This window comes from Ralstonia sp. OTU4908, from assembly GCF_038440115.1.
GTDB classification, from domain to species: Bacteria; Pseudomonadota; Gammaproteobacteria; order Burkholderiales; family Burkholderiaceae; genus Ralstonia; species Ralstonia pickettii.
On the sequence record NZ_JASATD010000003.1, the window covers coordinates 115,343 to 169,977 of the forward strand.

General features: G+C 64.8%; 58 protein-coding genes and 1 pseudogene (1 of these 59 cut by a window edge). 28 read left to right on the forward strand and 31 right to left on the reverse strand.

The window, feature by feature from the left end:
• The first annotated feature begins 671 nt into the window (after positions 1–671).
• A complete protein-coding gene (locus AAHM38_RS04025) occupies positions 672–1,013 on the forward strand; it encodes a DUF1488 family protein (RefSeq protein ID WP_116575329.1) in 342 nt (113 codons plus the stop codon).
• 76 nt (positions 1,014–1,089) lie between these two features.
• Here the strand turns inward: AAHM38_RS04025 and AAHM38_RS04030 are convergent, their stop codons facing one another.
• From AAHM38_RS04030 to AAHM38_RS04040, 3 genes are all read right to left on the reverse strand, one after another.
• The gene (locus AAHM38_RS04030; protein WP_116575231.1) at positions 1,090–2,787 is read right to left on the reverse strand and encodes an AMP-binding protein; all 1,698 of its coding nucleotides are present in this window, start codon (positions 2,785–2,787) and stop codon (positions 1,090–1,092) included.
• 152 nt (positions 2,788–2,939) lie between these two features.
• Positions 2,940–3,461 (reverse strand): hypothetical protein, encoded by a 522-nt coding sequence (locus AAHM38_RS04035; protein WP_116575330.1) that lies wholly within the window; start codon positions 3,459–3,461, stop codon positions 2,940–2,942.
• A 145-nt stretch (positions 3,462–3,606) separates the two neighbouring features.
• Complete coding sequence (locus tag AAHM38_RS04040; RefSeq protein ID WP_039375943.1) at positions 3,607–4,491, reverse strand: LysR substrate-binding domain-containing protein; 885 nt, start codon at positions 4,489–4,491, stop codon at positions 3,607–3,609.
• Between the two features lie 131 nt (positions 4,492–4,622).
• Between AAHM38_RS04040 and AAHM38_RS04045 the strand changes: the two genes are divergently transcribed.
• Positions 4,623–5,381 carry a sulfite exporter TauE/SafE family protein gene (locus AAHM38_RS04045; RefSeq protein WP_116575232.1) on the forward strand — a complete coding sequence of 253 codons (759 nt, stop codon included), beginning with the start codon at positions 4,623–4,625 and terminating at the stop codon, positions 5,379–5,381.
• A 546-nt stretch (positions 5,382–5,927) separates the two neighbouring features.
• Here the strand turns inward: AAHM38_RS04045 and AAHM38_RS04050 are convergent.
• The 4 genes from AAHM38_RS04050 to AAHM38_RS04065 all read right to left on the reverse strand — a co-directional run bounded on the left by AAHM38_RS04050 (position 5,928) and on the right by AAHM38_RS04065 (position 10,486).
• Positions 5,928–6,434: a redoxin domain-containing protein gene (locus AAHM38_RS04050; RefSeq protein ID WP_116575234.1), complete on the reverse strand. Its 507-nt coding sequence runs from the start codon at positions 6,432–6,434 to the stop codon at positions 5,928–5,930.
• Positions 6,431–7,684 (reverse strand): sialidase family protein, encoded by a 1,254-nt coding sequence (locus AAHM38_RS04055; RefSeq protein WP_116575235.1) that lies wholly within the window; start codon positions 7,682–7,684, stop codon positions 6,431–6,433. The genes AAHM38_RS04050 and AAHM38_RS04055 overlap by 4 nt, the downstream gene beginning before the upstream one ends.
• The gene (locus AAHM38_RS04060) at positions 7,684–10,002 is read right to left on the reverse strand and encodes a TonB-dependent receptor (protein WP_116575236.1); all 2,319 of its coding nucleotides are present in this window, start codon (positions 10,000–10,002) and stop codon (positions 7,684–7,686) included. The genes AAHM38_RS04055 and AAHM38_RS04060 overlap by 1 nt, the downstream gene beginning before the upstream one ends.
• An 82-nt stretch (positions 10,003–10,084) precedes the next feature.
• Positions 10,085–10,486, reverse strand: a complete 402-nt coding sequence (locus AAHM38_RS04065; protein WP_039376121.1) for a DUF2946 domain-containing protein — start codon at positions 10,484–10,486, stop codon at positions 10,085–10,087.
• 197 nt (positions 10,487–10,683) lie between these two features.
• Here AAHM38_RS04065 and AAHM38_RS04070 point away from each other — a divergent pair, with 197 nt between their 5' ends.
• From AAHM38_RS04070 to AAHM38_RS04095, 6 genes are all read left to right on the forward strand, one after another.
• Positions 10,684–11,865, forward strand: a complete 1,182-nt coding sequence (locus AAHM38_RS04070) for a hypothetical protein (protein WP_009240543.1) — start codon at positions 10,684–10,686, stop codon at positions 11,863–11,865.
• A gap of 89 nt (positions 11,866–11,954) precedes the next feature.
• Positions 11,955–12,977, forward strand: a complete 1,023-nt coding sequence (locus AAHM38_RS04075; RefSeq protein ID WP_103519149.1) for a TraB/GumN family protein — start codon at positions 11,955–11,957, stop codon at positions 12,975–12,977.
• A 66-nt stretch (positions 12,978–13,043) separates the two neighbouring features.
• Complete coding sequence (locus AAHM38_RS04080) at positions 13,044–13,517, forward strand: PfkB family carbohydrate kinase (RefSeq protein ID WP_116575237.1); 474 nt, start codon at positions 13,044–13,046, stop codon at positions 13,515–13,517.
• 80 nt (positions 13,518–13,597) lie between these two features.
• Positions 13,598–13,930, forward strand: coding sequence for a YnfA family protein (locus AAHM38_RS04085; protein ID WP_037028572.1), 333 nt, complete (start codon positions 13,598–13,600; stop codon positions 13,928–13,930).
• A 143-nt stretch (positions 13,931–14,073) separates the two neighbouring features.
• Positions 14,074–14,391 carry a hypothetical protein gene (locus AAHM38_RS04090; protein ID WP_116575238.1) on the forward strand — a complete coding sequence of 106 codons (318 nt, stop codon included), beginning with the start codon at positions 14,074–14,076 and terminating at the stop codon, positions 14,389–14,391.
• Positions 14,392–14,491: 100 nt separating this feature from the next.
• Positions 14,492–16,642, forward strand: coding sequence for an ATP-dependent helicase (locus AAHM38_RS04095; protein WP_116575239.1), 2,151 nt, complete (start codon positions 14,492–14,494; stop codon positions 16,640–16,642).
• Between the two features lie 25 nt (positions 16,643–16,667).
• Here the strand turns inward: AAHM38_RS04095 and mdtD are convergent, their stop codons facing one another.
• A complete protein-coding gene (gene mdtD / locus AAHM38_RS04100; RefSeq protein ID WP_065854423.1) occupies positions 16,668–18,098 on the reverse strand; it encodes a multidrug transporter subunit MdtD in 1,431 nt (476 codons plus the stop codon).
• Positions 18,099–18,289: 191 nt separating this feature from the next.
• Here mdtD and fumC point away from each other — a divergent pair, with 191 nt between their 5' ends.
• Positions 18,290–19,678, forward strand: coding sequence for a class II fumarate hydratase (gene fumC, locus AAHM38_RS04105; RefSeq protein WP_116575240.1), 1,389 nt, complete (start codon positions 18,290–18,292; stop codon positions 19,676–19,678).
• A gap of 103 nt (positions 19,679–19,781) precedes the next feature.
• Entirely contained in the window at positions 19,782–20,828 is a 1,047-nt protein-coding gene (locus AAHM38_RS04110; RefSeq protein WP_116575241.1) for a sensor domain-containing diguanylate cyclase, read from the forward strand.
• A 1-nt stretch (position 20,829) separates the two neighbouring features.
• On the opposite strand, the gene speD is transcribed toward AAHM38_RS04110, so the two are convergent.
• The 5 genes from speD to AAHM38_RS04135 all read right to left on the reverse strand — a co-directional run bounded on the left by speD (position 20,830) and on the right by AAHM38_RS04135 (position 24,474).
• Positions 20,830–21,255 (reverse strand): adenosylmethionine decarboxylase, encoded by a 426-nt coding sequence (gene speD / locus AAHM38_RS04115; RefSeq protein ID WP_116575242.1) that lies wholly within the window; start codon positions 21,253–21,255, stop codon positions 20,830–20,832.
• Positions 21,252–21,443, reverse strand: a complete 192-nt coding sequence (locus tag AAHM38_RS04120; RefSeq protein WP_116575243.1) for a hypothetical protein — start codon at positions 21,441–21,443, stop codon at positions 21,252–21,254. Before AAHM38_RS04120 ends, speD begins: the two co-directional genes overlap by 4 nt.
• On the reverse strand, positions 21,440–22,888 hold the full coding sequence (locus tag AAHM38_RS04125; RefSeq protein WP_116575244.1) for a DUF4178 domain-containing protein: 1,449 nt from the start codon (positions 22,886–22,888) through the stop codon (positions 21,440–21,442). Before AAHM38_RS04125 ends, AAHM38_RS04120 begins: the two co-directional genes overlap by 4 nt.
• 88 nt (positions 22,889–22,976) lie before the next feature.
• On the reverse strand, positions 22,977–24,026 hold the full coding sequence (locus AAHM38_RS04130; RefSeq protein WP_065854414.1) for an SPFH domain-containing protein: 1,050 nt from the start codon (positions 24,024–24,026) through the stop codon (positions 22,977–22,979).
• Positions 24,027–24,075: 49 nt separating this feature from the next.
• A complete protein-coding gene (locus AAHM38_RS04135) occupies positions 24,076–24,474 on the reverse strand; it encodes a DUF350 domain-containing protein (protein ID WP_009240530.1) in 399 nt (132 codons plus the stop codon).
• A 177-nt stretch (positions 24,475–24,651) separates the two neighbouring features.
• Between AAHM38_RS04135 and AAHM38_RS04140 the strand changes: the two genes are divergently transcribed.
• A complete protein-coding gene (locus tag AAHM38_RS04140; protein WP_116575245.1) occupies positions 24,652–26,229 on the forward strand; it encodes a polyamine aminopropyltransferase in 1,578 nt (525 codons plus the stop codon).
• Positions 26,229–27,851, forward strand: coding sequence for an NAD(P)-binding protein (locus AAHM38_RS04145; RefSeq protein WP_116575246.1), 1,623 nt, complete (start codon positions 26,229–26,231; stop codon positions 27,849–27,851). The genes AAHM38_RS04140 and AAHM38_RS04145 overlap by 1 nt, the downstream gene beginning before the upstream one ends.
• 23 nt (positions 27,852–27,874) lie before the next feature.
• Here AAHM38_RS04145 and AAHM38_RS04150 read toward each other — a convergent pair whose 3' ends face one another.
• Positions 27,875–28,147, reverse strand: coding sequence for a hypothetical protein (locus tag AAHM38_RS04150; protein WP_116575247.1), 273 nt, complete (start codon positions 28,145–28,147; stop codon positions 27,875–27,877).
• Positions 28,148–28,567: 420 nt separating this feature from the next.
• Positions 28,568–29,284, reverse strand: coding sequence for a dienelactone hydrolase family protein (locus tag AAHM38_RS04155; protein ID WP_009240526.1), 717 nt, complete (start codon positions 29,282–29,284; stop codon positions 28,568–28,570).
• A 185-nt stretch (positions 29,285–29,469) separates the two neighbouring features.
• Here AAHM38_RS04155 and AAHM38_RS04160 point away from each other — a divergent pair, with 185 nt between their 5' ends.
• Both AAHM38_RS04160 and AAHM38_RS04165 read left to right on the forward strand, forming a co-directional pair.
• Positions 29,470–29,832, forward strand: coding sequence for a DUF1304 domain-containing protein (locus AAHM38_RS04160; protein ID WP_004627631.1), 363 nt, complete (start codon positions 29,470–29,472; stop codon positions 29,830–29,832).
• 218 nt (positions 29,833–30,050) lie between these two features.
• Positions 30,051–30,530, forward strand: coding sequence for a YbhB/YbcL family Raf kinase inhibitor-like protein (locus AAHM38_RS04165; protein ID WP_004627634.1), 480 nt, complete (start codon positions 30,051–30,053; stop codon positions 30,528–30,530).
• Between the two features lie 32 nt (positions 30,531–30,562).
• Here AAHM38_RS04165 and AAHM38_RS04170 read toward each other — a convergent pair whose 3' ends face one another.
• The 4 genes from AAHM38_RS04170 to AAHM38_RS04185 form a co-directional block, all read right to left on the reverse strand.
• The gene (locus AAHM38_RS04170) at positions 30,563–31,084 is read right to left on the reverse strand and encodes a BON domain-containing protein (protein ID WP_116575248.1); all 522 of its coding nucleotides are present in this window, start codon (positions 31,082–31,084) and stop codon (positions 30,563–30,565) included.
• A gap of 74 nt (positions 31,085–31,158) precedes the next feature.
• Complete coding sequence (locus AAHM38_RS04175; protein ID WP_009240523.1) at positions 31,159–31,944, reverse strand: hypothetical protein; 786 nt, start codon at positions 31,942–31,944, stop codon at positions 31,159–31,161.
• A gap of 123 nt (positions 31,945–32,067) precedes the next feature.
• The gene (locus tag AAHM38_RS04180) at positions 32,068–32,958 is read right to left on the reverse strand and encodes an NmrA family NAD(P)-binding protein (RefSeq protein ID WP_116575249.1); all 891 of its coding nucleotides are present in this window, start codon (positions 32,956–32,958) and stop codon (positions 32,068–32,070) included.
• A 95-nt stretch (positions 32,959–33,053) separates the two neighbouring features.
• Positions 33,054–33,953, reverse strand: a complete 900-nt coding sequence (locus AAHM38_RS04185; protein WP_116575250.1) for a helix-turn-helix domain-containing protein — start codon at positions 33,951–33,953, stop codon at positions 33,054–33,056.
• A gap of 228 nt (positions 33,954–34,181) precedes the next feature.
• Here AAHM38_RS04185 and AAHM38_RS04190 point away from each other — a divergent pair, with 228 nt between their 5' ends.
• Positions 34,182–34,445 carry a cupin domain-containing protein gene (locus AAHM38_RS04190; protein WP_103519164.1) on the forward strand — a complete coding sequence of 88 codons (264 nt, stop codon included), beginning with the start codon at positions 34,182–34,184 and terminating at the stop codon, positions 34,443–34,445.
• A gap of 9 nt (positions 34,446–34,454) precedes the next feature.
• On the opposite strand, the gene AAHM38_RS04195 is transcribed toward AAHM38_RS04190, so the two are convergent.
• The 3 genes from AAHM38_RS04195 to AAHM38_RS04205 all read right to left on the reverse strand — a co-directional run bounded on the left by AAHM38_RS04195 (position 34,455) and on the right by AAHM38_RS04205 (position 37,840).
• Complete coding sequence (locus AAHM38_RS04195; RefSeq protein ID WP_103519165.1) at positions 34,455–35,618, reverse strand: alkane 1-monooxygenase; 1,164 nt, start codon at positions 35,616–35,618, stop codon at positions 34,455–34,457.
• Positions 35,619–35,919: 301 nt separating this feature from the next.
• Positions 35,920–36,732, reverse strand: coding sequence for an alpha/beta fold hydrolase (locus tag AAHM38_RS04200; RefSeq protein ID WP_116575251.1), 813 nt, complete (start codon positions 36,730–36,732; stop codon positions 35,920–35,922).
• Between the two features lie 7 nt (positions 36,733–36,739).
• Complete coding sequence (locus AAHM38_RS04205) at positions 36,740–37,840, reverse strand: branched-chain amino acid aminotransferase (protein ID WP_004627649.1); 1,101 nt, start codon at positions 37,838–37,840, stop codon at positions 36,740–36,742.
• A gap of 369 nt (positions 37,841–38,209) precedes the next feature.
• Here AAHM38_RS04205 and AAHM38_RS04210 point away from each other — a divergent pair, with 369 nt between their 5' ends.
• Positions 38,210–38,641 carry a hypothetical protein gene (locus AAHM38_RS04210; protein ID WP_009240518.1) on the forward strand — a complete coding sequence of 144 codons (432 nt, stop codon included), beginning with the start codon at positions 38,210–38,212 and terminating at the stop codon, positions 38,639–38,641.
• 141 nt (positions 38,642–38,782) lie between these two features.
• Here AAHM38_RS04210 and AAHM38_RS04215 read toward each other — a convergent pair.
• A pseudogene (locus AAHM38_RS04215) lies at positions 38,783–38,992 on the reverse strand (MFS transporter); the annotation flags it as partial.
• 16 nt (positions 38,993–39,008) lie between these two features.
• Between AAHM38_RS04215 and AAHM38_RS04220 the strand changes: the two are divergent.
• Complete coding sequence (locus tag AAHM38_RS04220) at positions 39,009–39,272, forward strand: hypothetical protein (RefSeq protein WP_375139914.1); 264 nt, start codon at positions 39,009–39,011, stop codon at positions 39,270–39,272.
• A 77-nt stretch (positions 39,273–39,349) separates the two neighbouring features.
• Here AAHM38_RS04220 and AAHM38_RS04225 read toward each other — a convergent pair whose 3' ends face one another.
• On the reverse strand, positions 39,350–40,273 hold the full coding sequence (locus tag AAHM38_RS04225; protein ID WP_009240515.1) for a recombination-associated protein RdgC: 924 nt from the start codon (positions 40,271–40,273) through the stop codon (positions 39,350–39,352).
• A 174-nt stretch (positions 40,274–40,447) separates the two neighbouring features.
• Here AAHM38_RS04225 and AAHM38_RS04230 point away from each other — a divergent pair, with 174 nt between their 5' ends.
• From AAHM38_RS04230 to AAHM38_RS04240, 3 genes are read left to right on the forward strand one after another with little or no spacing between them, the layout of a single operon-like run.
• On the forward strand, positions 40,448–41,110 hold the full coding sequence (locus tag AAHM38_RS04230; protein WP_103519166.1) for a dihydrofolate reductase family protein: 663 nt from the start codon (positions 40,448–40,450) through the stop codon (positions 41,108–41,110).
• A 22-nt stretch (positions 41,111–41,132) separates the two neighbouring features.
• The gene (locus AAHM38_RS04235; RefSeq protein WP_039374195.1) at positions 41,133–41,558 is read left to right on the forward strand and encodes a lipocalin-like domain-containing protein; all 426 of its coding nucleotides are present in this window, start codon (positions 41,133–41,135) and stop codon (positions 41,556–41,558) included.
• A 36-nt stretch (positions 41,559–41,594) separates the two neighbouring features.
• On the forward strand, positions 41,595–42,164 hold the full coding sequence (locus tag AAHM38_RS04240; RefSeq protein WP_103519167.1) for a YdeI/OmpD-associated family protein: 570 nt from the start codon (positions 41,595–41,597) through the stop codon (positions 42,162–42,164).
• Positions 42,165–42,193: 29 nt separating this feature from the next.
• Here AAHM38_RS04240 and AAHM38_RS04245 read toward each other — a convergent pair whose 3' ends face one another.
• The 5 genes from AAHM38_RS04245 to AAHM38_RS04265 all read right to left on the reverse strand — a co-directional run bounded on the left by AAHM38_RS04245 (position 42,194) and on the right by AAHM38_RS04265 (position 47,402).
• Positions 42,194–42,583 (reverse strand): type II 3-dehydroquinate dehydratase, encoded by a 390-nt coding sequence (locus AAHM38_RS04245; protein ID WP_257019772.1) that lies wholly within the window; start codon positions 42,581–42,583, stop codon positions 42,194–42,196.
• 37 nt (positions 42,584–42,620) lie between these two features.
• Positions 42,621–43,694 (reverse strand): galactofuranose ABC transporter, permease protein YjfF, encoded by a 1,074-nt coding sequence (gene yjfF / locus AAHM38_RS04250; protein WP_116575253.1) that lies wholly within the window; start codon positions 43,692–43,694, stop codon positions 42,621–42,623.
• Positions 43,691–44,740, reverse strand: coding sequence for an ABC transporter permease (locus AAHM38_RS04255; RefSeq protein ID WP_116575254.1), 1,050 nt, complete (start codon positions 44,738–44,740; stop codon positions 43,691–43,693). Before AAHM38_RS04255 ends, yjfF begins: the two co-directional genes overlap by 4 nt.
• Positions 44,737–46,314, reverse strand: a complete 1,578-nt coding sequence (locus AAHM38_RS04260) for a sugar ABC transporter ATP-binding protein (RefSeq protein ID WP_116575255.1) — start codon at positions 46,312–46,314, stop codon at positions 44,737–44,739. The genes AAHM38_RS04255 and AAHM38_RS04260 overlap by 4 nt, the downstream gene beginning before the upstream one ends.
• Positions 46,315–46,415: 101 nt before the next feature.
• Complete coding sequence (locus AAHM38_RS04265; protein WP_116575256.1) at positions 46,416–47,402, reverse strand: ABC transporter substrate-binding protein; 987 nt, start codon at positions 47,400–47,402, stop codon at positions 46,416–46,418.
• A gap of 395 nt (positions 47,403–47,797) precedes the next feature.
• Here AAHM38_RS04265 and AAHM38_RS04270 point away from each other — a divergent pair, with 395 nt between their 5' ends.
• The 6 genes from AAHM38_RS04270 to AAHM38_RS04295 all read left to right on the forward strand — a co-directional run bounded on the left by AAHM38_RS04270 (position 47,798) and on the right by AAHM38_RS04295 (position 52,904).
• The gene (locus tag AAHM38_RS04270; protein ID WP_116575257.1) at positions 47,798–48,583 is read left to right on the forward strand and encodes a GntR family transcriptional regulator; all 786 of its coding nucleotides are present in this window, start codon (positions 47,798–47,800) and stop codon (positions 48,581–48,583) included.
• Positions 48,580–50,304 (forward strand): fumarate reductase/succinate dehydrogenase flavoprotein subunit, encoded by a 1,725-nt coding sequence (locus AAHM38_RS04275; protein ID WP_116575258.1) that lies wholly within the window; start codon positions 48,580–48,582, stop codon positions 50,302–50,304. Before AAHM38_RS04270 ends, AAHM38_RS04275 begins: the two co-directional genes overlap by 4 nt.
• A gap of 2 nt (positions 50,305–50,306) precedes the next feature.
• A complete protein-coding gene (locus tag AAHM38_RS04280; RefSeq protein ID WP_004627681.1) occupies positions 50,307–50,573 on the forward strand; it encodes a 4Fe-4S dicluster domain-containing protein in 267 nt (88 codons plus the stop codon).
• Positions 50,574–50,580: 7 nt separating this feature from the next.
• Entirely contained in the window at positions 50,581–51,540 is a 960-nt protein-coding gene (locus AAHM38_RS04285; protein WP_116575259.1) for a HEAT repeat domain-containing protein, read from the forward strand.
• Positions 51,527–51,820, forward strand: coding sequence for a DUF971 domain-containing protein (locus AAHM38_RS04290; protein WP_116575260.1), 294 nt, complete (start codon positions 51,527–51,529; stop codon positions 51,818–51,820). The genes AAHM38_RS04285 and AAHM38_RS04290 overlap by 14 nt, the downstream gene beginning before the upstream one ends.
• A gap of 97 nt (positions 51,821–51,917) precedes the next feature.
• Positions 51,918–52,904, forward strand: a complete 987-nt coding sequence (locus tag AAHM38_RS04295; RefSeq protein WP_116575261.1) for a sulfonate ABC transporter substrate-binding protein — start codon at positions 51,918–51,920, stop codon at positions 52,902–52,904.
• Positions 52,905–52,953: 49 nt separating this feature from the next.
• On the opposite strand, the gene AAHM38_RS04300 is transcribed toward AAHM38_RS04295, so the two are convergent.
• Positions 52,954–53,517, reverse strand: coding sequence for a YbhB/YbcL family Raf kinase inhibitor-like protein (locus AAHM38_RS04300; RefSeq protein ID WP_116575262.1), 564 nt, complete (start codon positions 53,515–53,517; stop codon positions 52,954–52,956).
• Between the two features lie 179 nt (positions 53,518–53,696).
• Here AAHM38_RS04300 and AAHM38_RS04305 point away from each other — a divergent pair, with 179 nt between their 5' ends.
• Complete coding sequence (locus AAHM38_RS04305; RefSeq protein WP_009240499.1) at positions 53,697–54,257, forward strand: YggT family protein; 561 nt, start codon at positions 53,697–53,699, stop codon at positions 54,255–54,257.
• Positions 54,258–54,329: 72 nt separating this feature from the next.
• On the forward strand, positions 54,330–54,512 hold the full coding sequence (locus AAHM38_RS04310) for a glycine zipper 2TM domain-containing protein (protein ID WP_116575263.1): 183 nt from the start codon (positions 54,330–54,332) through the stop codon (positions 54,510–54,512).
• Positions 54,513–54,551: 39 nt separating this feature from the next.
• On the opposite strand, the gene AAHM38_RS04315 is transcribed toward AAHM38_RS04310, so the two are convergent.
• On the reverse strand, positions 54,552–54,635 hold the 3' portion of the coding sequence (locus AAHM38_RS04315; RefSeq protein WP_116575264.1) for a GlxA family transcriptional regulator. It continues 912 nt past the right edge of the window; 84 of the gene's 996 nt are visible here — the last part of the coding sequence; its start codon lies off the right edge, out of view; it ends in the stop codon at positions 54,552–54,554.

Here is a 54,635-nt window from a genome sequence, read left to right on the forward strand (position 1 = left end):
TCATCTTCGCAGGTGATGAATATCACTTCCTATTTGAACCCCCAATATGTCCTAAACCTACCGTTTATGAGCCAAATGGAGGATAAGAATCATGCCAAGGGGCGCTGGCGGTCTGCAGAGAGTGTCCTAGAATGCAACCGAAGAAAAGTAGATTTAAATAAAAGTAAATACGCGGCAGCGGCGAGCTTTCGGGAGCGGCCATGGGAACAATCAAACGGGAAACAGCGGGCTTGACTGCCCGGCTGGGGTGGGAACGTCACCCTGCCAATTGGCAGATGATTCCTACGCGTCGGCGCCTTTTTCAAACACGTCTTCCGGCGACGCGCGCCTCCACCATTCTGCTCTGGCTGCTGGCCATCTCGATTACCGTAGGTGTCGGACTGCTGCATCGATTGTGGTAGCCATAAAAACATAACGGAATTTTGTACGGGGAAGGTCGCAGCGCGAGAGCGAACACGCAGTCAACCACCGAATTGACAGACCGGCATAACGGCACCGAGGGATAGTCCGACCCGCTTCACTGGGTCAATCGCATCCGGACGGATTCAACGTCTGGAGCATCGTCATCCCTCCATTCGGAAATCACGCTCCTGCATGTGACCATTGCGCCGCGAAAGCGGCATGTGGGGCACGTCATTCAACCGGCGCGCCTGATCAATGGGGGGAGCATCATGAATATTTCATTCACCGGCAAGACGTTCAGGTCCGTAGGCGACCTGTTCTTCCAAGCCATCGTCGACGGCAAGGTCGTCAGCTGTTTCGTCACCTCCGAAGCGCTGTCGCTCTGCGATTGCGCGCATCAGAAGATCACGGCCGAAGAGGTCTATCGCAATTACCGCGACTGGATCGAGTTGGCTGCATCGGACCTGATCCGTGCAGGCTCGCTCGCGCCGGTCATTGTGCGCGGCCGCGACCTGGCCGCTTCACGCGCATCTTTGCCGTACGGTGGCGTGCCGGCCTACGACCTGGACCGCGCACGTCAATTGCGCCTGGTTCCTCGCTCGTCGCGCTGATATCAATCAGCGCTGGCGCAGCGGAACGTGCGGTCGGGGGGCCGCACGTTCCGTGGGTGCCAAAGCTCAACGCGGGTCAATCGCCCGGGAAATCCTCTTCCCAATATTCCTGCAGGTTGCGCACGCCAGCGGTGTTCTCGCTGCGCGCGGCTTCACGCATGCGCAGTTCGACTCGCCGGATCTTGCCCGAGATGGTTTTGGGCAGATCGGCAAATTCGATGCGGCGCACGCGTTTGTAGGAAGCCAATCGGCTGCGGCAAAACCGGAGGATGTCGCGCGCCAGTTCCGGGCCGGCCTCGTGCCCCGCACGCAGTACCAAGAAAGCCTTCGGCACAGCCAGGCGCAACGGATCGGGGCTCGGCACAACGGCGGCCTCTGCGATGGCCGGGTGCTCGATCAGCACGCTCTCAAGCTCGAATGGGCTGACACGGTAATCCGATGCCTTGAATACGTCGTCGGCGCGGCCGACGTAAGTCAGGTAGCCGCTCGCATCGCGCGCCGCAATGTCGGAGGTGTGATACACGCCGCCGCGCATGGCTTCGGCGGTTTTGTCGGCGTTGCCGGCGTAGCCTTCCATCAGGCCGGTCGGCCGTGAACCCAATTCGATGCAGATCTCGCCCTCTTCGGCTTCGTGGCCGTCGGGGTCGCGCAGCGTGATGCGGTATCCGGGCAGCGGCCGACCCATCGAGCCTGCCTTGACGGGCTGCCCCGGGCTGTTGCCGATCTGGCAGGTGGTTTCGGTCTGGCCGTAGCCGTCGCGAATGGTGATGCCCCACGCCGCGCGCACCCGTTCGATCACCTCGGGGTTGAGCGGCTCGCCCGCGCCCACGAGTTCGCGCAGGGCGGGCTTCCACGCGGCCAAGTCTTCCTGGATCAACATGCGCCAGACCGTGGGCGGTGCGCACAGCGTCGTCACCTTGGCGCGGCAGAGCACATCCAGCACTGCTTTGGGCTCGAAGCGCGCGTAGTTGTAGATGAAGACGGTGGCGCCGGCATTCCACGGCGCAAAGAAGCAGCTCCACGCGTGCTTGGCCCAGCCGGGCGAGCTGATGTTCCAGTGCACATCCCCCGGACGCAGGCCGATCCAGTACAGCGTGGACAGATGCCCGACCGGATAGCTCGCATGCGTGTGCATCACGAGTTTGGGTTTGGACGTGGTGCCGGACGTGAAATACAGCAGCAACGGATCGCTCGCCTGCGTGGGCGCGTCGGGGGTGAATTCGGCGGAGGCATCGTAGGCGTCTTCAAAGCGGTGCCAGCCGGCCGGCGCCTTGTCCGTACCGACTGCAATGCGTGTGAACGTGCCCGATACGGCGTCGAGCTTGGCGCAGTCCGCCGCGCCCACCACCACGTGACTCACCTCCCCCATGGCAATGCGTTCACGCAGGTCTTCGGCGGTGAGCAGCGTGGTGGCCGGGATGATGACCGCGCCGATCTTGATGCTGGCGAGCATTACATCCCACAGCCCGGGCACGTTGCCGAGCATAAGCAGGATGCGATCTCCACGCTGCACACCAAGCGCCCGCAAATGGTTGGCCACGCGCGCCGACCGCTCGGCCATCTGCGCGAACGACAGCCGCGTCTCGTTGCCCTGGTCGTCGACGACCCAGAGCGCGATGGCGTCGTTGCCGCGGGCCATGACGTCGAAATAATCCAGCGCCCAGTTGAAGCGGTCCAACTGGGGCCATGCAAAATCGCGCACAGCGGTGTCGTAATCCTCACGGTGCGCGAGCAGAAAGTCGCGGCACCGCAGGAAAGCGTCCAGCGATGTCATGCCTGTCTCCTGAGGTTCGGAGCGTGGTGTTACGCACGCTCCAACTGCACGCGCCTCGTCCGGGCGCTACGGAAACGCACCTGCAACCGACATCGCCACTTATAGGAGGAATTCCTCCGCCAGACCAGCCCGGATTCTCCCGAGCCATGCGCTCATTGCGAGCGCGGCGGAAAACGCAGCGATCGGCCGCCGCCCAGGCTCAGCCACGCCCAGGCCGTTGCAGCCACGACCACACCCAGCACGACGATCCACTGGGCGCCCACCAGCATCAGCTCAATGGTGCCGGCCATGTCCGGAAGAATCTGCGGCCAGGCCGGCGCAAGCCAGCCGTCGGCATCAAACCATGCGCCGCGCCCGGCCCCCGTGGCCAGCTCCACCGCCAGCAGCGCCGCATTGATGGCCGCGAACGCCATGCCGCTGTGTGACAGCAAGCGGCTGAACACCGGCAATTCATACAGGGGCTTCATATATTGAATGTGCCGCGTAAGCGACCACGCGCACACGATGAGCAACGCAACGCTGATAGCCGCTATCAGCGCCGGGCTGCGCAGGCACAGGCCGAGCGCGATCCACGCCAGCGCATTGATTTCGTGGCGCCGGTAGATGCGCAGCGCGCGCGCCGCGTGCAACAGGCCGATCGGCGGAACACCAGGGGGAACACCGGCAGACGCCATGATGTGCTCCATGAGCGGAGGGTTGGTGCGGCGCCGCACGTTTGTGGCGCTGTGCGGCCCGCAACTGCTTGCAGTGTACCGACGCGTTTTCACCCGCGCGAGTTCAAACAGCATCTATCCATCAAATGACGGACGCGCTCCCTGCTCAGGCCTCGCGCAAATGCTCGATCAACTGGCGCGCAAAGACAGGCAGGTCATCGAAATGGCGCACGCAGATGCGCAGCAGGCGCGTCGCCCAGGCGTCGGTCAGGCGCACACGGCGGATGCCCATGGAGCGCTGCAGGCGGATCGCCGCATGCTCCGGAATGACGCCCACGCCCACGTTGCGTTCCACCATGCGGCACACCGCGTCGAAACTGCGCAGGCGCACGCGATATTTGAGCCGGTGGCCGGCGCGTGCGGCGTGCCCCGCCAGATACGCCTGCAATGCGTTGTCGCCTGTCAGGCCGACAAAATCTTCCTGCAAGGTTTCAACGAAGGCCAGCTCGCGGCGCTCGGCCAGCGGATGGTCGCGCGCGGTCACCAGCACGAGGCGGTCGTGGCGGAACGGAAAGGTTTCCAGCCCCGACAGATCGACCGCGTCGTTGACGATGCCGATGTCGGCGCGCCCCTGCGCAATCGCTTCGACAATCTCGTGGCTGACCAGCTCTTCCAGGTCGATATCGACTTCAGGGTGTGCGGCCAGAAAAGCGCTGAGCGTTTCCGGCAGGAACTCGGTCATCGCCGCCGTGTTGGAAAGCAGCCGCACGTAGCCCTTTAGGCCACGCGCGTATTCGCCCAGCTCACCGCGCATGCGGTCCATCTGTTGGAGAACGACGCGGGCGTGGTGGACGAGCGTACGGCCCGCAGCGGTCGTTTCCACGCCGCGCCGGTTGCGCGTGAGCAGGGGCACGCCAAGCGTGTCTTCCATCCCGCGGATGCGCGCGCTGGCCGATGCCAATGTGAGGTGCGCGCGTTCGGCGCCCGCCGTGATGCTGCCGGCTTCGGCGGTATGGAGGAAGAGTCGGAGGTCGGTCAGGTCGAAGCGCACGATACCTCTCAAAATTGGAGTCTGCCTCAGCCTCACACTGAGGCTCGGTCAATGTATCGCAGATTGTGGCGGGGTCGCCCGGGTCCGAAACTGAGGCACCTAAAAACAGAACATCGTAGACATCGCCCCCAATGGAATCCGCCACGCTGCTGCTTTTTGGCGCGGGCCTGCTCGCCGGCATGATGAATGCGCTGGCGGGCGGTGGCTCGTTTGTTACCCTGCCCGCGCTCATGTTCGCGGGTGTGCCGTCGGTGTTTGCCAATGCGTCGAGCACGGTGGCACTGCTGCCCGGCGCGGCCACATCGGCGTGGGCGTATCGCGCGGACTATCGCGGGTTCGGACACGTCTCGATGCAGGCGATGGTCGGGATCAGCCTTGTGGGCGGGCTGCTCGGCGCGCTGCTGTTGATGAACACATCGTCTCGCGCGTTCGATTTCATCGTGCCGTGGCTGCTGCTGATCGGCTCGCTGGCATTCACCTTTGGGAAACAGGCCGGTGCGTGGCTGCGTCGGCGCGTGCAGATCGGGCGGACAACACTGCTGATCGCGCAAGGTGCGCTGGCCGTTTATGGCGGCTACTTTGGCGGCGCGGTCGGGATCATGATGATGGCCGTCTGGGCACTGTTCGGCCACGACGACATCAAAGCACTGAACGCCTCACGCACCTTGCTGGTGGGGGCGACCAACCTGGTGGCGGTGGCGTGTTTTGCGCTGGCAAGAATGGTGTGGTGGCCGCAGACGCTGGTCATGCTGGTGGCCGCCGCGCTGGGTGGCTATATGGGGGCGCATGTGGGCAAGCGTTTGCCGGTGCCGGTTGTGCGGACGTTGATTTCCACATTCGGCTTTTCAATGACAGCGCTGCTGTTCTGGCGCGCCTGGTTGCACGTTTGAGCGTGAAGAGAACCGCCATGTCGCACATGCAGCCTCATTCGACACACCGCACACCCGCGCCACGTGCCCATCGCGATCCGGCAGCCCATCGGGCCACGCGCCATGCCGGGCCGTCCCATCTTGGTGGATCGTCATCCGCCGAGCCCGAAATGGCGGGTGCGCAAGCCGTGTTCTACATCGCCCGAGGCGTTGCAGCGTTGTTGGCCGCCGTGGCCGTGGGCCTGGGAGCCGCATCCGACAAAGCAGAGCAACCTTCCACGCCATACCCCTCTTCTTCGCAGGCGACAGCGCGCTAAGGGCACGTTATCATCCGCCCCGCCACCGCACTGTCCCGGGAAATACAGATTCACTTTTCGACCGGGCAAAGAAAAAGCCCGCGGGCCGGGGGGCGAGCGGGCTTAACATCTTCAGCCTTTGACGACGAAAGATGGTCGGGTGTGCTTTGTGAATGAGCAATGCGCCGGAATTCACAAAGCGAAGCCATTATAAAAAGTGCACGCCCCCCGCCATACCCCAACAACGAGGGGGGTCTGCGTCATTTTCTGATTAATCCCTGAGCGCTGTTTCCAGTATTTGCGGCGTCAGCAACCCGCTCGATGCGTGACGCTTGCCGTCCGGGCGGAGGATGATCGTGCGCGGCATCTCGCCCTGCCAGCCGGGGTCGAGCGCGGCGCGCAGGCGCTCCGGCATGTCTTCGGCGTTGGCGTACTGCGGCATGCGTGCAACGTCGATCTTCCCGTCGCGGGCCAGCGGCGCCAGCGCGCGGTTCAGCATCTCGGCCTGGTCCGGACCGTCCATCGACACCATCACCACATCCACGTTCTTCTTGGCGGTACGCCGCCATTGCGCGATACGCGCGATGTTCTCGCGGCAGTAGCTGCAATCCAATGACCAGATTTCGACGATGAGCGGACGCGCATGGGGCGTCTGCAGCAGCGCCGGCACATCGCGGGCATGCAGCGGCTGGAACTGCAGCGCACCCGCGGCCTGCGCCGTCAAAGCGGCGGCGGATAGCGCCACGGCCGTCGCCACCGCTCTCCATCGAATTTTCATTTCGATGCCTCCAATGATGGATTGGTCGGAACGACATTGCTGATATCGACCAGGCGGTAACCCTCCGCCTGGGTACGCCAAGACAGGTAGACATGGCCGTCGCGCGCGAGCAATTGCGGGTGATCGCTGCCGCCATCGGTGTTTGCCACGCTGGCCGGCGCCGACCAGTGCGCGCCGCCGTCGATGGATTTGCGCAGCAGAATCTGCATGCGGTCGTCGGCAAACTGTTTCCAGACCAGCCACAGCGCGCCATACGCGGCGACCAATGCGGGGTGCGAGGCCTGCGCTCCGGCTTGTGGCGAACCGGCAAAGCCCCAAGGCTCGCCGATCGGTTTGCCGTCGGCCGACAGCCGGCTGTAGAACAGACCAGGCTTGTCCTGTTGCACGGAGAACCACGCCATGTGCCGCACGCCATCTGCCGTGACGGCCAACGCGGGGCCATGGTGCGGACACGCATCGACGCGCCACTCCGAGAACGTCGCGCGCGTGACGGCAAGCGGCGTGTTATCGATCGGTAATGTCGCCAATGCGTGATCTCGGATCTGCCCGGCAAACACGTTGCGCCACAGCGCGAGCATGTGCCCGTCGGCATCGGGCGCCAGCGCAATGCGGCAGCATTCGCAGGTCTGGTCGATGACCTTGCGCTCGGGAGCGAAGGTTGCGCCGCGGTCGGTCGAAACGGTGTAGTACACCGCTGCGCCGTCGTACGGCTGCTTGGCGGCCTGCGCCCGCAGCAGGTCGCGCTTGTCGATCCACGTGACGAAGATGTGGCCTGCGCTGTCGACCGCAATCGAATCGAAGCGGTGCGTGATGGGTTGGCGATCGTGATGGACCGTGACTGGCGCGCTCCATGTCCTGCCGCCGTCGAGCGAGCGCGAGAAACGCACGAAGCCCGTGTATGGCGCATCGAGCGGGCGCGACCAGCTCACATACAGCGCACCGTCCGGGCTGGCGATAACCTTCGGGCGGTTCTCGCCGTCGGTATAGATCGGCTCGGGTTGCGGGTTCACGCGCTGTGGCGCCGACAGCGTTTTGCCGAGATCGTCGGACGAAGCGACCACCACGTGCTGCCCTTCCGCCCACGTCACCCACAGGCGCCCTGCCTTGTCGAACGCCGCCGTCGTAGCAAGCTGCGGTTTGGCGGCGCCCTTGCCTGCCATGCCGCCGTGGTCGTGACCTTCGTGCGCAAGCGCCAGCGTTGCCGCAAAAACCAGCAGCGCACCGGCCAGGAATCGAGGAATCGATTGCATTACAGACGCCATTTCAGTTGCCCATAGAAGGTGCGCGACGGGTACGGGTGATACACGAAATACTGCCTGTCGGTCAGGTTGTCGACGCCCAGCGCCAGCGTGATGTGCTTGTCGATACGGTAGCTGGCCTTGAGGTCCACGGTGAAGAAGCTGCTGGTGCCGCCGTAGACGTTCGGCAGCACATCGGTGTTGTCGAGCGTGCCGTATTGCCGCCCCGAATAGCGCACGCCCGCGCCCACGGTCCAGTCGGGGGTGGCATGCCAGCTCGCAAAGAGATTGGCGCGCACCCGCGGCATGCGCGGCCAGGTCTTGTCGACGTAGGTCGGGTTGGCGGCGTCGGCCAGCGTTTTCGATTGCGTGAAAGCGACGTTGGCTTCAACGTCCACGCCGCGCACACCCGCATCCTGCAGAACGTCCTGCCCCGAATACGCCAACTCGATGCCGCGCGTGCGCACGCGATCGACGTTCTGCACGTTCGTCACGTTGGGCGTGACGGTGATGTTGGTCTGCGTGTAGATGCTGTCGCGCACGTCGCTCTGGAACAGGCTGGTACGCAGCACGCCGTAGGGCACGGCCTGCTCGACGGTGAAGTCGAAATCATTGGCGCGCTCAGGTTTGAGGTTCGGATCGTTGTTGACGATCGTGTTGCCGCTGATCGAGCCCTGGAACAGCTCCGCCACCGTCGGAAAGCGTACGGCGCGGCCATACGACAAGCGCAGCAGCGTGTCTTGCGTGGCCTGCCATTGAATGGCCGCCTTGGGCGAAAACGCGTCTTCGGTACGGCTGGCGTAGCCCAACGCGCTCGTGCCGTTGCCGAGCTGGCCGTTGTAGGCGCGCCAGCTTTCGTAGCGCAGGCCCAGTGTGGCCAGCCAGCGCGGCGCAAACGCCCACGCGTCCTGCAGGAAAACCGCCTGAGTTTGCGTGTCGCCCTGGTAGCTGGATTTGAGCGTGGATAGCGCTTCCGTCGACCAGTTCGTCGCGTTGAAGGTCTGGTTGCGCAGGTGGTATTGGTCGTAGTGGTAACCGGTCGTGAAGGTATGGCCGGACACCGTGGGAGAGGTCGCCTTGACGTCGAAGTTGGACCAGCCGGTGCCGTCGCCATAGAACACCGTGCCGGGCCCATTGCCGGCCGCCGTGTTCGACGCGCGCAGGATGTCGCGCGAAACGTTGTAAGCGGAAGCGTTGGTGTCGATCTTCCAGCCGCCGATCTTGCCCTTCACGCCCAGGCCGTAGAGCCAGTTTTCCTGGTCGCCGTTTTGCGGGGCGAAGGTGTTCGGGGCGATCGTGTACGGCGTGCCGTTGATCAGCACATTGCCGCCCGTGACGGTGTTGCCGGCGGCATCGCGAAGGAAGCTGAGCGCCTGATCGTTGAAATGGTTTTCCCAATGGCCCAGCGTGAGCGATGCTTCCAGGCTGTCGCTGAACACGTAGCCGAATCGCAGCGTCTCTTGCAGCTGCTGCGTGCGCTCGAGAATCTGCGGCCCGAGAATCACGCGCGGCTGGCCGTTGGGGCCAAGATCCTGCCGCGCGCCCGTGACCGGCACCGGCGTGCCGCCTGCGGTGAACCGGGAGTTGGGCGTGGCGTATTGCATCGGTTGGCTGTCGTTCTCCAGCCGGTCGACTGACAGCGCATACCAGAACTTGCCGATGCGGTCGCCCAGCGACGCACTCTCGTGGTTGCCGGTGACGTTGCGCGAAAAGCCGTAGGCATCGTTGTAGTGCTGGCTCATGATCTGCGTCTGCGCCGCGGCCTCGAACTTTTCGGGACGGCGCAACGTCATCGCAATGGTCGTGCCCATCGAGTTGCCCGGCAGCAGCGCAGAGAACGGCCCATACAGAATATCGACGCGCGCCAGGTCGTCCGGCCCGACCATCGACCAGCGCGGCGGGAAGCTGTAGCTCGACCCAAGCAGGTTCGAAAGCAGGATGCCGTCGGCATACAGCAGGCCCCGCGCGCTTTGAATCTCGTTGAAGTCGCGGCCGGCGAAGATGGAGTTGCGGTCGCCAATGAAGCGGCGGCGCACCATCACGTTGGGCTGGTATTTGACGGCGTCTTCGGTGGTGACGACGTTGCGGTCGGCGAGCTGATCGGCCGTGACGCTTTGCACGACCGCCGGCGTATTGCGGGCGAACGGCGCGGGGTTGGCGTTGGCCCGGACCACGGTGGGCGCGAGTTCCTGTGTGACAGGCGGGGGCACGGAGGCCGCATCGTCGGCGGCAAAAGCAGACAGCGGTGCCGCTGCGCTCAGCGCGAGCGCAGCACGGCACACCAGCGTGCGCTTAGGGGCAGCGGCCCCGGTGCGCTTGTGGAATGACATCGGAAAGGTCTCCGGATTGCGATGGCGTCGGCCCAAGCGGGGCCGAACGCAAAGGCGCCACGGCGTTACGTCCGCAGGCGCGTCAGATCGACAACGACGGAGACACAGGAGGCGCGCGCGACTCGGCCACGCGCAACGCACTGCGCGCGTACACGGGCGCCGGGGTGGCCGGCTGCCGCACGCGATAGATGAAATGGGCGGAAGGAACATCCAACGCCGGCAACGAGGCCAGCGCCAGCCCGGCAGCAAACCCCGGGCAATACAGACAGTGCGCCACGCTGTGGTGGGCGGCCGACCCGTCGGCGTAGCCATCGCCTTGCAGATCGATGGCAACCTGCACGGTGCTGCCATGCGGGGCCGTTGCGCTGCACAGCTCGACGTCGAGCGTGCCCGTGGCCGCCGCGCGTGCGGAGGCGAGCACCGGCGACAGTACGTTCAGTACGATCGCAAGCCAGACGAGGAAGAGCCAGCGGCGATGGAGCATGGATAGGCAACGTCAGAATGTGTGGAGTATAGCGCTGCACACAGTTCCCCGAATTGCCTGCGGCACAGTGCCGCGCAATTGCAAATCGGCGGAGCCGACTGCAATCCGGCTGGCAATTCGGGCGGAATTAGCCTTAATTATTGGATCGACTATAATTTATAGCGATTTCCATAATCAGGTCTAAAACAGGGCTTCCCATGGATTCCGACACCGATACCGGACGCTTCAGCTTCCACCGCCAGGACCTCGCCAACACGTTGTGCGACAGCCTGGAAGGCAAGGGCCTGGCCGATGCGCGCTCAGGCCTGTTCCTGGCGGCGCCCCGGCGCACCGGCAAAAGCACGTTCCTGCGCGAAGACCTGGTGCCGGAGGTCGAACGCCGCAAGTGGATCGCCATCTACGTGGACTTATGGGCCGACCGCGCACGCGATCCCGGCCTGCTGATCGCCGACGCCATCAAATCCAAACTGGCCCAGTTTGACGGGCCGATCGCCAAGCTGGCCAAGCAGGCCGGCATGGAGAAGGTCGACGTGTTGCGTACGTTCACGTTCAACCTCGGCAAGATCGGGCTACCGCCGGGCATCACCCTGGCCGACGCGCTCGATGTGCTCTACAAGGCGGTGCAGCGGCCCGTCGTGCTGATCATCGACGAGGCGCAACACGCGCTGTCCACTGAGGCCGGCACCAACGCCATGTTCGCGCTCAAGGCCGCGCGCGACCAGATGAACCAGGGCGTGGTCGAACCGCGCCTCTTCCTCGTCTTTACGGGGTCGAACCGTGACAAGCTCGCCAACCTGCTGCTCAATCGCACGCAGCCGTTTTTCGGCTCGCGGGTGACCAACTTCCCGCTGCTGGGGCGGCCGTATGTGTCGGCGTACACGGCGTGGGTCAACCAGCACCTGGCGCCCAACAACCAGTTCAAGGAAGACGACATGTTTGCCGCCTTCCAGCTCGTCGGGCACCGGCCGGAGATGCTCAAGGGCATCGTCAGCGAGATCGCCCTGGAGCTGGGCGAGGCGGCCAGCCTGGGCGAGTTGCTCAAGCGCGGCGCGCAGGGTTTTCGCGACCGCATCTGGGGCGAGATCGAAAGCGATTACAGCGCACTGACGGAAATCCAGCGTGCCGTGCTGGCGGTGCTGATCGAGCGCGGACAAGGCTATTCGCCGTTTTCGGAAGACTCGATGAAGGCATATGCGGCCAAGCTCGGCCACAGCGAGTTTTCCACCGCCACGGTGCAGGCCGCGCTGGACGCGCTGCGCGACAAGAACCTGATCTGGAAGGAGTCGCGCGGCGCCTATGCGCTGGAAGACGAAAGCCTGGCGCTGTGGTTTCGCGAGACGCGCGGTGCGCATGCCGTGCCGCCGAAGCTGAGCGAGTAGCGCGTCAGGGGTGATCATCGTGCGGCACGCAATGGCTTGCGCCCGCTAAACTGCACAGACGACCACAACAATATTCGGGGAGCAGCCAAATGGCACGCAATCGCACCACGTGGCGCGCGCTCGCGGCCGCGTTTTTCCTATTGACGGGCGTCGGCACGGCTGCCGCGCAAGACACCACACCCGTACAGGCACCGGCACCGACCCCGAACTGTCCGCCACCCGCCTCAAGCTTCATCCCCAAAGACGGTTGGGCCGCCGCCGCGCAACGCGCGACCGACCACGGCCTGCTCTGGCGCATCGAAAAGAACGGTCACACCTCGTGGCTCTACGGCACGATCCACGTTGCGCGGGCCGACTGGATGCTGCCCGGCCCCACCGTGCGCAGCGCGCTTCAGCAGGTTGACAGCATCGCGCTCGAACTCGACCTGCTCGACAAAGACACCGACCGCACACCGCTAACCGCGCAAAACAGCGCAGAAGACCGCCGGCTCCTGACCGGCCGTCGCGGCGAGCGCTTCAACAAACTGCTCTCCGCGGCTTGCCTGCCCGACACGGCCCTCACGCAGATCCGCAAGTTCCAGCCGACCATGCAACTGGCCTCGCTGGCGGTGCTGGGGGTACGCACAGACGGGCTCTATCCGGATTTCGGCATCGACCTGTTTCTCACCACCTACGCCAAGAGCGTGCACCTGCCGATCGTGCCGCTCGAAACGCTGGCGCAGCAGGTGCGCGTGCTCAACGAGATCGTGCCGAAGAACGAGGTCGCGCAGCAATTCGATACCGTGCTCGACGCGATTGAATCGGGCGAGGCGCGCACGCAGACGCTCACGCTCGCCAACGCCTGGGCCGACAGCGACATCAGCACGCTCGAGCACTACCCGCAGTGGTGCGATTGCCTGAAGACGGCATCGGACAAACGCGCCTTCCAACGGCTGGTGACGAACCGCAACCGCGCCATGGCCGAGAACATTGCACGCGTGCACAACAGCGGCCAGCGCGTGTTTGGCGCTGTGGGCGCGCTCCACATGATCGGACCCAAGGGAATTCCCGCGCTGCTGGCGGCCCGCGGGTACAAGGTCACGCCGGTGTTGCCGGCGATCACACCGCGCTAGCGCGTACGCGTTTTCCGGTCAGCGCTTTTCCGGCGGCGTCGATCCGACAGCCGCTGCCAGTTCGGCATGCGCGGCCAAGTCCGCGCGGCGATGGGCGCTCCCCACTACGCGCCGCTGCTGCTGCGCATGGCCGCCATCGTACCGGTCATCAAGGTATCGGATGAAGATTTGCGCCAACTGTTTCCCGGTGATGCCGATCCGCTCACCACGCTGCGCACCCTCGCGCCGCAAGCCGACATCCTGCTCACGCTCGGGGCCGACGGCATGGAATGGCTGGCAGCGGCGCACGGCGGGCAAGACGATGCGCGTATCGCCCAACCGGCCTTTGCCGTGCCGGTGGCGGACACCGTCGGCTGCGGCGATGCCGCGATGGGCGCCTGGCTGGCGAGCCTGCTGCAGTCACCCGAGGCGCCACCGCAGGCGCATCTGCGCCAAGCCGCAGCGGCGGCCGCCCTCACCGCCACGCGCGCCGGCGCATACGCGGGCACGCAAGCCGAGATCGATGCGCTGCTGCAGGCGCACACCGCCTCGCCCGCCTGAGACCGGGTAACCATCGCGACAGCACGGCCCCACATGCCACAATCGGCGCCGTCTGCGTATTGATTGCTTCGGGGCCCGTTTTGGAACTGCTTCGTATTGCCGTGCTGTTTGCCTTCACCGCCGTGGCGGAAATCGTCGGTTGTTATCTGCCGTGGCTCGTGCTCCGGCAAGGTAAGCCGATCTGGCTGTTGCTGCCGGCGGCCGCCTCGCTCGCGCTGTTTGCGTGGTTGCTGACATTGCACCCGGCTGCGGCCGGCCGCACTTATGCGGCATACGGCGGGGTGTATATCGCCGTAGCGCTCGTGTGGCTGCGTCTGGTCGACGGTGTGTCGCTCACCCGCTGGGACATCGGCGGCGCGGCCATTGCGTTGACGGGCATGGCCGTGATCGCCCTGCAGCCGCAGGCCAATTGATCGGATTGCACGCGATATTTGCGTTTTCCTGAGCGAAACGGAACCCTAAGCTGCCGCCATGATCGGAGGGTGGATCATTGCTGCGGCCACCGCGCTGCGCGCCGGTCACCTACTCACCCAACCGTTCTGTTCTGGAGGCCACGATGCCTGCCAACACCCTCAAACACCTTGCCGTGGCCACGATGCTGATGTCCGCAGCGATGACCGCCTCGGCCCTGACCACGTCAACGTTCACTTTCACCGATCAGGATCTGCAAGGGATGCTCGCGCACAGCCAGCCTCCGCAGCCGATCCAGCCGGCCAAAGCCACCGAATCGGCGTCTCCTGACCGGCTCCGCGTCGGCCTGAGCGATCCGGGCACGCAACTCGTGCTGCCTTGGTTCCTGGCGGATCTGGTGGACGCGGTCAACCGGCGGGCATCCCCGCAGGACTTCGCGAAAAAGCTGCGGGACGGGATCTGATCGGCCAACGCCGCCGGCCTTCCGTCCGCCGCGCTCACTTTCCGCAGGCAGGCATCCCAGTGCTGTATATTCATACAGTTATTTTTTGTGACGCCCTGCCGTGCTTGCCGCCTCCACCACCCCAGACACCGCCACTGTGCCGGCCACGCCCGGTTACCTGGCCCAGCTGAACGACCAGCAGCGCCAGGCGGTCGAGTTCGGTATTTCCGGGGCAGACGCGGCGGAAACCGGCCCGCTGCTCGTGTTGGCCGGTGCCGGATCCGGCAAGACGCACACGCTGGGCTGGCGCGTGGCGCACCTGGTAGCCAACGGCGCCGATCCGCAACGCATCCTGCTATTGACGTTTTCCCGCCGGGCGGCGAGCGAACTGTCGAACCGTGCCGGCCACCTGCTGGCGCGAGCCATGCAGGGCGAGCGATCGAACAACGCCCTCAATTCGGCCGGCACTTCGTACAAGACCACGCTGCCCTGGGCCGGCACCTTCCACGGCATCGGCGCGCGCCTGCTGCGCGAATATGCCGAGCGCGTGGGCCTCGCCCCCGATTTCACCATCCATGACCGCAGCGACTCGGCCGATCTGCTCAACGTCGTGCGCCACGAGCTGAACCTGTCGATTAAGGAACGCCGCTTCCCGCTCAAGCAGACCTGCATTGCGATCTACTCGCGCGCCATCAACGCGGAGAGCCCGCTGAACGCCGTGCTGAAGCACCATTTTCCGTGGTGCGCGATGTGGGAGACGCAATTGCGCACGCTGTTCGATGCGTATGTCGAAGCCAAGCAGGCGCAGCACGTGCTCGACTACGACGACCTGCTGCTCTACTGGCACGCGATGGTGTCCGACGCCGACCTGGCGGCCGAGATCGGCGCGCGCTTCGACCACATCCTTGTCGACGAATACCAGGACACGAACCGGCTGCAGTCGTCCATCCTGCGTGCGCTGCGTCCAGACGGCCGCGGTGTCACCGTGGTGGGCGACGACGCGCAATCGATCTACGCATTCCGCGCGGCGACGGTGCGCAATATCCTCGATTTTCCGCGCCACTTTTCGCGGCCGGCGCACACGGTGCTGCTGGAGCGCAATTACCGTTCGACGCAACCGATTCTGGATGCCTCCAACGGCGTGATGCGCTTCGCAACGGAGCGCTTTGCCAAAACGTTGTGGACAGACCGCGCATCGACGCATCGTCCGCGTTTGATTTCGGTGCGTGACGAGGCCGAGCAGGCGCGTTGCGTGGCCGAGCGGGTGCTGCATCACCGGGAAGGCGGGCTGACGCTGAAATCGCAGGCGGTGCTGTTTCGCACCGCGAGCCACAGCGCGCCGCTGGAGATCGAACTCACGCGTCGCAACATCCCGTTCGTGAAATACGGCGGCCTCAAGTTTCTCGAGGCTGCACATGTGAAGGATGTGCTGTCGGTACTGCGCTGGGCCGAGAACCCGCGCAGCCGCATTGCCGGGTTTCGCGTGATCCAGTTGCTGCCAGGTGCAGGCCCCGCCACGGCGGCACGCGTGCTCGACGTCATGGCGGAAGCGGCGGACCCGATGGCCGCGCTGCTCGCCTACGAGCCACCGGCGCGGCTGGCCGGCGACTGGTCTACGCTGATGGCGCTCATGCAAACCCTGCGCGTACCCAAAGACAGCCTGGAATGGGCTGGCGAACTCGAAGCCGTAGGCGCTTGGTACTCGCCGCACATGGAGCGCCTGCACGACGACGCGGCCGTGCGCCAGGGCGATCTGGACCAGCTCGCCCGCATGGCCGCAACGTACGCGACCCGGGAGCGCTTCCTGACCGAGATGACGCTCGACCCGCCCGAGCTGACCAGCGATGAGTCGGGCGACCCCTACCGCGATGAGGACTACCTGATCCTCTCGACGATCCATTCATCGAAAGGTCAGGAATGGAAGGCGGTGTACGTACTGAATGCCGTGGACGGCTGCATGCCGGCCGATCTGGGCGCGGGCTCGCACGAAGAACTGGAAGAAGAACGCCGGCTGCTTTACGTGGCGATGACGCGTGCGCGTGAGCATCTGGACATCCTGGTGCCGCAGCGCTTCTACGTCACGCAGCAAACCCCCAACGGCGACCGGCACATCTACGCGTCGCGCACGCGCTTCATTCCGCCTGCGCTGCTGCCGCTGTTCGAAGCGTGCGCATGGCCGGAACCGGAGCCCGGCGCGGACCCCGCAGCCGAAGCGCGCGCCGCGGCCAAGGTGGACCTCAGCAAGAAAATGCGCGGCTACTGGAAAAAGTAGTCAGCCTGGTCGCTAAAGCGGGCGTTCAATGCACTTCCATCTCGGGCCGCTTGACGACGTGCGTCGACTCGAAGCGCGAGAGCTGCGCGAAGATCCACGCGGCCGCGCACGTCATGACGCCCACGCAGACAAACGTCTTGTGGAACGCAGCCAGCGTGTCGCGGCCCTCCGGCCCGCTTGTGAAGTCGGTAAAGCCCGTCAACAATGCGCCGGCTGCGGCCACGCCCAGGCTCATCGACAGCATCATCACCATCGACAGCATGCTGTTGCCCGCGCTGGCCAGGGGGCCCGTCAGGTCCTTGAGCGTGAGCGTGTTCATGGCCGTGAACTGCATCGAGTTGAACGTGCCGAAGATCGCCAGTTGCACGATGCGCAGCCACACCGGCACGTTGGGCGTCATCACGGCAAAGCTGGCCATCATCAGGCCGACCATGACCGTGTTGACGGACAGCATGCGGCGATAGCCGTAGCGCTTGATGGCCCACGTGCCCAACGGTTTGGCGGCCATGCCGGCGGCAGCCACCGGCACCATCATCAAGCCGGCCTGCAGTGGCGTGTACCCCAGGCTCACCTGCAGCAGCAGCGGAATGAGGAACGGCATCCCGCCGCTGCCGATGCGTGCAAACAGGTTGCCGAGCACACCAATGGAAAAGCTCGGAATGCCAAACAGCGTGCGCGGAAACAGCGGCCCGGCCACGCGCCCCGCATGCAGCCAGTAAGCCGTGAGCGCCGCCAGACCAAAAATCAGCAGCACCAGCACCGTCGCGTGCTGGAAGCCCAGTTCGGACAGCCCGTCGAGCGAGAACGACACCGCCGCCATGCCGAAGGCCAGCATCAGATAGCCGGACCAGTCGAAGCGGCTGTCGTCTTCCGCGTGCACATCGGGCATCACCTTGAGCGTGACGAGCGCGCCGATCACCCCCACGGGAATGTTGATCAGGAAGATCCAGTGCCACGACACGGCCTCCACCAGCCAGCCTCCCAGCGTCGGGCCGATCAGCGGACCGATCAGCCCCGGGATGGTGACGAAACTCATGGCCGGCAGGAACTGCTCGCGCGGCACCACGCGCAGCACGGTCAACCGCCCCACGGGCATCAGCAGCGCGCCGCCCACACCTTGCACCACGCGCGAGGCAATCAGCATGGTCAGGCTGCGCGATTCCGCGCACAGCAAGGAACCGATCGTGAACAGGAAGATGGCGGCGAAGAACATCTTTCGCGTGCCGAAGCGGTCGGCCAGCCATCCGGACGCAGGCATCAGCATGGCGGTCGTCAACGTGTAGGCGATGATGACCGACTGCATCTTCAGCGGGCTTTCCGACAGGCTGCGTGCCATGGCCGGCAACGCGGTGTTGACGATCGTTGAATCGAGGGTCTGCATGAACAGACCCATCGCCACCAGCCAGAGCAGCGGTTTCAAGGAGGGGTCGACGGAGGCGGAGGGCGTGGTGGGCATGAGGCGGGGCAGAAGCGGCAGGATGCGACGCAGCCGTCATTGTGGCGTGCCTCGCCTGTGCCCGCAAACCGTGTACCCAACGCGCAGGATTGTGTAATGTGCCGCCATACCGCCCCTACAACCGACAAGGGCACTGCGCTCTGCCTATACTGGAGCGCTAATCCGAGTCACCTCGTGCCCTCGCTCCCGCCATGACCACCCGTACTGAACGCGACACCTTTGGCCCCATTGAAGTCCCTGCAGACCACCTGTGGGGCGCACAAACGCAACGCTCGCTGCAGAACTTCGACATTGCCGGCGACCGCATGCCCCGCGAGCTGATCGACGCGCTCGCCCGCATCAAACGTGCCAGCGCCGTCGTCAACCATCGTCTCGGGCTGCTCTCCGCAGACAAGGCCAACGCCATCGTGGGCGCCGCCGATGAAGTCATCGCCGGCAAGCACCCGAATGAATTTCCGCTGGTGGTCTGGCAAACGGGCTCGGGCACGCAGACCAACATGAACATGAACGAGGTGCTCGCCAACCGCGCCAGCGAGCTGCTCGGCGGGGAACGCGGAGAGGCACGCCTCGTGCATCCGAACGATGACGTGAACCGCAGCCAGTCGTCCAACGATGTCTTCCCCACGGCGATGCACGTGGCGGCCGTGACGGCCATCACTCGGCACCTGCTGCCCTTGCTGCGAACGCTGCGGGAGACCCTCGCCAAGAAAGCTGCGGATTTCAACGACATCATCAAGATCGGCCGCACGCATCTGCAGGACGCCACGCCGCTCACGCTGGGCCAGGAGTTCTCCGGCTACGTTGCCCAGTTGCAGCACAACGAAACGCATCTGAACGCCGCCCTGCCGCACCTGTGCGAACTCGCGCTGGGTGGCACGGCGGTCGGCACCGGCCTCAACGCACCGGCCGGTTACGCCGAACAGGTGGCTGAAGAGCTGGCGCAACTGACCGGCTTGCCCTTCATAACCTCGCCGAACAAGTTCGAGACCATGGCATCGGCCGATGGGCTGGTGCATGCGCACGGCGCGCTGAAAACGCTGGCGGCCAGCCTGACCAAGATCGCCAACGACATCCGCTGGCTGGCCAGCGGCCCGCGCAGCGGGCTGGGCGAAATTTCCATCCCCGAGAACGAGCCCGGCTCGTCGATCATGCCCGGCAAGGTGAACCCCACGCAGAGCGAAGCGGTGACGATGCTGTGCGCGCAGGTTTTCGGCAACGACGTCGCAGTGAACGTGGGCGGCGCGTCGGGCAACTTCGAGCTGAACGTATTCCGTCCGATGATCGCGTACAACTTCCTGCACAGCGTGCGCCTGCTGGCCGACGGCATGCGCAGCTTCAACGATCACTGCGCCGTGGGCATCGAACCCAACCGCGACCGCATCGACGAGCTGGTGCAGCGCTCCCTGATGCTGGTGACGGCCCTCAACCCGCATATCGGCTACGACAAATCGGCGCAGATCGCCAAGAAGGCGCACAAGGAAGGCACCAGCCTGCGCGAGGCCGCCCTGACGCTGGGCTATGTCACGCCCGAGCAGTTCGATGCCTGGGTGCGGCCGGAGAACATGGTCGGCGCTAAATGATTTGTCATCGGGCCGCGGCTTGCAGGGCGCGGCCTGTCCTTTTTCTTTTTTCCTTTTCCATTGCCCGTTTCAAGCGCGCCGGCCCGCCCGGCGCCCTTTGCGCATGAAGCCCGCTCCCATTCCGAAGAACGAACCCGAACGTCTTGCCTCGCTGCAAGACATGCTGTTGCTCTCCACACCCGACGAGGAGTTGTTCGACCGCGTCACGCGCACGACCAAGCGCGTGTTCGACGCCCCGATCGTGCTCGTGACGCTCATCGACGCCCAGCGTCAATGGTTCAAATCCTGCATCGGTTTGGACGTGCGCGAGACCGGACGCGACATCTCGTTCTGCGGCCATGCAGTGGCCGAAGACGAGATGCTCGTCATTCCCGACACCAAGGCCGACCCGCGCTTTGCCGACAACCCGCTGGTGACCGGCGCGCCGCATATCCGCTTCTATGCGGGGCGCCCGGTCAGGAACCTGGCTGGCTACCCCGTCGGCACGCTCTGCGTGATCGACCAGAAGCCACGGCCGTTTGAACAGGCCGAGCGCGAGTTGCTCGATGATCTGGCCAGTTGGGTCGAATCTGGATTTCGCGAGCGCGAACTCAGTGAAACGCAGCGCTCCATCCTGACCGAGCTGCAGGTTGCGCGTCACGAAAGCCTGACCGATCCGATGCTGGGCATCTGGAACCGACGCGCTGCGATGGAGCTGCTCACGCGCGAATGCGGCCACGCGATGCGCTACGGGCAGCCGCTTTCATTGCTGGTGGTGGACGTTGACCACTTCAAGCGCGTGAACGACACGTACGGCCACCCCGCAGGCGATGCAGTCCTGGTTGAGATCGCACGCAAGCTGCGCGTGAATGCGCGTCCCGTCGATGCGGTCGGCCGCTACGGCGGCGAGGAATTCCTGGTGCTGCTGCCTGACACGACCACAACGCAGGCTACCGGCATTGCGGAACGACTGCGCAGCGCGGTGGAGTCCTTGGAGATCGCCACCCCGGACGCCAACATCCGCTGCACCATCAGCGTGGGCCTGGCAAGCTGCGAGCAGGGGCAGAACCCATGCACGCCCACCGACCTCATCATGCGCGCCGATGCGGCGCTGCTGGCCGCCAAACGGCTGGGGCGCAATCGCGTGATATTCGACGGCCAGCCGGTGTAGATCAGTTTGACGCAGGCTCCGCGCCGCGGCGGGCGACGCGCACATCCACCCGCTGCGGCGCCAACGCCTGCTCGAACACCGCGCGCGCGGCATGCGTCGTGCCAGTACCGCACATGAAGGCATCGATGGCTGCAAAGCCGTGCTCGGGCCAGGTGTGGATGGAAAGATGCGATTCAGCGAGCAGCAACACGCCTGTGACGCCGCCCTGCTCACCCGCGGGCAACCCTGCGCGCACAGAATCAAAGCGATGCAGATGCGCATGCAGGATGGTGGCGCCGAGCGCGCTTGCGGCATCGCGTAGCGCCTTTTCCAGTGCAGCCGCGTCGCGCAGCAGCGCTGGCGCCACGCCGTAAAGATCGAGCAGAAGGTGCTCGCCCACGGCGCCTGCCGCCTCCTCCGACGACAGCGCTGCGTCGGTGCGCGTCACTTGTGGCCCCCGCTGAAGCCGCCGCCATAACCGCTACCGCCGGAAGAGCCGCCCCAATAAGACGATCCCGATCCGCCCGTGCTGCTGCCGTACGACGGCGTGCGCGGCGCGGCAAAGCCGGCCTTCCAGTCCATATAGGTGGCACCAATCACCACCGCCACGGCGTAGAGAACGAACCAGTTCTTCATTCTCCACCCCCGATCTTGGCCACCAGCCACGCAGGCACCAGCAACAGCAACGCCGCAAAGAACGTGATACCGAATACCGAACCCGGCGCCATGAAGAACGGTACGAGGTTCAGCAGGCCGAGCAGCACGCACGCGACCACCGCCACCGTCATGTAGTTCGACGACGAAGCCTTGGCCGGCTCAGCCACCACCTTGCCGAACCACGCCTTGATCTGCGCGGCGCTTACCGGCGTGCTCTTGGACCACGTCAACTCATGCGCATCGCTCTCCGCTGCCAGGCTCTCCTGGCCCGCGGCGTATTCGACAACGCGCGTCTGGTCGCCCGATTGGACACGCCAATTGAAGGCGCCGGCGGCATAGGTCACGCGCGCGGTGTAATCCTCGTCGCGAGCGTAGACCTTGCCGTCGAGCACCGCGGTACGGCTGTCGCTCCGGGTGGGCCAGCGGTCGAGCACGTTCGCGCGGAACCAACCGTCGTCCGTTTCCACCATCCAGCTGAAACCGCGCTTGGGGGTGTACAGCAGATATTCAAACCATTCGCCGCCGCCGTCGACCACCGCGCGGCGCATCACGCCGATCACCTGCCATTGCAGGCCATCGATGAGCGCCTTGTCGCCCAGCTCCAGCGTGGTGGCTACTTGCGGGACCGAGCGTGCGCGCGCGATGACGTCGCCGCGCGGCGTGGCCGCATCGATGGCCGCGCCGCAGCCGGGGCACAGTACATGGCCCGTCGCGCCGGGGCTGAACGGGATCGACGTACCGCACTGCGGGCAGTCGAGATTCGTGAGCTTGCCTGGGACGCGGCCTGCGGTCTCCTTGATCTCGGCGTCGGTGCGCAGAAGCTGGCACTTGAGCACGTCGAGCGTGGTGGCTTCACCCACGTAAAGCGTCGGTGCTGTACCGTCGGAGTAGTCCAGCGTGATGAAAGCGTCTTCCCGGCGGCCGTCGGCGACGCGTGCATGCCAGCCCTCGCCAACGCGAAACGGCAATTCGCCCTGGCCGCCAGTGCAATCAGCTTCGCGCACGTCGGACAGCGTGAATTGCGTGCCCTCGGCGTCGTACAGCTGCCCCGGGCGCAGCGCCTCGAATGCGACCGCATTGGCCGGCGTGCCGCGTGCGAACGTCATGGTCACCTGCCCGGATGCTTCGGCCAGCCAGCCGTCGGTCCCGTCGTCGAACAGCACGTACCACTCGTTCCAGAAGCCCGCGTCATAGCGCAACTGGATGCGGCCAACCACGGTGAACGCCTTGTTCTTGTAGCGCCCGGTGGTGCCGATCTGCACGCGCGCGTAGTCCTCGAGCACGGCAGACATCTTGCCGATGTCGGAAAGCGTCTCGCCGTCGCGCAGCAACGTGCTCTTGCAGAAGCTGCACACCGCCATGACGGCAGCTGCAGACTTCAGTTCCACCGGCGCGCCACACGCCGGGCAGTTGGCATGAAACATGGTCAGGTCGTTCGATTGCGCGAAAAATGGCGCAGAAAAACGGGCGGCTTGCGGTGCCGCCCGGTCATCCGATCAGCGGGGCCGAGGGTCAGCCTCCGGTCAGCGCCTTCAGCACGGCAGCCTTGCCGGCATCAAAGTCCGCTTGCGTGATGAGGCCCTTGTCGAGCAGTTCCTTGAGCTTGGCCAGGCGTGCCGAGGGGTCGTCCGCTGCCGGAGCAGCTGGGACGGCGGCGGCAGATTGCGCTGCAGGAGCTGCCGCACCGCCAGGGTTGCCCTGCACAGCGGTACGCAGGCTGTCGGCCATCGCCTGGCCCATTGCCAGCCCTGCCGCCAAACCCGCACCCGTACCGGCGATGCCGCCTTCGTTGCGTGCCGCCAGCGGCAGCGATTCGGCCGTCTGATATTGCGTGAAGCGCTGCATGTCGCCGGTCATGTCCATGCTGATGCGGCGATCCAGCGCGGCCTGCAGTTCGTCCGGCAGCGTCACGCTGGACACCTGGAAGCTGTCGAGCGCCAGACCGTACTGCGTGAACTGCGGCAGCAGCGCCTCGCGCACCTTGTTCGACATCAGCATCTGGTTGGCGGCCAGGTCCAGGAACGGCACGCCGGATTCGCCAAACGCGGTCGCCATCGCGCCCATGATGACGGGGCCCAGCTGCGCCTCGACGTCATCCACGGTGTAGATGTCGCGCGTGCCGCTCACCTGCTGGTAGAACAGCTTCGGGTCGGCCACGTGGTAGGCGTACACGCCAAAGGCACGCAGGCGCACCATGCCGAAATCCTTGTCACGCACCGTCACGGGCTGCGGCGTGCCCCAGCGGCGGCCGAGCTGCTGGCGCGTGCTGAAGTAGTAGACGTCGGACTTGAAGGGGGACTCGAACAGCTTGTCCCAGTTCTTCAGGTACGTGAGAACGGGCAGCGTCTGCGTGGTCAGCTTGAAGGTGCCGGCGCTGAACACGTCGGCGATCTGGCCTTCGTTGACGAACATCGCCATCTGCGAGTCGCGCACGACCAGGGTGCCGCCGTTCTGGATTTCCATGTCCTGCATCGGATAGCGCCAGGCGAGCACGCCGTCCTCGCTCTCCGTCCATTGCAGGATGTCGATGAACTGCTTCTTGATGAAACTGGACAGGCTCACAGCAAACTCCTTCGCGATGATTCGCGGGGCAGGAACAATCAGGACAAGGTCAGGACAGGCACGCCGCGTTGATCACGCCAACGGCCAGCGCGCTCACGCCAAACAGCATACCGGCGGCGATGTTGTTGTGCTCGATCTGCAGGCGGTAATCCGGCATCAGCCGCGTGAGCACCAGGAACACGATCAGTTGCACCACCGACGCCATCACCGCCCAGAACAGGAAAGGCACCAGGCCATCGGCATGCGTGATGCTCGACGCGATGGTCAGCACGAACCCCAGCAGCGCCCCGGCCAGCGACAGCGCCGCGGCGATATTGCCTTCGCGGATCAGCTTGAACTCGTCATACGGCGTCAGGCGCAGATAGACGAAGAAAAAGCCGGAAAACACCACGGCGCCCGCCAGCAGGTGCGAGGCATAGGCGATCACGGAAGCGGTCATGTCAGGCATGGGAAGGGGCCGTGCAGTACATAGGTGGCGCCACTATAGCGGCTGATTCGCTGCTTGCGTACCCCCCGATGCAGCCATGCACCAGCCGACTCGCAGACAGGGAAAAAAGGCGGCACAATCGCGCTCGCCTCGGCATCCGCCGTTTGTTAACGCCCCTTCATTTTCCACCTTCGCAGCATGTCGACGCCGCAGCCTGACGCCACATACGAACCCACGCAGCCAGCCGGCCGCGGCAATGGCCTGCTGGTCCTTGCAGTCTTTGTGGTGGCCTCGTGCGGGCTGGCGTACGAATTGATTGCCGGGGCATTGGCTTCGTATCTGCTGGGCGATTCCATCCTGCAGTTCTCTTCCATCATCGGCGCCTATCTGTTTGCCATGGGCATCGGCTCATGGCTCTCGCGCTACGTGGCGGACGACGCGCTGCTCGCCCGCTTTGTCGATCTGGAATTGTTGGTCGGGCTGTTTGGCGGCGTATCTGCGGCGGCGCTGTTTGCGTTGTTTGCGGCGGAATCGGCGCCGTTCCGCTTGGTGCTGTACGCGCTGGTCACGGTGATCGGCGTGCTGGTGGGCATGGAGATCCCGCTGGTGATGCGCATGCTGCATCGGCGGCAAGCCAAGTTCTCCGACCTCGTCAGCCGCGTGCTGACGTTCGATTACCTGGGTGCCCTGGCGGTGTCGCTGCTGTTTCCGCTGGTACTGGCGCCGCGCCTCGGGCTGGTGCGCACCGGTTTTCTGTTCGGACTGTTCAATACGGCGATTGCGGTCTGGACGCTCTGGCACTTCCGCGCCGAGCTGGCGCTCACGGCCCGCATGCGTACGGCGATGGCGTGGCGCGCAGGCGCAGTGGCAGCGGCGTTGCTCGCGGGCTTTGGCGCATCGGACAAGCTCACGCATTGGTCGGAACGCGCGCTCTTTGGCGACGAGATCATCCATGCGATTTCCTCGCCGTATCAGCGGCTGGTGGTGACGCGCTGGAAAGACGACCTGCGCTTATACATCAATGGCAACCTGCAGTTTTCCTCGCGCGACGAATACCGCTACCACGAGGCGCTGGTACTGCCTGCGCTGGAATCGGTGCGCGGTGCGCGGCGCGTGCTGGTGCTGGGCGGCGGCGACGGCCTCGCGCTGCGGCAGATCCTGAAGTACCCGCAGGTGGAGCACGTCACGCTGGTCGACCTGGACCCGCGCATGACGAACCTGTTCTCGCACGCCGAGGCACTGGTCGCGCTCAACCAGCATGCGTTCAGCGACCCGCGCGTGACGGTGGTCAATGCCGATGCGGCGCAATGGATGCAAACCGCCACCGACATGTTCGACGTGGCCATCGTCGATTTTCCGGACCCGTCGAACTTCAGCATCGGCAAGCTGTATTCGGTGCCGTTCTACCGGCTGCTGTCGCGCCATGTGGCGGATACGGGCCTGGTTGTCATTCAAGCCACGTCGCCCTATTTCGCGCCGCGTTCGTACTGGTGCGTGGATGCGACGCTGAAGGAAGCCGGTTACCGCACGTGGCCGTACCACGCGCTGGTGCCGTCCTTTGGCGAATGGGGCTTCATCCTGGCAGCACCGGGCCGCGCGGATTTCCAGCCACCCAGGTCGTATCGCGTGCCGACACGCTTCCTGGACGCCGACACCACGCACCAGATGTTCAGCTTCGCGCCCGACATGCCGCGCCCGCAGGTGGAACCGAACCGGCTGAACAACCAATCGCTGGTGCGGTATTTCGAAGAAGACTGGCACGGCGTGCTGCGCTGATGGCAACGCGACGCAGCTTTCTTGTGGGTGCAGCCGCTGCCGGTGTAGCCGCGGCGGGTGCCGCTTCGTGGGGGGGCTTTCGCGCCTTTACTGAAATCACGCCCAGCGTGCGCATGCCCGGCCAGACTGCCGGCCATCAACTGCGCGACCTGCGCGTGCTGCCGGCACCATCGGAAACGCGGCGCGTGGGCGTTGCCATCTGCGGCAGCGGCATTGGCGGATTAAGCTGCGCGTGGCGGCTGGCAAAAGGCGGCCGGCGCGACGTGGTTGTCGTCGAGGGACCGGAGCGCTATGGCAATGCCGCGGGCGGTGCGTTCGGCACGCAGCGCTTCCCCACGGGGGCGCATTATCTGCCGCTGCCGTCGATGGAATCGACGCACGTGCGCGAGATGCTGGCCGACTTTGGCGTGATCGAGCGCGATCCGTTTGCGCTGCGCCCGACATACGACGAACGCGTGCTCGTTCATGCGCCCGATGAACGCCTGTGGCTGGGCAACCGCTGGCAAGACGGCTTTGTGCCGCACGAAGGCGTTACCGAGGCGGAACGCGCCGAGCACACCAGGTTCTTCGCCCACATCGACCGGCTGCGCCAGACCACCGGTGCCGACGGCCGCCGCGTCTTTGCCGTGCCGACGGCGCTCTCGTCCGCAGACCCAGCTTGGCGCGCGCTCGACGCACTCACCTTCCGCGACTGGCTGCACCGCGAGGGCTACCGCGCCGCCACGCTGCACTGGTATGCCGATTACTGCTGCCGCGACGATTACGGCGCCACGGCGGATCATGTTTCCGCCTGGGCCGGCATCGCCTATTTCGCCAGCCGCGGCGGCATGGCGAGCAATGCGGAACAAGGCACCGTGCTCACCTGGGCCGAAGGGCTGGACTGGATGGCCAAGCGGCTGTTCGAAGCCGCCGGATTGGACGAACCGGGCCGTTTGCTGCCGGGCAGCGCCGCGCGCATCGGCACAACCACCGAAGCCGGCGCATGCGTCTTCGCAGATATCCTGCAAGCGGATGGCCGCGTCGTGCGCCTGCTAGCCGATCACGTGGTCAGCGCGATGCCGCTGCACGTTGCCAAACACATCGTCGACGGCTTTGACGTGCCCGCCGCCGAGTTGCCCGAAACCGCACCGTGGCTGCTCGCCAACCTGCTCATCGACGGCTTTCCGCCCGAACACGACGACACGCCGCTGGCGTGGGACAACGTGGTCTATCGCGGTACGGGGTTGGGATATGTGGTCGCCAATCACCAGGACATTCGCGTCGGGCCGCCCGCGCAGAGCGTGTTCACGGCCTACGTGGCGCTGTCGGACATGACACCGAAGGCCGCGCGTGAATGGCTGCTGAAGGCATCGCCGCAAACGCTGCTCGATCGTGCGCTGGCCGATCTCGATACGGTGTACGGCATCCGCCTGCGCACGCAGATCCGCCGGGCCGACCTGACGCTGCGCGGCCATGCGATGGCGATTCCCACACCGGGCTTTCTCTCCAGACCCGGCATTGCGCGCCTACGTGAGAGCGCCGGGCCGATCCACTACGCGCATGCAGACCTGTCCGGCTATTCCGTCTTTGAAGAAGCCGCGTGGTGGGGGGATCGCGCGGCGCGGCGCATTCTGGGCGGCTGATTGCCCGCGCCGCCGCAGGGCATCTAACGCAACCGTTCGACCTCGGCCATCAGTTCCCACGTGGCTGGGTCGATATCGCTGCGCTCGAGTGCCAGTGACAGGTATGCGCCGATCATGTCGACAAACCCGCGCGCAAAGGCGGGTGGATATGCGCTGCCGGTGTACTGCATCAGTTGCTGCCGCAACAGGCGCGGCCGATGCTGTCCGAACTCGCGCACATAGGCCTGCGTTCGGCAGAGGAAGGGGCGCGCTTCCAGCGCACCGTCAAGGTAGATACGGCGTTTGGTGAGTGTCATTGGCGGCCTCCGGTTCGCAACGGAACGGGGCACAGCCAAGGCGGAGAGGGAAAAGACGCGGGGCGACGCCCGCCGAACACAACAGTCATGGAGCCTCCTACGGATAGCAAAAGGCCCGACTAATCGCTGCTAAACGAGGGTGGCGGACCCGACGACAGGGTTAGCAGACCGGCCCGTAGGACGCCGGCGACCCGAAGGTCCCCTGCCCGGCCCGCCGTGGTACAAGCGTGCGCGAGCACGGACGTAAAAAAGCCGCACGAGGCGGCCGTCCGGCCATACGGTAAGAATAGGCTGCTAAACCCAGCTGCCGTTGGTGCGGCAGCGCCGTGAATTATAGCGGCGGCACCGGCGCAGCCCACATGCGAAATTGCAGCATTTCGTGAGCGCGCCGTACCGCCAATCCCGCCGTCCTGCGTGCGCTTACCCCTGACGCGACCACAGCGTGCGGCCGAAGAACGTCAGCGCGCGGTCCCACGCATGTTCGGCCCACACCGGGTCGTATTGCGTGATGGCGATGCGGTTCTCGCCCACGGCCGTTTCATTGGCGAAGGCGTGATGCGCGAGATAGCGGTGGAAGTCGACATCGACGCCGGCATCGACGAGCTTCTTCTCCAGCGCATCGACGCCCTCGATCTTGAAGGCGGTGTCCTGCGTGCCCCAGTGGCCCTGCACCGGCACCTTGATCTTCGAGGCGTCGATGTATTCCAGCGGAGGGTAGCCGTACCAGACCACGCCGGCATCCGCTTCCGGCACGTTGCTCAGCGTCAGGAGCGTCAGCGCGCCGCCCATGCAGTAACCCGTCACGCCCACGCGGGCGCAGGTCTGCTTGAGGTATTGCACGGCGCCGCGCACATCCTGCGTGGCCGCGTCGCCAAAGTTGAGGTTGGTCATCAGGTGGTGCGCTTCCTCTTCTTCCACCGTCATGGTGCCGCGATAGAGATCGGGCACCAGCGCCACGTAGCCCGCGCGCGCGAGGCGATCGGCCACGCCGCGAATCTGGTCATTCAGGCCCCACCACTCCTGGATGACGACAATGCCCGGGGCGCCCTCTGCCTTGGCCGGCTTGGCCAGATAGCCCTGGAGTTCCTGCCCATCCGGGCGTTTGAACGTGATCATGGATCCTTGCGATGCGGTCATGCGATGGCTCCTCTGCCTGGAACGAAAACGCACAGCATAGTCCTGCCAGATGAAATTTGCAGGCGGCGCGTCGGCGGGGAACGGGCTGCGTGCGCCTTAGCCCTGCCGATACCCCTCCATCAGGGAGCCGATACGCGGCACAAAGTCTCTATCATGGCGGCACGTTCATACCCTGATTGCCTCCCATGATCAAAACCCTCGGCCTCATCGCCTACCTGCTGGTGCTGCTGATCCACGTCTACATCGTCGTACTCGAGATGGTGCTGTGGAAGACGCGCGGCCCCAAGGTATTCCGCATCACGCCGGAAAAAGCCGCCGAAACCGCCGCCATGGCGTCCAACCAGGGCCTGTACAACGGCTTTCTGGTAGCCGCACTGGTCATTGGGCTGATCGCACCAGACCCCGCCATCAACGCCGCGTTTGCGCTGTTCGGGCTGATCTGCGTGGCGGTGGCCGGCATCTGGGGCGCCGTCACGGTCAACAAACGGATTCTCTTTGTGCAGACGGTGCCGGCCGCGACTGCGTTGGCGCTGGGGTGGTTCGCCTGAAGGCAATGGGTGCCGAGGCGGCGGCAATTCTTGTCTGCCCCGCCGCCGCGCACTAGCTTGAAAGGAGTCAGGAGCGCGTTCGACTGGATGCGCTCTCGCCGACCGGGACCTCGCACATGCCGCCTGCATACCGCCGAACGCTCCGAATGCTGGGCAGGGCGTCACTGCTGGCAACCGTGCTGTGTGGTTCCTCCATCTCCGCTCAAGTGAGGCACGCCATGACGCTCGCCTTGACCTCTCCGGCCTTTGCCGCTGGCGGCGAAATCCCCAGCCGCCTGACATGTGAAGGCGCGGACACATCGCCGCCGCTCGCGTGGACCGGCGCTCCGGCAGGCACACGCAGCCTGGCGCTGATCGTCGATGACCCCGACGCGCCCGACCCCGCGGCACCCAAGATGACGTGGGTCCACTGGGTGCTCTACAACATCCCGCCCGGCACCACTTCGCTGGCAGAAGATGCATCACGCAAGGGACTGCCTCCGGGTGCTCGCCCCGGCAACAACGACTGGCAGCGCACCGCTTACGGCGGCCCCTGCCCGCCCATTGGGCGTCATCGCTACTATCACAAGCTTTACGCGCTGAACGTGGAACTACCGGAGCTTGGCGCACCCACCAAGGCCGAACTGGAGCGTGCCATGCGTGGCCACGTGCTGGCTGAAGCCGAGCTCGTCGGTACCTACCAGAAACACAAACCCTGAGCCGCTACGTCAGGAAGTCAGGCGACCTAGTGTCAAGGCTTGGCAACCGCGCCCTTGCGGAACACCGCATACGGCACGCCCTGCTCCGGGTGTGCCGTCGTCTCGTTGATGAAGCGCTCGACATCAGGCACGTCATGCAGCGCCGTCATGAACGGCGCCAACACGTAGCCCGGCGCCACACAGCCCTGCACCAGCATCCACCGCTGCCATACCGTCACCCACAGCGTGGTGTTCTGCTGCCATCCCGGCACGTGGATGGACATCCATTGCAGGCGCCGCTTTGCCGTCTCGGCAATCTCATCGTCGTAGGAAAACGCGTTGGGCAAGCGGCAGCGGCCCTCCACCCAGCAATGGTTGCCATGCTCGATGCGGTGGTGTGAGTCGCGCTTCCATTCGGCTTCGGTGATGCGCGGGCCGGCAGGCTCAGGGCAGTTGGCGACGCCGGAGGAAATCTGGAAGAACGGATCGTGACCGCGGTTTTGCAGGTCGTCTTCCGCGTGCGCCGCGCACGCCAGCAACAGCATCGCCAGAGCAAGGCGCAAATCGATCGTCATGGCGGCCTCCTTGGCGGACCGGGCGCAATCGGCTGCTGGCAAGCATAGGCGTTGCGGGGCTCAGCGGCCAGCGATCAGCTCAGCGGAATCTCGAAAATCCACTTCAGCGTCCAGCGGTCTGAGGCGCGTGTCAGGCCGCGGCCGATGCCAAAGTTGAAGACGAAAGGCTTGCGGTCCACGTCGAACGCCAGGAACACCGTGTGCTGTTGTTCATGCAAAGGCGCGATGTGGTTGATGGGGCCAAGCCCGGCGTAATACTCCGTGCCGGCGCGCACCCCTGTCGCAACCGTCCGTGCAATCTTGAAACTGGGCGCGGCCTCCGGCACGCCGCTGCGCCCGTCCCCCGAGAGATTCCAATCGAGCACCGGGTTGACTGCCCAAAGCCAGCGGTCGTTCTGATACCCATAGATGGGTCGCAGTTCTGCCGCGTTCTGGGATGCCTCAAAGCGGCCTGCCACGTGGGCAAGTTCGACGTTGATGCCTGCAAAGTTCCCTACGCCATCAACCGGGCGCACGGGCATCCATTTCACCCGCACCTTCGGGCCTGTCACGTAGAACGTGTTCTCGCGCGTGAGCGTGGTCGGCACATAGAGCCCCAGCTCCAGCGAGGGCGTCAGGCCATACGAGAACTCCGCCGTGGCACGCCAGCCGTGCGGTGTCGTGACTTCGCCTGGATAGCTTGGCGTGCCGATGCCGCTGGGCGTGGTGTTGACGTGCAGCTCCAGCCCGAACTCGCCCGGCGCGTTGATGTCACCGGTATAGACCTGGATCTCATCGGGCAGCACCGCATGCGCCGGCAGCGCAAGTGCCGAAAACACAACCGCCGTTCCAATCGCGCGTGCAACGTGTGCAACCGCCATGATGACCTCCAGAGCAATCCCGAGATCATAGTGAGGCGATGGCGTCGTGTGCGAATAACCGGCGGGCGCAGATAAAAATCCGCATAAGAGGCATTCGCATTTGCGCCCGTCGGTTTCGCCCCGTTACCTCGATTTCACATGCGCCGCCAGCATCGCGGCAAACACATCGTGCAGCTCGGTCTTGCCAAAACGCTGCTCTGAAATGCCTTTCTCGACATCGATCTGTCCAGCATTGACCGCGTCGTACAGCTCGGTGATGAGCTGCACGTGGTTCGTGCTCAGACCGGCGCGTTGCAGCATCGGCGCCCACGCGGTGCGCGGCACGGCTTCGGCAACAATCTCGCGGCCGACGACGGCGCTGAATGCGCGTGCCACGTCGACAAGGCTCACGCGGCGCGGCCCTTCCACGCTGATGATGCGCGGCGTTTTGGCCGATGGCCCTTCCAGCAGCAGTTCGGCGGCCAGCTTGCCGACGTCCTGCGTGGCGACGGTCGCAAAAGCGCGATCGAGAGGCTGGTGCAGGCTGGGCAACCGCCCGGTTGCCAGCATGACGGGCAGCATCGCCGCCCAGTTCTGCACATGCTCCGCTGAACGCAGCAGTGTCAGTTGCGTCGCAAGCGGCTTGAGCCGCTCTTCGAGCAGATGAAACAGCCGCGTCAGACCTGTGCCCCGGTCCAGCTCAGCGCCGTAATCCGACAAGGCCAGCACCGCGGGCGGTGGGTCGGCACGCAACGCACTGGCGGCCACGTCGATCATGCGTTCCATGGTCAAGGCCGGATCAACGTCGCCCACCGGCACTGGACACAACATCTGCACAGCCGTCGCGCCCTTGATGGCGGAAGCAACGGAAGCCGGATCGGTCAGATCAGCCAGCGCAATCTCGCAGCCGATTCTGGCCAGCGCTTCGCCTTGCCGCGCACTGCGCACCACCGCCCGCACGGGCCGCCCTGCATTGCGCAGCGCTACGGCGGTCGCGAGCCCGACCTTGCCCGATGCCCCAAAGATGACAAACATGTTCGTGCTCCTCTCAAGTGGGAGGCGCAAGCTTAGGCCCGGCCCGCAAACCAAACTTGCAGGAACAGAGGAATTTGGCAGATTCGGTGGATTGACTAACCAGCCGGCGTATCCGCGGTCGCGGCCAACGCCTTGCCGGCGCGGATGACTTCACGCGGCGTGACGCCGAGCAACCGCTGCATCCACTGCGTCATATGGCTCTGGTGCGCAAAGCCCACGTCCAGCGCAATCTGCGACGCACTGCGGCGGCCTTCGAGCAGCAACGCTTTCGCGCGCTCCACCCGGCGCTGCACGATGTAGCGATGCACGGGCACGCCCAGGGTTGCGCGAAACAGCACGTTGAAATGGGGCACGCTCAAACCAGCTTGCGCGGCCAGCTCGGCCAGCGTCAGGCGCGCATGCAGATGGGCTTCGATGTAGTCGATCACGCGCGTAGCCACGCGAGGCGCCAACGTGCCGGCGCGGTCGACCACCCCGGCGACACCATCCCGACTGCTGCTGAGCAGACGAACGACCAACGCCGTGCACAGACCCTCTGCATATAACGCGTCGGAGGTGTCCTCCGCTTGCAGCTCAGCCCCCAACGCTGCGGCAAGATGACGCACGCGTGCATCGCGCCATTGCAGACGCGGCGTGATGTCGGCTCGCACGCCAATCTGTTCGGCGATGCAGCGTACAAACCTGTCGCTGATGGCGATCCGCAGAATCCGGCAGTCGGCATCGTCCGTCCACATGCCGGGCACGCCTGCGGGAATCACGTCCGCATCGCCGTGTGCCTGGATGCGTGAATAGCGGCGGCCATCGCATACGCAATTCATCCGCACAGGCGGGCCGACATGCACGTTGACCCGGTGCTGCGCCATGGCCGGCACCCGGTACGCGCCGGCGCGGATCCCGAGCAGCGTTGCGGCAAAGCCGTTCCAACCAAGCCCGTCGCTGGAGCGCAGGCTGACTGGAGCGGGTTCAAGCAAGGCGAGAGGCGTGATGGCGTTCATGGCAGGTCCGGGAACTCGGTGGCGCCTCGACATTCTGCGCCACACGGCGCCCTATCGCCGCCATAACAAAGATCAATTAGATTTCCAATATCGATAGTCAGATACTTGCCAATGTTGTATTTGGCTTCCCCACAGCCGAATTTCCGACGGCCTCCGGGCCGTCTTTTTATTTCTGCGCCCTGCGCTTATGGTGAAACGGGGCACGCATCACAACACGGAGACACGCCAATGGACCGCGACGCATTCGTCAGCGCGCTAAGAGCGGAAGGCTTTACGGAGTTTGTTCTGGTGACGCGAGAGCCGGGCGAGCTGGACACGCACACGCACCCGTTTGAGGCGAAAGCGCTCATCCTGGCCGGCGAAATTCGCATCCGCGCAGAAGGCGCGGAGCGCGTCTACCGGCCCGGCGACACGTTTCATCTGGCGGCCAATGCACCGCACACCGAGCGGTACGGCGCGCAGGGTGTGCAGTATCTGGTGGCCCGGCGCTAGGCCGGCAGGTCAGGCGCGCGCCGGATACTGCGCGAGCACCTTGTCGCGAATCGACGGCTTGACATTTGCCAGCGACATGTTGCCGTTGTAGTGCGCCACCACGCGCGGGTTCATCACGCGAAACCACAGCGGCGGCACATAGGCGATCAGGATCATCGCCGCATAGCCGGCCGGCAATTGCGGCGAATGCTCGAAATGCCGCAACGCCTGGAAAGACCGCGTCGGGTTGGCGTGGTGATCGGCATGCCGCTGCAGTTGATACAGGAACAGGTTCGTCACCACGTGGTTGCTGTTCCACGAATGCTGCGGCGTGCATCGTTCGTAGCGGCCGCTGGGCAATTGCTGGCGGCACAGGCCGTAGTGCTCGAGGTAGTTCACCACCTCCAGCAGCGACGCCCCGTAAACGGCCTGGATGATCAGGAACGGCACCGCCTTGAGCCCGACGAACGCGATGCATACACCCCATAGCACCACCGTCATCGCCCAGGCGTTGAGCACGTCGTTGCGCCAGGACCAGACCGAGAGGCCCTGCTGCTCCAGCCGACGCTTCTCCAATGCCCATGCCGATTTGACGCTGCCTACCACCGTACGCGGCAGAAATTCCCAGAACGACTCGCCATAGCGCGCGCTTGCCGGGTCGGCCGGCGTGGCCACGCGCACGTGGTGGCCGCGGTTGTGCTCGACGAAGAAGTGGCCATACGCGACAGGGGCGAGCGTGATCTTGGCCAACCAGCGCTCGAAGCCGTCGGTCTTGTGACCCAGCTCGTGGGCGGTGTTGATCGAGATGCCCGTCACCACGCCCACCGAAAACGCGAACGCAATGTAGTCGTACCAGACCAGGTCATTCGTGCGCAGCACCCACATCGATACGGCAAAGCTCACGTAAAGCACGGTGGTCGCCAGGTAGACGATGCGGCGGTAGTAACGCTGTTTTTCCAGCGTCGGGACGACGTCTTCGGGCGGGTTGTCTGGGTCGTCGCCAATCAGGAAATCGAGCAACGGGATGATCGTGAACACGATGAATGGCCCCGCCCACCAGAGCGGATGCCAGCCGGTCGCCAGCGCCGAAACGGCCGCGACGATGGGTAGCGTGATGGTCAGTGCGCCGAGCATCCAGAGATAGCGCTTGCCGTCGGTCCATTCCACGGACGCGACCATGCCGGGTGTTGCCATGTGTCTTCCTCCTGTTTTGCCCCACTGGGTGGCTTGGCGTGTGTACGCACATGCGTGCGCCGCCGGGTCGTGCCCGACATCTGCGTTATAGGCGCAGCAGGAGGAGAGACCAACGCCGGAAACTAGGCGCGAAACTCCAAACAAACGGGCCGCCGGGCAGCCCTCTGAAGGCGGGAAAAAAGCAGGCGATTGAAACGAATGATTTAAAAACGGTCGTTCGATTTTGGTGCGACGCACCTGAACGGAGGCTCAAAACAACCGCTGATGCCGGGCACCTCGGGCACCCGGCGGACAACCCAGATCAAGCGGATGCGGTCAGGAAGGCGTTGACGGCGGCGAGCACAGCGGCTTCCTGCTCGCGATGCGGCACGTGCCCGCAGCGCTGCACCAGCTTGAGCGTAGCGGGCGCGCCAGCCAGCGTGACGATGCGCTCAGGCTGCGCGGTGGAGCCGTATTCGTCTTCGGTGCCGTGCAGCGCCAGTACCGGGCTGCGCACGGCAAGCAGCGCGTCGTCCAGGCACCAGTGCGCAAATGCCGGAGACAGCCACGTGTTCACCCACGCATCCAGCACCCATTGCGCCTTGCTGCCGTGGTACCGCTCGAGCCGGCCCATCTGGCCGGGCTCGGCAAACTGCGCCTGGGCGATCCGGATGCCTTGGCGCGTTTGCTCTTCCACAAACGCCTGCGCCGACTCGGTAATCAAGCCGGCGCAGCGGCCCGGATACGCCGCCGCAATCGACACCGCCATGCCGCCACCGACGCTGTGGCCGAAGACGAAGAAGCGGTCCACGCCAAGCTGGTCCGTCAGCGCGGCAAAGCCGCCGTACGCTTCCTGCTGAATGAAGCCCGGATCCAACTGGCCGGGATATGCGTCGGATTGGCCAAAGCCGAGCCGGTCATAGGCGATGACCGCATGTCCGGTCGACTGCGCCAGACGCTGCGGAAAATCACGCCACAGCGCGACGCAGCCGAGCGAATCGTGCAGCAGCACGATGGGCGGTTTGGCGGCATCGTTGACCGGGCCGCCCCATTGCCTGGCATGGAGACGGCCATCGGGCGTGGTGATCCAGGCTTCGGTGCCGTCGACGGACGGCGCGGCAAGCGATTCGGCCATGCCCGGTTCAGAACAGGCGGTCGAGCCAGCCATGCGGGTCCGGTGCGCGGCCGTTCTGCAGATCGACCAGCGCCGCCTTCAGCTTGGTCGTCAGCTCACCCGCCTTGCCATCGCCGATGGTGAAGTTGTGCTTGTGGCCCTTGACCTTGCCGATGGGCGTGACGACCGCTGCGGTGCCGCATGCAAAGGCTTCACGCAGGCGGCCGCTTTGGGCATCGGCCTGCCACTGGTCGATGGAGTACGGCTCTTCGCGCACGGTCAGGCCCATGCCGCGCGCCAGCGTGATCAACGAATCGCGCGTGATGCCCGGCAGGATCGTGCCAGTCAGCGGCGGCGTTTGCAGCGAACCGTCATCGAAGACGAAGAACACGTTCATACCGCCCAGCTCTTCGATCCACTTGCGCTCCACCGCGTCGAGGAAGACGACCTGGTCGCAGCCCTCGCGGGTGGCCTCCGCTTGAGCGACCAGGCTGGCGGCGTAGTTGCCGCCGCACTTGGCCTCGCCCGTACCGCCCGGTGCCGCGCGCGTGTAGTTGTCCGACACCCAGATGGTGACGCCCGACGATGCATCGCCCTTGAAGTACGCGCCCACCGGGCACGCGATCACGCAGAACAGGTATTCGGCCGAAGGCTTCACGCCCAGGACGACTTCGGTAGCGATCATGAACGGGCGCAGGTACAGCGCCGAGCCCTGGCCCGACGGAATCCAGTCGCGATCCAGTTTGACCAGCTCGCGCACGGCTTGCAGGAAGAGGTCTTCCGGCAGCGCGGGCATCGCCAGGCGCTTGGCGGAATTCTGGAACCGGCGCGCATTGGCTTCCGGGCGGAACAGCGCACCGCCGCCGTCCGGCAGGCGGTAGGCCTTCATGCCCTCGAAGATTTCCTGCGCGTAGTGCAGCACCAGCGTGGACGGATCGCATTGGATCGGGCCATGCGCGCCGATTTTGGCGTCGTGCCAGCCCTTGCCCTCGGTGTAGCGGATGGTGGCCATGTGATCCGTGAAGACGCGGCCGAAAGCGGGGTTTTCCAGCAGGCGCGCCCGCTCTTCCGCCGGAACAGGGTTCGGGCGCTTCTCGATCGAAATAGCCGATTCGACAACGTTGTTCATACCGTCTCCAAGAGTGCGAGGGGCGCAAAATGCCCAAACCGCTATTTTGCGCCAACGGCGATGCAATTTGGTGGCGTATTCACGCACATGCGGTATTGCAGGCGGCGGAAAAGCCATGCGCCCGGCAGGCGCCCTATGGCATGAGCCGCCGTGGCGCACCGGCTGAAACGCCGCCTTGCTGACATGGATTCCGCATGGAAATCACGGTAGGGCCATGCATTCGCACGCCCAGAAACTTGATGGCCCGGCGTCACCCCTGCGGGACATGGAGCCCTATGGTACGGTTGGCAGAATGAACGTCATGACTCGCCATCCCCTGCTGGTTGGTGCTCGGCGGCACAGCGGTGCCGCCTGGGAGCGTTGCGCACCATGAGTGATGCGAAACGCGATCCGCGCCGCCCGATCCACGCCGAGAAAGTTGCCGCCAGCCGGGCTTTGCGCCTGAGTGTGCCGGCAGAGGCGCGGCCAGCGCCGGTGAGCCGGAAAGACTGGCTCCGGCAACGGAAGGAACAACTGCAGGCCGCCCGCGTGGCAGCCAAACAGCGACGTGACCAACTGAAAGCAGAAATCCTCTCGGCCGCGCAGGAGATTGCGCGCGAAGAGCGGGTGGCCGCACGACTTGAAGCCGAACGCGTCAAGGCGGAAACCAGATCCGCCAGCGTGCATGCCAAGGAAGATGCACGTGCTGCGGCCAAGTTCGAGCGCAGCAAACCGGCTCGCTCGACATCAAAGCGCAAGACGCTCGGAACAGGAAAACGCAAACTGATTTCTTACGCCGATCTTTTGCGCATGCGCGGATAACCGGCCAGCGGTTTTGCGGAGATTCATGCACACATAAACCCGCATGACGGCTACACGTTCGAAGGTACCCGGGATGAAGCGCCGGCATCCTTGGCGTGCCTGTACAGCCTCGGCTTCCAGGTTCTTAGTACGCAACGGCGTGGGCTTCGCGTCGAGCTTGCGGAAAATCAACGCGAAAAACTCGGTCACCACGCCCATGGTGAAGAACGCCAGCCGATACGCCGGCGCAGCCACGCCAAGCTTGACCGAGAAAAGGCTGACAAGCCCCCCTCCGATCGATACGCCCAAGCCGATGGCGAGTATCTGCACCATCGAACACAAACTGTTGCCGCTGCCGGCATCCTGATGCGTCGAGGTCACGATGGGGATGACCAGCAAGCCGTACGAAGGCATCGAAGACGGCTCGCTCGACCTGATTGCCGGCAAGCGCCGCGAAGGCGGCCGACGTGGTGTCAGGCTGTTCCGAGGGCAGCTCGAATGGCTTGCCCGGCCCGGTACCGTGGTCGACGTAACTCAGCCGCTGCCGGCCATCGAGTTCATCACGTTGTCGGCACGGTGCTTGAGCAAGCCTGCGGAAACGCTCTTGCAGCTCATCCGCAAGAGCGACCTGCGCGCCGGGCGGACCGACTGAGCAACGTTCACGTTACGACAATACGGCCTCGTCAACCTGCACCGACTCCTGCGCAACTTCAAGGCGGCTGATGAAACTCAGGCCGCCTTGGCCTGTTGCACGGCATCCAGCTGATCGCCGCCGAGGCTGTCGACCAGGTCGCTCAGCATCCGCGCCAGTTCGCCGGTCATGAGCGCGACATCGGAGTCGAAGCGCTCGTCGTCGTTCTGGGCGGTGGGGTCTTCAGCCTCCTTGATCACGTCGAGCGGCGTCACACGCTTGATCAGGAGCGACGGCGTCAGCACGAACGAGACGCGATCGTCCCACGTCATGGCAAGACGCATGCACTGCTTGCCGGCTTCGATGTGCCGACGCATGTCTTCCGCTTCGAGCGCGTGGCCAACGTATCGCACCGTGGCGCCGCCCTCGCCCGTCGAGCGCAGCTCGGCGTCCTGGTCGACGGTGAAGCCGCCGGGCGCCTCGCCGGAGAGCAGCCACTCCGTCATCGCCGCAACAGGCGAATGCTTCACGTGCACGCTGGTGAGCGGCAATTGATCGATGGACTTGACGAGCAGGCCGCGCACGTCGTCGGCAACCGCCTGCGAAGCCGCATCGATCACGAGCCAGCCATTTGCCGTATCGATCCACACCCGCGTATCGCGGCGAATGCTGAAGGCGCGCGGCAGCAGTTCGTCGGTCACCTGCTCCTTGAGTTCGCGCAGTTGCTTTCGGCCGGGCTTGAAGCCCTGTTGCTCCTCCAGCTCAAGCGCCCGGGCCTTGGTCACCTGATTGATGACGGACGCGGGCAGCAGCTTCTTCTCGGCACGGAATACCAGCAGCATCTGCCCGTTGTTCGAATACACGAGCGCGCCGTCGTCACGCGGCGAGGCCCAGCCGAAGGTCTGCTTTTCTACGCTGTTGCCCGGTTGAAACGCGTGGGGTGTCAGCCACTTTTCAAGCTGGTCAGGGGTCACGGCCCAGGGTGCCGGCAGACGATGAAGCTGGAGGTTTTTGAACCACATGGGAGGTCGGGCAAAGTGAGCGATTCTAAATGATGGCGGGGCCCTCCCCCCAATGGCCGATGGCCAGCCCGACGCGCGCCGCACGTTCGGCTGGCCCCGGTACTAATATGCAGGTCCTGACGCCGGCATCCGTTGATGACCGATCGGGCGTCCGATTGGAGCTGGAGACAAACGATGACACGCGTTCGCGTTGCGGGCTTCACCCTCTCGCTTGACGGATACGGCGCAGGTCCGGATCAGGACATCAACAATCCGCTCGGCATTGGCGGGATGGAGCTGCACCAGTGGCTGGTCGCGACGCGCACGTTCCAGCGGACCCTGTTCGGCAAGGACGGCGGTACAACTGGCGTTGACGATGACTTTGCCGCCCGTAGCTTCCGGAACGTGGGGGCGTGGATTCTCGGGCGCAACATGTTCGGCCCCATTCGCGGGGATTGGCCCGACGACACATGGAAAGGCTGGTGGGGCGACAACCCGCCATATCACGTTCCCGTTTTCGTCTTGACCCACTACGCGCGTGCGCCCATCGAGATGGCGGGCGGCACGACCTTCCACTTCATCACAGGCGGCTTTCGAGAAGCGCTCGACCGTGCCCGCGAGGCCGCGGGCGGGAAGGATGTACGCATTGGCGGTGGGCCGGGCACCATCCGGCAGTACCTGCGTGAAGGCCTCATCGATGAGCTGCACATCGCGATCTCGCCGGTCTTGCTTGGCCGTGGGGAACCCCTGTTCGAGGGGATCGACTTGCGAGCGCTGGGCTACGCGTGCGTTGAATCCGTAGCATCAGAAAAGGCGACGCATGTTGTTTTGCGGCGCCCATCGCCTATGAACACTTAAACGAACGACGACAGGACGAACGATGACTGAGCGCGATACAAGGCTGCACGGTAGCTGGCGGCTGGTGTCTTTCGAGACCGAGCTTCAGGAGACTAAGGAGCGTACGCAGCCCTGGGGCGCTGACCCCAATGGGTCGCTGATCTTCGGCGCTGACGAGCGCATGATGGTGCTCCTCACCGCGAAAGTGCGGGAGCCGGGGAACACAGACGAGAAGCTGGCGGCGCTGTTCCGTACGATCGTGGCCTATACCGGGCGGTATCGGGTCGAGGACGATCGGTTCATCACGAAGGTCGACGCGTCCTGGAATGAAGCCTGGACCGGCACGGAGCAGGAACGGTTCTATACGCTGGATGGAGACAAGCTGGAAGTGCGCACGGCGTGGATGCCGAACCCATTGGTTTCCGAAAACGCAATGGGCAGGGGTGTTCTCGGTTTCAGGCGCGAGTAACGTCTCCGACAAATTCGATGGCAATGGTCCAGCGCAATGCACAATCCAAAACTTTCCTTCACCAATCAGGAAGCCTGGGAAGCCTGGCTGGAAACCCACGGAGAAGCTGTGGCTGGCGTCTGGCTTCGCATCGCAAAGCGGTCGGCCGAACAATCCACTGTGTCTTATGCAGAGGCCGTTGAGAGCGCCCTCTGCTATGGATGGATCGACGGGCAAAAGCAGGCGGAAAACGAGCACTACTGGCTGCAGCGGTTCACGCCCAGAACCGCCAAGAGCATCTGGTCGAAGATCAACACCGCCAAGGCTGAAGCCTTGATCACCGCCGGGAGAATGCGCCCTGCAGGGCTTCGCGCAATCGAGCTGGCCAAGCAAGACGGCCGCTGGGAGGCGGCCTATTCGTCTGCGGGTACGTCAACCGTGCCCGATGACCTGCAGCAGGCTTTGGATGCCAACCCGAAGGCCAGGCAATTCTTCGCCACCTTGAATGGCCAGAACCGGTACGCGATTCTGTTCAGGATCCAGAACGTGAAAAAGGCCGAGACGCGCGCCAAGAAGATTTCTCAGGTCATCGACATGCTGAACAAGGGCGAGAAGCTTCACCCATAGCATTGTCGAACCTGGAAAGCGCTATCGGTTCAGGAACGACTGCCGGCGCTCCTCGGATCGATTGGCGATACCGCCGCCCGCAGGGCCAGAAGGTAACTCTGGACGCCAAACCCGCAGATCTGCCCGCTGACGATGTCAGCAAATACCGAGTGATGTCGGAACGGCTCGCGTGCGTGGATGTTGGACATATGCAATTCCACCACCGGACACGTCAGGATCGCCAGCGCATCGCGGACGCCGTAGCTGTAGTGCGTCCACGCACCTGCGTTGATCAGCACGGCGTCCTGGCCTTCTTCAAACGCGCGGTGAATGCGCTCGCACATCGCCGCTTCGCTGTTCGTTTGGAAGGACTCCACCTGCACGCCAAGTTCGGCGCCCAACGCCTGCAATCCGATCGTTGCGCGAAACAACCTTTTCAAGGCCGGCATGCCTACGGGAAACCGCAACTGCGTGTGCCTAATTGAAAGGCGGTACGGCGTGCGACTGCATGAGGATGGCTGAGGCCGGAGAGTCCTTGGCCGTCTCGTTCGACGGCCGCGCCGGCCTGTGCGGGGTGGACGGCGGCAATGCCGCACCGCGTTGCGCGCGCCCCAGGAAACGCTGCATGAGGCAGAACACGCACAGCAACACGCCAATGGCAATGCGCGCCCACCAGGAGCTGAGCGTGCCGTCAAAGGTGATCAGCGACTGGATGACGCCGAGCAGGAGCACGCCCACCACACTACCGCTGATCAGCCCCACGCCGCCAGTGAGCAGCGTGCCGCCGACCACCGTGGCGGCAATGGCGTCCAGTTCCATGCCTTGCGCGTGCAGCCCGTAGCCGGACAGCATGTAGAACGTGACCAGCACCCCGCCCAGTGCCGAGCAAAACCCGCTGAGCACATAGACGAGGATGCGCGTGCGCGCCACCGGTAAGCCCATCAGCAGGGCAGACCGTTCATTGCCACCCAGTGCGTACACCGTGCGACCAAAGCGGCTGCAATGTGCAAGCCACGCTGCTGCCGCAAACACCACCAGCGCAATCACCACGCTGGGCGACACGTAGTTGCCGCCGCCCACCTGGATCTTGTACTGCGAGAGCGCGGTATAGATCGGGTCTGTAATGCTGATCGAATCGATGCTGATGAGGTAGCACAGCCCCCGCGCGAGGAACATGCCGCCCAGCGTGACGATGAACGGCTGGATGCGGAACACCTGGATCAGCACGCCCATCATCAGGCCGAACAGGCACCCCACAGCCAGCACCAGAGGCACCACCACGCCAATCGACCAGCCGTGGTGTTCGACCAGCGCGGCGGAGATCATGGTGGTCAGCGCCACCACCGCCCCAACCGACAGATCGATGCCGCCCGACAGAATGACGAACGTCATGCCGATGGCAACGACGATCAGGAACGCGTTGTCGATCAGCAGATTGAGAAACACCTGCACGCTGAAGAAGCCCGTGTAAGTCACCGAGCCGAAGCCGAACAACAGCGCAAACAAAAACAGCGTGACGTAGAACGGCAAGCGCCGTGGATTGATTCTCATGACTGCGCCCCTGCACGGCTGTGGCGTTGAAAGAGCATGCTGCGAAACGCAGGCGATTGCGCCAGGCAGACGGCAAACACCACCACGGCTTTCACCACGAGGTTGATTTCGGGCGGCACGCCCATCGAATAGATCGCGTAGGTAAGCGTCTGGATGATGAGCGCCCCGATCACGCTGCCCCACAGGCTGAACTTGCCGCCCGCCAACGAGGTGCCGCCCAGCGTGACGGCCAGGATGGCGTCAAGCTCCAGCAGCAGCCCGGCGTTGTTGCCGTCCGCGCTTTTGACGTTGGAGCAGATGATGAGCCCCGCAACACCGGCCATGGCACCGCAGAACGCGTAGATGCCAAACAGCAGCGCCTTGGTGTTCAGCCCCGCAAGCCGCGCGGCCACGGGGTTGATGCCGACGGCCTCGATGAACAGGCCCAGCGCCGAGCGGTGCATCAACAGCAACAGGAGGCCCAGCACAGCGGCCGCGATGTACAGCCCGAACGGCAGCCCGAACAGATAGCCGTTGCCCACGAAGAAGAACGGCTCGTAGTACACGGTGATGATCTGCCCGCCGGTAATGAGCTGCGCCACGCCGCGGCCGGCCACCATCAGGATCAGCGTGGCGATGATGGGCTGCATGCCCGCGCCCGCCACTAGCAGGCCGTTCCACATGCCACACACCAGCGCCGCGCCCACGGCCGCCAGCAGCGCCAGCAGCAGCGGCACCTTGGTCACGTAGACGGGCAGGCCGTTCTGCACCACCAGCGTGCCGCCGACAAGCGATGCCGCAATGGCACCGGAAATGGCGACTACCGCGCCCACCGAAATATCGATGCCGCCCACCGCAATCACCAGCGTCATGCCGAGCGACACGAGCATCAGCGGCGCTGCGCGGTTGAGGATGTCGATCAGGCTGCCGTACAGATGCCCATTACGAACGTCGAGGTGAAAGAAATGCGGGTTGAACCACGCGTTGAGCAGACACAGCAAAAGCAGCGTCACGCCGGGCCAGAACAATCGGTGGCCGGAGAGTGCGCGCAGATTGGCGGGTTTCATGCAGCGCCTCCGGTGGTGGTGGATTGGCTGGCGGGCACGTCGCCGCCGGCAATCACGTGGCACAGGTTGTCTTCCGTTACATCGGCGCCGGCCAGCTCGCCCACCTTCTTGCGATCGCGCAGGATCGCCAGCCGGTGGCTTACGCGCAGCACCTCCGGCAGCTCGCTGGAGATGAACAGGATCGCCATGCCCTTGCGGCACTGCGCGGTCACCAGGTCCATGATGTCGAGCTTGGCGGCGATGTCGATGCCGCGCGTCGGCTCATCCAGGATCAGCATGGCGGGGTCGGTCGCCAGCCAGCGCGCGAGCACGGCTTTCTGCTGGTTGCCGCCCGAGAGCTGGCCGATGGGCTTTTCAGCGTCGGGCGTCTTGATGCCGAGCTGGGCGATGTACTGGTCGGCAATCTCACGCTGGCGCTTTTTGGGCAGATAGCGGAACAGGCCGCGCTTGGCCTGCAGCGCGAGGATGATGTTCTCGCGAATCGACAGCTCGGCAATGATGCCTTCGGTCTTGCGGTCTTCCGGGCAGAAGCCGATGCCCTGGCGGATGGCATCACGCGGCGAGCTGAACTGGTGCGACTGGCCCTGCACGTTGATCGAGCCTGCGTCGTTGCGGTCTACGCCGAACAGCAGGCGCGCGGTCTCGGTGCGGCCCGAGCCGAGCAGGCCGCCCAGGCCCAGCACCTGCCCGGGGCGGACGTCCAGATCGAGCGGCTGCACCACGCCACGACGGCCCATGCCGCGTGCGCTCAGGAACGCTGGCGCCGTGTCGTCCACGGGCGGCACCTGGGTGCGCTCGAAACGGCTCGCGTCGATGTCGCGCCCGACCATCTTGTTGATCAGTTGCAGCTGCGGCAGATCGCGCGCGGCGTATTCTCCTTCCAGCCGGCCGTTGCGCAGCACGGTAATGCGGTCGGCAATCGCGTACGTCTGCTCCAGAAAATGCGTGACGAACAGCACGGCCATGCCGCGCGCCTTGAGCGTGCGGATGGCGGCAAACAGGCGCGCCACTTCATCGTCGTCCAGGCTGGAAGTGGGCTCGTCCAGGATCAGGATGCGGGCTTCGGTGGAAAGCGCGCGCGCAATCGCCACCATCTGCTGGATGGCCACCGGATACAGCGACAGCGGCAGCGTCACGTCGATGTGGATGTTCAGATCCGCCAGCAACGCCTGCGCCGCCCGGTTGGTGGCGCGCCAGTCGATGCTGCCCAGCCGCATGGGAAAGCGGCCGATGTGGATGTTCTCCGCTACGGTCAGGTTCGGGCAGAGATTGACCTCCTGATACACCGTGCTGATACCGAGCTTTTGCGCCTCCAGCGGCGAGCCCGGCGCGATGGGCTGACCGCCGAGCAGGATCTCGCCCGCATCCGGCGCTTCAACGCCGGTCAGGACCTTGATGAGCGTCGACTTGCCGGCACCGTTCTGCCCCATCAGGGCATGCACTTCTCCGGGAAACAAGCGGAAATCCACCCCGGCCAGCGCCTGCACGCCGGGAAAGTTCTTGCAGATGCCGCGCATGTGCAGCAGCGCGCCGCGTGCATCTGTCGCGGCGGGTTGATCAACGTGATCGGACATGGGTGTGGCCTGTTGAGGGTGCATACCGGCAAGGCGAGTCACCGTCACCCGCCCCGCCTGCATTCCCCGATTCAGCAAAGGGCTTGCGAATGCCCCCCCCCTCAGTACTTGCGGTTCGGGAACTCCTTGGCCGCCACGTCCATCGGGAAGATGCCTTCCTTGGTGACGATGCGCTTGGGCACAGTCTTGCCCGCCAGCACGGCGCGCGCGGTATCCATCAGTTGCGGCCCGAGCAGCGGGCTGCATTCCACCGTGACGTTCAGCTTGCCGGCCATCATGGCTTCAAAGGCGCCCTTCACGCCGTCGATCGAGATGATGACGATGTCCTTGCCCGGCTTGAGCCCCGCCTCTTCAATGGCCTGGATGGCACCAATCGCCATGTCGTCGTTGTGCGCGTACAGCACGTTGATCTTCTTGCCCTCGGCCTTCAGGAAGGCTTCCATCACTTCCTTGCCCTTGGCGCGGGTGAAGTCGCCGGTTTGCGAGCGGATGATCTTGTAGTGCGGGTCGGCCTTGATGATCTCTTCAAAGCCGCGCTTGCGGTCGATGGCGGGTGCGGAGCCGACCGTGCCTTGCAGCTCGACGATGTTCACGTCACCCTTGGGCTTGACGTTTTCAAGCAGCCAGCGGCCCGCCTTGCGGCCTTCCTCGACGAAGTCCGAGCCGATGAACGTGGTGTAGAGCGAGGTGTCTTTGCTGTCGATGCCGCGGTCGGTCAGGATGACCGGGATCTTGGCGGCCTTGGCTTCTTGCAGCACGGTGTCCCAGCCGGATTCCACCACCGGCGAGAACGCAATCACATCGACCTTCTGCGCGATGTACGAGCGGATCGCCTTGATCTGGTTTTCCTGCTTCTGCTGCGCGTCGGAAAACTTCAGGTTCACGCCCTGCGCCTTGGCCGTCGATTTGATGGACTCCGAATTGGCGGTGCGCCATTCGCTCTCGGCACCCACCTGGGCGAAACCCATGGTGAACGACTTGTCGGCCGCGTGAGCCGCTGTCGTCAAGCCCGTGGCCAGCAGCACCCCGGCCGTAGCCAGGAAGGTCAATACGGTCCGTCTGGCGCACGCAGCGCTCGTTTTTTGCATCGTTTGTCTCCGTTATGGTGGAACGCAGCCGGCGACTACCCCCGGGGCTGCGCACGTCGTCTTTGCAACGCGATACACGAGTCGAATCCGGCATGCGGCGCCCGTCTTCCCTTGCCGGTGATCCGTGGTGAGCCATGGTATGGACAGCCTGACATGACCGTCTAATGTTTTTTTGGGGGCTGACTGATATCGGTTTTGATATCAGACACAGCGTTTGCGCATCGTGCAGCGCACCAACATCGCGCAAGGCGATGCCAGCTGTGCAGACCGCTCAGCCAGAGCTGTGGCGGCGGCGTATGCCAAAAACCGAGCATGCATATCGAAAAAGCTTCGTTCCGCTGCATACGCCTGCTTTTTACACTGGGCGCACTTGTTATGACGAGTTGCGCCCATCCATGACCACCTCAAATTTGCACCGCCAACCTGCCCGGCCGCTCTATGAGCGCATCAAGGGCACGCTGCGCGAGGGCATTCTCAGCGGCCACTACGCGCCGGCCTCGCTGCTGCCGTCGGAAGCGGCGCTGGGCGAGCAGTTCAACGCCAGTCGCATCACCGTGCGTCAGGCACTGGCCGATCTGCAGAACGAAGGGCTGATCTTCCGCCGCCACGGCAAAGGCACGTTTGTGAGCCAGCCCAAGGCCTTTCAGAACGTGACGGCGCTGCAGGGCTTTGCCGAGGCGATGTCGGCACAAGGTCATGCCATCCGTAACCGCGTGCTGAAGCTGCGCACGCTGCCCGCGCCGACCGACGTGGCACAGGCGCTGCAACTGGCACCCGGCACGGCCGTCACGGAATTGCATCGCGTGCGGTTGCTCGATCAGGTGCCGGTTTCCCTTGAGGTGACGTGGCTGCCGGAGCCGCTGGGCAGCAGCGTCGCGCGGGCGGACCTCGTCACGCGCGATGTTTTCCTCGTGCTGGAGCAGGACGCAGGGGTGGCGCTCGGTCATGCGACGCTGGCCATCGATGCGGTGCTGGCCGACCACGCCACCGCGACCGCACTCGATACGGGCGCAGGCGCGGCACTGTTGCGCGTGGAGCGTCTGACGCACGACGCCCAGGGCACGCCCATCGATTTTGAACGCCTGTATTTTCGCGGCGACGCCTTCCAGTACCGGCTTCGGCTGGATCGTCAGGTGGCGGCGCATGCGCAATCCATCCTTCCTTTGCAAGGCACCGTATGAACACGTTGGAACTGGAGTACGACCTCGTCGTCGTGGGCGGCGGCACGGCCGGCCCGATGGCGGCCATCAAGGCAAAAGAACGCAACCCTGCGCTGCGTGTGCTGCTGATCGACAAGGCGCACGTGAAGCGCAGCGGCGCCATCTCGATGGGTATGGACGGGCTGAACAACGCGGTCATTCCGGGGCATGCCACGCCTGAGCAATACACGCGCGAAATCACCTTGGCCAACGATGGCATCGTCGATCAATCGGGCGTGTATGCCTATGCGCAGCACAGCTTTGCCACCATCGAGCAGCTTGACCGCTGGGGCGTGAAGTTCGAGAAGGACGAAACCGGCGACTATGCCGTCAAGAAGGTCCACCACATGGGCAGCTACGTGCTGCCGATGCCGGAGGGGCACGACATCAAGAAGGTGCTGTATCGCCAGCTCAAGCGTGCGCGGGTGGAGATCACGAACCGCATTGTCGTCACGCGCGTGCTGACGGATGCCGATGGCGCCGCTTGCGGCGTGCTCGGCTTCGATTGCCGCACGGCGGATTTCCTCGTGGTGCGCGCAAAGGCCGTGGTGCTGAGCTGCGGCGCTGCAGGGCGGCTTGGCTTGCCGGCCTCCGGCTACCTGATGGGCACATACGAAAACCCCACCAACGCGGGCGATGGCTATGCCATGGCGTATCACGCGGGCGCGGAGCTTTCCAACCTGGAATGCTTCCAAATCAACCCGCTCATCAAGGATTACAACGGCCCCGCCTGCGCGTATGTGACCGGCCCGCTGGGCGGCTACACCGCCAACGCGCGCGGCGAACGCTTCATCCAGTGCGACTACTGGAGCGGCCAGATGATGTGGGAGTTCTACCAGGAGCTGCAGGGCGGCAAAGGCCCGGTGTTTCTCAAGCTCGACCACCTGGCCGAAGAAACCATCCAGACCATCGAGACGATCCTGCACACCAACGAGCGCCCGAGCCGCGGCCGCTTCCACGCGGGGCGCGGCACCGATTACCGGACGCAGATGGTGGAGATGCACATCTCGGAAATCGGCTTCTGCAGCGGGCACAGCGCGTCTGGCGTGTATGTGAATGCACGCGCGGAAACCACCGTGCCGGGCCTTTACGCGGCGGGCGACATGGCGGCCGTGCCGCACAACTACATGCTCGGCGCGTTTACGTATGGCTGGTTTGCGGGGCAGAACGCGGCGGACTACATCGCGGGCCGGCAAGGCGTCGCCCGCGTCGACGACGCGCAGATCGAACGAGAACGCGCGCGCATCTTTGCGCCGCTGCAACGCGGCCACGGACTGGCCCCCGCCCAAGTGGAATACAAGCTGCGCCGCATGGTGAACGATTACCTGCAGCCGCCCAAGGTCACGCGCAAGATGGAAATCGGCCTGCGCCGCTTCGACGAGATTGCCGAAGACATCACGCACCTGCACGCGCGCAACCCGCACGAGCTGATGCGCGCGATGGAAGTCAGCTTCATCCGCGATTGCGCCGAGATGGCCGCGCGCGCTTCGCTCTTCCGCACCGAGAGCCGCTGGGGCCTGTATCACCATCGCGTGGACTACCCCGAACGCGACGACGCCAACTGGTTCTGCCACACGCGCTTGTACAAGGACGCACACGGCGCCATGGCCAGCCGCAAGCAGGCGGTTGAGCCGTACGTCATCCCTGTCGATGTGCTCGGCACCGATTCCTACGCGCAGATGCGCATTCCGAAGGCTGCATGACCATGCAACAGACGACCGTTCATTTCACCCACACGCCGCATGACATCACCTCGCGCAGCAGCGCGCCCGTCACCATCGACGAAGCCAAGTGCATTGCCGACAAGGGCTGCACCGTGTGCGTCGACGTCTGCCCGCTCGACCTGCTCGCCATCGACCTGACCAAAGGCAAGGCCTTCATGCAGTTCGACGAATGCTGGTACTGCATGCCCTGCGAGCAGGACTGCCCGACCGGCGCGGTGAAGGTCGACATCCCGTATCTGCTGCGCTGAGGCCGCGATGACGACAACACCCCTGGCGCGTCTGCACGACGCGGATGCCGCCACCCGCCGCGTTGCCCTGCTGCAGATCGCCGATGAAGAAGACGCCGATTCGCTGCCAAACGTGATTGCGCTGCTTGAGCAAGACCCTGCCCCCGAAGTTCGGCTGGAAGCTGCGCGCATCCTGGCAACGTGGGAACAGCCGGACACCGTGGCCGCGCTCGCCCGTGCGCTCGAAGACGCGGATGGCACCGTGCGCGATGCAGCCGCAATCGGCCTGGCGGATTTGAAGTCTCCCGAGTCTGCGCCGGCGCTGTTGCCTTACGTCGACCATGCCAACGCCTTTGTGCGCGCCGCCGCATTGCGTGGGCTGCGTGAGCTGCGCGTGCCCGAGAGCGAAGCACCCGCGCTGCGCGCCTTGCAAGACGCGGACGCCGCCGTGCGTCGCGAGGCCGTTGCGGTGCTTGGCTGGCGCAAGCATGTGGGCGCATTGCCTGCGCTGGCGGAACGCGCCCGTCATGACGCAGATGTCGACGTGCGCCGTGCCGCAGTCGGCGCCCTCGGCCTCGCCACCGATGCCGCTGTGCTGCCCGCGCTGCTCGATGCGCTGCAAGACACCGCCTGGCGCGTGCGTGAGGAAAGCGCAAGCACGCTCGGCAAACTGCGGGCGTTGGCTCCGGACTCGCATGTCACGCAAGCGTTGGTGGATGCGCTGGCCGATGCGTATTGGCAAGTTCGCCTGCAGGCCGCCCGGGCGCTCGGCCGGTGGCGCGCTGCGCATGCCGTCGATGCGCTCGCCGCGCTGCTCACGCACCCAATCAGCAACCTGCGCAAGGAAACCGCACTCGCACTGGGAGAGATCGGCGAAGCCTCTGCCCTGCCCGCCCTGCGCAGCGCAGAAACCGATGGCGACCCCGAAGTCGTCAAGGCCGTGCGGATCGCCTTGGCACAAATCGAGCGCGCCCGTGCATCCGCCTGAGCGTATCGAAAACGACGTCGCCCAAGGCCGGCTGCGGCTTCACTGGGCAGATGCCGTTGTCGCGCTTGACCACGCGGCATTGCGCGAGGCGTGCCGCTGTGCGGAGTGCCAGTTCAAGCGCCATCACGGCACGCCGATCAACGTGCCGGCCGCCGTGCGCGTCACCACCATCGCGCCTGCGGGTTACGGCGTGCAACTGGTTTTCAGTGATGGACATGCGCGCGGCATCTATCCTTGGGCGTATCTGGCGGAGCTTGCCGCCATAGCAGCGCCGGGCTGACGTTGGCGGCGTCTATCCACATGCAATCTTGTTCGTTCCTTCGTGCGTGCGCTGTCCGTAGCATCAGCTGCACAACACAGACGACGCAGGAGGAACCATGCAAAGCCATCCGCCCCACACCGCCCCATCTGGCCGCCGACGCTGGCTGGCCGCATTGCTTGGCGCCGGCATGGCGCTGTGCGCAGGCCTGACGCAGGCCGCCGACCCGACCACGGTGCGCATCGGCTTTCAAAAAGCGGGGCTGCTTGCCGTGCTCAAAGCGCAAGGCGCACTCGACAAACCGCTGGGCGACCTCGGCTACAAGGTCGAGTGGAAGGAATTCCCTGCCGGGCCGCAACTGCTCGAGGCGCTCAACACGGGCAGCATTGACTTTGGCTACACCGGCGCGCCGCCGGCCGTGTTTGCGCAGGCCGCAGGCGCGCGCCTTGTCTATGTGGGGGCCGAGCCGGGCGGCAAGACCAACGAGGCGCTGTTCGTGCTCGACAGCTCACCCGCGCACAGCGTGGCCGACCTGAAAGGCAAGCGCATCGCGCTGCAGAAGGGCTCCAGCTCCAACTACCTGCTGGTGCAGCTGCTCCGTCGCGCCAACCTCACGGTGCAGGACATTCAGCCGATCTACCTGCCACCGGCTGAAGCGCGCGCAGCCTTCGAGAGCGGCGCGGTCGATGCGTGGGTCGTGTGGGATCCGTATTACGCGCTGGCACAAAAGGCGTTGAAGACACGCACGCTGGGCGATTTCAGCGAGCTGCCGGTGTTCAACTTCTACGAAGCCACCCCGGGATTCGTGAACACGCATCCGCGCGCGGTCAACGCCATCCTGGCCCAGCTGCGCACGGCGGGGCTGTGGGTGAATCAGCATCCGCAGGAAACCGCCGCCCTGCTTGCGCCCAAGCTCGGCATCGAGCAGCCCGTTGTGGAGACCTGGTTGCGGCGCGTGCCCTACGGCGTCACGCCGGTCACGCCGCAGATCGTGGCCTCGCAGCAGCAGATTGCAGACCTGTTCCTGCAGCAGAAGCTGATTCCGAAACCGGTCAACGTGCAAAGCGCTGTCTGGCATGCGAATTTTCCGGTAGCGGGATTGTGAGCCGCCGCCGGCCGCGCGCAGCGCGGACCCGTGAACGGCCTCGCATCCGTCAAAAGTTGCCGAATCGGCCGATCCAGGCTGCGGCGCCTTTGCTATGCCCTTTGATGGCCGCATCCAGTTCAGCGCGGGTCAGCCCATTGGGCAGCGCATCCGGCGCCAGATCCGTGGCGATCAGCAAAAATACGTAGTGATGCATGCCGGTGCCCTTAGGCGGACACGGCCCGAGATACGCCGGCTTGCCGATGGAGTTCTGGCCCATGCGCAGCGCCGCGCCGGTGCCGGCCCCTTCCGGCAGGCTCGTCTGCGTGGCCGGGATACCGTAGGCCATCCAGTGGTTCACGCCCAGGCCGCCTGCGCCCTGCGGGTCAGAGGCGATCAGCACAAGGCTGTTGGTGCCCGCGGGCACGTTCGACCAGTGCAGCGGCGGCGAGACGTTGTCGCCCGTGCAATTGGCGTTGGCGGGGTTCTTGCCGGCGTACTTGCGGTCCATGACCCCGTTGTCGGCAAAGGCACTTGATTCGACGGTGAACGTGGTATCGGCCTGCGCATGCACTTGCGGCACAGCAGACAGGCACGCCAACGACAACAACGCGCGGAACAGGATTGGTTTCAAGGCAGGTCTCCTGGCAGGAAAGGCGGCGAACGGGCACCACAATACGCGAATGTGCTCCCCCTTGCGCAGGGGCATCACCGCACAGATCGTCGTCAGATTGCCGTGCGACAATACCGCGCCTCAGCGCGCCGTGTTTGCCGCGCGCTTCTGCCCGACCTGACCATAGGAGAACCGGACGCATGTTCGGCGATATCACGCGTTTTCTGCTCGACACGATCTTCTCGCTCTTCGGCGCGGCGCTGCTGCTGCGCGCCTGGACGCAAGCGGTGCGGCTGTCACCGCGCAATCCGCTGTCGCAGGCCATCTTCCAGCTGACCGGCTGGCTGGTGCACCCGCTGCGCCGGGTGATTCCCGCCACGGGCTATATCGACTGGTCGTCGCTGGTGGCCGCCTATGTCACGGCGCTTGTCTATCTGTTCCTGCTGGTGGCATCGGTGGGCGTGAGCCCGATGGCACTCGTGCCGATGGGCTTTGTGGCCGCGCTCTTCACCGTGCTGAAGTGGGCGTTCAACGTGCTGGTATGGGTGACCATTGCGTCAGCCGTCCTGTCGTGGATGGGGCCGGCGTCGCCCATGGGCGCGGTGCTCAACACGCTGGTCGACCCGCTGTTGCGCCCGATCCGCCGCGTGGTGCCCCCGCTGGGCGGGCGGCTCGATCTGTCTCCGCTGATCCTGCTGGTGATTGCGCAGGTGATCGTGATCGCGCTGTCGCATCTGTCACTCTCGCCATTGTTCATGTGAGCGCGGCACGCGCTTTGCTCGACTGAGAGACATGCTGGCCGCTGCATCTGGCCGGCCACTCAGGAGGACATCATGAATGCATGGAAAACAGCGCTGGTATGCGCGCTTGCCGTGTTGGCTCCCACCCTCACGGCGTGTACGGCAGGCGGTGCGGTGGCGGGCGGTGTGGCCGGCCACGAAATCACGCATAGCACAGCCGGGACGATCGGGGGTGCCGCAGCAGGCGCCGTCATCGGCCACGAGCTGAGCAAGTAAACAACACACCACAGCGGCTGACCAGCCGCTTTTTTCTTTTCAGGCTTGCGCAAACAAGGCGCGGTAAGCGCTGGGCGACGTGTGATATGTCCGGCTGAAATGCTGGCGCAGCGATACGGCGCT

Bases quoted from the DNA above. Each gene is read 5' to 3' on its own strand.
- AAHM38_RS04025 (WP_116575329.1), top strand. From the start codon at position 672: ATGAATATTTCATTCACCGGCAAGACGTTCAGGTCCGTAGGCGACCTG.
- AAHM38_RS04030 (WP_116575231.1), bottom strand. From the start codon at position 2,787: ATGACATCGCTGGACGCTTTCCTGCGGTGCCGCGACTTTCTGCTCGCG.
- AAHM38_RS04035 (WP_116575330.1), bottom strand. From the start codon at position 3,461: ATGGCGTCTGCCGGTGTTCCCCCTGGTGTTCCGCCGATCGGCCTGTTG.
- AAHM38_RS04045 (WP_116575232.1), top strand. From the start codon at position 4,623: ATGGAATCCGCCACGCTGCTGCTTTTTGGCGCGGGCCTGCTCGCCGGC.
- AAHM38_RS04050 (WP_116575234.1), bottom strand. From the start codon at position 6,434: ATGAAAATTCGATGGAGAGCGGTGGCGACGGCCGTGGCGCTATCCGCC.
- AAHM38_RS04055 (WP_116575235.1), bottom strand. From the start codon at position 7,684: ATGCAATCGATTCCTCGATTCCTGGCCGGTGCGCTGCTGGTTTTTGCG.
- AAHM38_RS04060 (WP_116575236.1), bottom strand. From the start codon at position 10,002: ATGTCATTCCACAAGCGCACCGGGGCCGCTGCCCCTAAGCGCACGCTG.
- AAHM38_RS04065 (WP_039376121.1), bottom strand. From the start codon at position 10,486: ATGCTCCATCGCCGCTGGCTCTTCCTCGTCTGGCTTGCGATCGTACTG.
- AAHM38_RS04070 (WP_009240543.1), top strand. From the start codon at position 10,684: ATGGATTCCGACACCGATACCGGACGCTTCAGCTTCCACCGCCAGGAC.
- AAHM38_RS04075 (WP_103519149.1), top strand. From the start codon at position 11,955: ATGGCACGCAATCGCACCACGTGGCGCGCGCTCGCGGCCGCGTTTTTC.
- AAHM38_RS04080 (WP_116575237.1), top strand. From the start codon at position 13,044: ATGCGCGGCCAAGTCCGCGCGGCGATGGGCGCTCCCCACTACGCGCCG.
- AAHM38_RS04090 (WP_116575238.1), top strand. From the start codon at position 14,074: ATGCCTGCCAACACCCTCAAACACCTTGCCGTGGCCACGATGCTGATG.
- mdtD (WP_065854423.1), bottom strand. From the start codon at position 18,098: ATGCCCACCACGCCCTCCGCCTCCGTCGACCCCTCCTTGAAACCGCTG.
- fumC (WP_116575240.1), top strand. From the start codon at position 18,290: ATGACCACCCGTACTGAACGCGACACCTTTGGCCCCATTGAAGTCCCT.
- AAHM38_RS04110 (WP_116575241.1), top strand. From the start codon at position 19,782: ATGAAGCCCGCTCCCATTCCGAAGAACGAACCCGAACGTCTTGCCTCG.
- AAHM38_RS04120 (WP_116575243.1), bottom strand. From the start codon at position 21,443: ATGAAGAACTGGTTCGTTCTCTACGCCGTGGCGGTGGTGATTGGTGCC.
- AAHM38_RS04125 (WP_116575244.1), bottom strand. From the start codon at position 22,888: ATGTTTCATGCCAACTGCCCGGCGTGTGGCGCGCCGGTGGAACTGAAG.
- AAHM38_RS04135 (WP_009240530.1), bottom strand. From the start codon at position 24,474: ATGCCTGACATGACCGCTTCCGTGATCGCCTATGCCTCGCACCTGCTG.
- AAHM38_RS04140 (WP_116575245.1), top strand. From the start codon at position 24,652: ATGTCGACGCCGCAGCCTGACGCCACATACGAACCCACGCAGCCAGCC.
- AAHM38_RS04145 (WP_116575246.1), top strand. From the start codon at position 26,229: ATGGCAACGCGACGCAGCTTTCTTGTGGGTGCAGCCGCTGCCGGTGTA.
- AAHM38_RS04150 (WP_116575247.1), bottom strand. From the start codon at position 28,147: ATGACACTCACCAAACGCCGTATCTACCTTGACGGTGCGCTGGAAGCG.
- AAHM38_RS04155 (WP_009240526.1), bottom strand. From the start codon at position 29,284: ATGACCGCATCGCAAGGATCCATGATCACGTTCAAACGCCCGGATGGG.
- AAHM38_RS04160 (WP_004627631.1), top strand. From the start codon at position 29,470: ATGATCAAAACCCTCGGCCTCATCGCCTACCTGCTGGTGCTGCTGATC.
- AAHM38_RS04165 (WP_004627634.1), top strand. From the start codon at position 30,051: ATGACGCTCGCCTTGACCTCTCCGGCCTTTGCCGCTGGCGGCGAAATC.
- AAHM38_RS04170 (WP_116575248.1), bottom strand. From the start codon at position 31,084: ATGACGATCGATTTGCGCCTTGCTCTGGCGATGCTGTTGCTGGCGTGC.
- AAHM38_RS04175 (WP_009240523.1), bottom strand. From the start codon at position 31,944: ATGGCGGTTGCACACGTTGCACGCGCGATTGGAACGGCGGTTGTGTTT.
- AAHM38_RS04180 (WP_116575249.1), bottom strand. From the start codon at position 32,958: ATGTTTGTCATCTTTGGGGCATCGGGCAAGGTCGGGCTCGCGACCGCC.
- AAHM38_RS04185 (WP_116575250.1), bottom strand. From the start codon at position 33,953: ATGAACGCCATCACGCCTCTCGCCTTGCTTGAACCCGCTCCAGTCAGC.
- AAHM38_RS04190 (WP_103519164.1), top strand. From the start codon at position 34,182: ATGGACCGCGACGCATTCGTCAGCGCGCTAAGAGCGGAAGGCTTTACG.
- AAHM38_RS04195 (WP_103519165.1), bottom strand. From the start codon at position 35,618: ATGGCAACACCCGGCATGGTCGCGTCCGTGGAATGGACCGACGGCAAG.
- AAHM38_RS04200 (WP_116575251.1), bottom strand. From the start codon at position 36,732: ATGGCCGAATCGCTTGCCGCGCCGTCCGTCGACGGCACCGAAGCCTGG.
- AAHM38_RS04205 (WP_004627649.1), bottom strand. From the start codon at position 37,840: ATGAACAACGTTGTCGAATCGGCTATTTCGATCGAGAAGCGCCCGAAC.
- AAHM38_RS04210 (WP_009240518.1), top strand. From the start codon at position 38,210: ATGAGTGATGCGAAACGCGATCCGCGCCGCCCGATCCACGCCGAGAAA.
- AAHM38_RS04220 (WP_375139914.1), top strand. From the start codon at position 39,009: ATGACCAGCAAGCCGTACGAAGGCATCGAAGACGGCTCGCTCGACCTG.
- AAHM38_RS04225 (WP_009240515.1), bottom strand. From the start codon at position 40,273: ATGTGGTTCAAAAACCTCCAGCTTCATCGTCTGCCGGCACCCTGGGCC.
- AAHM38_RS04230 (WP_103519166.1), top strand. From the start codon at position 40,448: ATGACACGCGTTCGCGTTGCGGGCTTCACCCTCTCGCTTGACGGATAC.
- AAHM38_RS04235 (WP_039374195.1), top strand. From the start codon at position 41,133: ATGACTGAGCGCGATACAAGGCTGCACGGTAGCTGGCGGCTGGTGTCT.
- AAHM38_RS04240 (WP_103519167.1), top strand. From the start codon at position 41,595: ATGCACAATCCAAAACTTTCCTTCACCAATCAGGAAGCCTGGGAAGCC.
- yjfF (WP_116575253.1), bottom strand. From the start codon at position 43,694: ATGAGAATCAATCCACGGCGCTTGCCGTTCTACGTCACGCTGTTTTTG.
- AAHM38_RS04255 (WP_116575254.1), bottom strand. From the start codon at position 44,740: ATGAAACCCGCCAATCTGCGCGCACTCTCCGGCCACCGATTGTTCTGG.
- AAHM38_RS04260 (WP_116575255.1), bottom strand. From the start codon at position 46,314: ATGTCCGATCACGTTGATCAACCCGCCGCGACAGATGCACGCGGCGCG.
- AAHM38_RS04265 (WP_116575256.1), bottom strand. From the start codon at position 47,402: ATGCAAAAAACGAGCGCTGCGTGCGCCAGACGGACCGTATTGACCTTC.
- AAHM38_RS04270 (WP_116575257.1), top strand. From the start codon at position 47,798: ATGACCACCTCAAATTTGCACCGCCAACCTGCCCGGCCGCTCTATGAG.
- AAHM38_RS04275 (WP_116575258.1), top strand. From the start codon at position 48,580: ATGAACACGTTGGAACTGGAGTACGACCTCGTCGTCGTGGGCGGCGGC.
- AAHM38_RS04280 (WP_004627681.1), top strand. From the start codon at position 50,307: ATGCAACAGACGACCGTTCATTTCACCCACACGCCGCATGACATCACC.
- AAHM38_RS04285 (WP_116575259.1), top strand. From the start codon at position 50,581: ATGACGACAACACCCCTGGCGCGTCTGCACGACGCGGATGCCGCCACC.
- AAHM38_RS04295 (WP_116575261.1), top strand. From the start codon at position 51,918: ATGCAAAGCCATCCGCCCCACACCGCCCCATCTGGCCGCCGACGCTGG.
- AAHM38_RS04305 (WP_009240499.1), top strand. From the start codon at position 53,697: ATGTTCGGCGATATCACGCGTTTTCTGCTCGACACGATCTTCTCGCTC.
- AAHM38_RS04310 (WP_116575263.1), top strand. From the start codon at position 54,330: ATGAATGCATGGAAAACAGCGCTGGTATGCGCGCTTGCCGTGTTGGCT.